The organism is Streptomyces scopuliridis, assembly GCF_042790125.1.
In the GTDB taxonomy this organism is placed as follows: Bacteria; Actinomycetota; Actinomycetes; order Streptomycetales; family Streptomycetaceae; genus Streptomyces; species Streptomyces scopuliridis_A.
Genome location: NZ_JBHTZS010000029.1, coordinates 1 through 56,758 on the forward strand (window position 1 = coordinate 1; position 56,758 = coordinate 56,758).

The following is a 56,758-nucleotide window of genomic DNA, read 5'->3' on the forward strand; positions in this document are numbered from 1 at the left end:
GACCACAGCTCCATGCTCTTCGTCGCCATCGGTCTCGGCGCGCTGGTGAACGCCGTGCTCATCGGCTGGTGCGCCCGCGCCCTGAGCCGGGGCCGGGTACGTCGGGTACTCCACGCCGGAGACGTGCTGGACGACGCGGATGACCTGGCAGGAGTAGCCGAACTCGTTGTCGTACCAGAGGTAGAGGATCGCGTTGTCGCCCTCGACCTTGGTGGCACCCGCGTCCACGATAGAGGCGTGGCGCGAGCCGATGAAGTCGCTGGATACCGCGTCGGGGGCGCTGATGAAGTCGATCTGACGCTTGAGCGGCGAGTTCAGCGACACGTTACGGAGGTAATCGAGGACCTCCTCGCGGCTGGTCTCACGCGCGAGTTGCAGGCTGAGGATCGCGATCGAGACATCCGGCACCGGAACGCGGATCGAGCTGCCGGTGATCCTTGCGTTGAGGTCGGGCAGCGCCTTGGCGACGGCGGAGGCGGCACCGGTCTCGGTGATGACCATGTTGAGGGGCGCCGAGCGGCCTCGGCGGTCGGACTGGTGGTAATTGTCCAGCAGGTTCTGGTCGTTGGTGAACGAGTGGACGGTTTCCACATGGCCGCGCAGAACACCGTACTCGTCCGCCATCGCCTTCAGCGGCGGGACGATCGCGTTGGTGGTGCAGGACGCGCAGGACAGGATCTGCTCGTCCGCCTTGATCATGGTGTGGTTGACGCCATGGACGACATTGGGGACGTCGCCCTTGCCGGGCGCGGTCAGGACGACCTTGTCGATGCCGGGGCGGAGGTGCTTGGACAGACCCTCGCGGTCACGCCATCTGCCGGTGTTGTCGATGAGGATGGCGTTCTTGATGCCGTAGGCCGTGTAGTCCACCGACGTCGGGTCGTCGGAGTAGATCACCTTGATCTCGTTGCCGTTGGCGATGATCTTGCTGTTCGCCTCGTCGACGGTGATCGTGCCCTGGAACTGGCCGTGGACGGAGTCACGGCGCAGCAGCGAGGCGCGCTTGACGATGTCCTGGCCGGCGCCCTTGCGTACGACGATGGCACGCAGCCGCAGGCCGTTGCCGGAACCGGTCTTCTCGATGAGCAGGCGGGCGAGGAGACGGCCGATGCGGCCGAACCCGTAGAGCACGACATCGCGCGGCTCGCGGCGCTCTATCTTGTTGTCACCCGTGGCGCCTGCGACGGCTTCGGCGGTGAACTCTTCCTCCGAGAGGCCCCGGTCGTCGGCCTTGTACGTCGCGGCGAGCATGCCGATGTCGATCTGCGAAGGGCCGAGATCGAGCGTCGTGAGGGCTCGCAGGAACGGAAGCGTCTGAGTGACCGAGAGCTCCTCGCCGGCGATCTGCCGGGCGAACCGATGCGTCTTGAGGATGCTGATCACCGACTTGTTCACCAGGGAGCGGCTGTGGAGCAGGACGGTGATGTCCCGCTCCCGGTGCAGCTTCCCGATGATCGGGATCATCGCCTCCGCGATCTCCTCACGGTTCTTCCAGTTGGTGAACGATTCCTCAGCGACAGTCACAGATTTATCTTTCGAGCTAGGCGGTGCTCATATGGTAACCCCTCGCTGTTTTGATCATTCAAACGGTCCCACCTGGGCCGGACGCCCTGCCTCAGCGCCCTGCCCGCGCCTGGACGAGCGGCCATCCTCGAACTCGACCTGAGGCGTGAGCGCGTGACCGCCGTCAGATTCCGGGGCCGTAGCCGGGGTCCGGGTGCTGGCGGGGGGTCCACCACTCGGTGAGTCCCCATACCCCGAGCGCGAGCGCGGCCAGGGCCGCGAGTGCCGCCACCCAGGGGCGATGTATCCACTTCATGGTCAGCGCCCAGGAGACAGCCGGAACGAGAGCGCCGCCGAGCACGATGAGCGGCAGATCGACAAAGAGCACGCTCAGATCGCGGGCATGGCCCTCGAATCCACCGTCAATACTGAAGGCGGCCCGCGGTGCCCACACGAGCGCCGCGGTCGTCGCGCCGAGGGCGGCGAGGAAGCATCCGGCGGCGTCCCGTATCCGCGGCTTCGTATCCGTGGTCCCGCGCGTGGTTCTGTCGCTCATGATCGCAACAGACGCGACGGCACGCCGCGTGGTTCCAACGGGGCCCACCTTCTGGTTCAGTTGTTGCAGGACGTGAAGTCCGGGCTGGTCTGTGCCAGATAGATGCTGGACCGGCCCTGGTCGTCGCTCTTCAGGGGGACGGTGACGGTGTCGTTCGCCTTCCACGGGAAGCCGTTCGCGTCGAAGGTCCACTCACCGGTCACCTTCGTCGCCAGCTCCGACAGTGCCACCCATCCGTAGTGACGGGACGGCACGGTGATCATCAGGCTGTTGCCGAGATCCTGCCGCAGGTCGTAGCTGACCTGGCCGGAGATGGTGAGGCTGACGCTGGTCTGGACAGGGCTCGCGACTCCCGTACCGAGGCCCGAGGTGAAGGACACACCGAGCTGACTCGACCAGCCGGTGGAGGTGTTGAGTGAGAACGTCCACGGCACCGGCGCCTCGGTGCCGTTGTACCAGACGGGAGAGATGCACTGCTTCGGCAGCGGCTCAGCCGGGGCCTGGGAACCCTTCGTCCACGAGCAGGTCGCCGCGTCCTTCTGGCAGCGCTTCGACGCGTAGTCCACCGCGGCCTTCAACGCGTCACCGGCCGCCGACGAGGGGATCTTCCACTGCTGCGCCTTGCTGCCGTTGCAGCCGTAGGTCTGGGTCCAGGCGTCGTCGTACTGGGCCGCCAGGACGACATCGATACACTTGTTGTCACCGGCGTTGCGGATCATGAATGTGTCGGTGGTGCCGTTCACGGGCTGGAAGTACCAGCGCTGGCCCGACGATCCGGAGCAGGACCGCTGCCGGAGCGGATAGGCGGCTTCGACACACTTGCCCGTGGTGCCGTTGACGAGCGTGAACGACCCGTCGGCCTGCGTGGTGGCGTTCCACTTCTGGTGGTAGCCCGGCGCGGAGTTGGTGACGATGAAGACTCCGTCCCCGGTGTTGCCGTTCTGCACGTCCAGGTTCCGGCCACCGTTGGCCGACGCGAACGTCAGGCCGCTCAGGCCCGTACCGGCGGCCTGAGCCGTGCTGTCCCCTTGAGCCGTGCCGTCCGCCTGAGCCGTGCCGGCCTGGGCGGCCAGGCCGAGGATGACGGCGAGCGCGGCCACGAGGACGGCGAACGTTCCGCGTAAGCCGCTGTGTCTGGGCGGTTTCATAGCAGAACAACCCCCTTATCTGATCGCTGTGTTGGTGGTGCGGTCCCACCTTGTTCGGCACACTATCGCTCGCTATGCCCCTGCGGGCGATGCCCGAAAAAGCTTGACGCCCACCGGTCTCCGGCGGTCGGATGGCACCCCATGAGCACAGGGCGGATGCATTCCGACGAACACGTCATCGACAACGACCTCGTACGGCGGCTCATCGTCGGCCAGTTCCCGCGGTGGGCAGGGCTGGCGGTGGAGCGGTTTCCGTCCGGCGGCACGATCAACGCCATGTACCGGCTGGGCGACGACATGGTCGTACGGCTGCCGCTGGTGAAGGGCGGGGCCGAGGACGTGTTGATGGAGCGGGAATGGCTGCCCCGCCTCGCGCCTCTGCTGCCCATGCCCATCCCCGAGGTGCTCGGGGCCGGGAAGCCCGCCGAGGGGTATCCATGGCCGTGGTCGGTGTACCGGTGGCTGGCCGGCGAAAACCCCGTGGCAGGTGCGCTGAGCGAGCCCGTACCGCTGGCCGAGGATCTGGCCGGATTCGTGGCGACGATGCGGAGCATCACCCTTCCGGAAGCCCCGGTGGCCTACCGCGGCGGCCCCGTCGCCTCGCTCGACGCGTCGACCCGGGCGGCGATCGGGAAACTGCGCGCGATCCCGCAGGAGGGCGTCGACTGCGATGCCGTGACCGCCGTATGGGAGGACGCGCTGCGTGCCCCGGGCTGGGATGCGCCGCCGGTGTGGCTGCACGCCGATCTGATGCCGGGCAATCTGCTGGTCGACGGTGGCAGGCTGACCTCGGTGATCGACTTCGGGTGCACGGGGGTGGGCGATCCGGCCTGCGATCTGTTCCCGGCGTGGAATCTGCTGCCTGGCGATGCCAGGGAAGTCTTCCGCACGGCACTCGGCGTGGACGACGCGACCTGGCGCCGCGGCCGGGGACGGACGCTGTCACAGGCGGTGACCGCGCTGCCGTACTACCGGAAGACGAACCCGGCGATGGCGGACAACGCGCGGCATGTGATCCGGACGGTGCTGACAGAGGGCTGACGCCACGTCGGCCCGGAGGTCCGCTCGGCTACCCGCGGGGCCAGGGCCTGCCGCCGAGCCGTTCGATGTCGGTGTTGAAGCGCTTCAGATAGGCGGCGAAGGCGGCGATGTCGTCCTCCGGCCAGTCAGCCATCACCCGGTCCAACGAGCGGACGATGCCCTCCCGTTCCTCGTCGAGTACGCGTGCGCCCTCCGGCGTGATGCGGAACTTACGGGCCATGCCTCCGTCGGGATCCGGGATGCGCTCCGCGAGTCCGGCGCGTACCGTCGCGGCCGTCTGCCGGTTCAGGGTGGAGGCGTCGAGCCCGAAGGCGTCGCTGAGTTCGCCGATCGACATCGGCCCCTGCATACGGATGCGGCTGAGCAGGATGTAGGCGCTGCGGTCCAGAAGGGCGTCCTTGCGCCGTCCGCCCCTCTGGTTCAAGAACGTGTGGCGGCTGAGCAGCATCTGCTCGTACTCGACCTCATGCGTGGCCCCGACCATGCGTATGTCGCCTCCTGCCTCTCTCGCCGGTCATTGTCGCACCCGCGTCCGGACGGCCCGCACTCCATCCTCACGCGCATGAATCCTGCACGTAAAGTGGTTGTTGCACATCATATGTATGATGCACAAGCTCTTTCCGGACACCCAGTCAGTTGCACAGTCATAGGAGTCCCCTGATGGACGCCCCACAGCACGCATCCCGCGCGGGTGGCGTGGTCGCCACGCTGGCGCTCGCCGGTACCACGGCGGCGATCATGCAGACACTGGTCACACCGCTCATCGCGGAGCTGCCGCGGATTCTGCACACCACGCCGTCGAACGCCACCTGGGTGATCACCACCACCCTCCTCGTGGCAGCCGTCTGCGTGCCAGTCGTCGGCCGGCTGGGCGACCTGGTCGGCAAGCGCCGTATGCTCCTTGCGTGCTCGGTGCCGCTGATCGCGGGCTCGGTCGTGTGCGCCCTTTCCTCGTCCGTCATCCCCATGATCATCGGGCGCGGCCTGCAGGGCATGGGGATGGGCATGGTGCCGCTGGGCATCGCCCTGCTGCGGGATGTCGTTCCGACGGAGAAGCTCAGCTCGTCCATCGCGCTGGTGAGCGCCTCCATGGGGATCGGCGGCGGACTCGGCCTGCCGATCGCCGCGGCGGTCGCCCAGTACGCGAACTGGCGGGTGCTCTTCTGGGGATCCGCCGTACTCGCCACGGTGATCGCCGCACTGATCTGGTTTCTGATCCCGGGCGTGCCGGCCGCCGCCAAGGGGCAGCGTTTCGACGCGCCCGGCGCGCTCGGCCTCGGTGCCGGCCTGGTCTGTCTGCTGCTCGCGATCTCCAAGGGGGCCGACTGGGGCTGGGGTTCGGGCACCACACTCGGCCTGTTCGCCGCCGCCGTCGTGCTGCTGCCCGCCTGGGGCGCGTGGGAACTGCGTACGGCCGACCCGCTGGTCGACCTGCGCACCACGGCCCGTCCCCGGGTGCTGCTCACCAACATCGCCTCGGTCTTCGTCGGTTTCGCGATGTACGCCGGGATGCTGGTGATGCCGCAGCTGCTGCAGTTCCCCGAGGCCACCGGTTACGGCCTGGGGCAGTCGATCCTCGCGTCCGGCCTGTGGATGGCGCCCGGTGGCGTGATGATGATGATCGTCTCCCCGCTCGGCGGCAAGCTGACCAACGCCTGCGGCCCGAAGGTCACCCTGCTCAGCGGAGTCCTGGTCATCGCCGGAGGCTACGGGCTGTCACTCGCGCTGATGGGGTCCGCGTGGGGAATCATGCTGGCCATCATGGTGATCAACAGCGGTGTGGGGCTCGCTTACGGCTCGATGCCGGCGCTCATCATGAGCTCCGTCCCGCTCTCGGAGACCGCCGCCGCGAACAGTTTCAACACACTCATGCGTTCTCTGGGCACCTCGGTCGGCGCCGCTGTGATCGGGCTGGTCCTCTCCCAGATGACGACCAGCTTCGGCGGCCAGAGCATCACATCCGAGAGCGGCTTCCGTACCGGCCTGCTGATCGGCTGCGGCATCGCGGTGGTCTCCGCGGCGATCGCGGCCGTCATCCCGGCCGTACGCCACGTCGCCACCGGTCCGGACAAGTCGCCCTCGGCCCCCGAGCCGGAGAAGTCCGCCGCCTGAGCCCTGGCGTGAACGGCGGGACGAGAGCGCCGGGAGAGAGAACGTCCGAGTGCGGGCGGCAGCTCGTTGGAGACGCATCGTCTAGACGTGTGCACGCAGTGCCAAGGACGCCCGGTCTGTGACCGAGAACCCTGGAAGGAGACAAGCCACCGCGCTTCGGCGCCCGGTCCGAAGGACTACTCGATATGAACAGTTGGAAGAAAGCCGCGGTCAGCCTCGCGGCGGCGACCGCACTCGTCGGCGCGTTCACCGGAACCGCCGTCGCGGACAACCACGCGTCCGTCGCTCCGCCCGACAACCACGCGTCCGTCACTCCCGCCGACAACCACGCCTCGGTCACTCCCGCCGACAACCACGCCTCCTGACCGTAGGGCGCGGACAGCCGCCATGGCCGGGGCACAGACCCCGGCCATGGCGCTGGAATGCCCACCCGCTTCGACGGCTCGCCGGAACGGCGACGGCGCGGGGCCCCTTTACGCCCTTGTCATGTGCCGGTAGCTTCCGTGGGGCAACTCTGCAAGAAATTACGGCAAGTTCCAGGAACTTCTTGCGAGAGGTCACCGCCGTCCAGGACGGCGACCTCGCCTTGGGAGACGCGCATGAGACGCAACCTCCGCCGCGTGACGCGGCGTTCCCTCACGGCACTTGTGGCGGCAGCCGGTCTGCTGGGGCTCCTCTCGGCGGTGCCCGGCGCACCGCCGGCATCGGAGCGGGCCGTCAATACCCCGGAACCGGTCGTCGCGCCGGTCGCCGCGGTGGCCAACACCGCCACGGTCTTCTACTACACCAAGACCAAGAACTGGCCCAGCACGTATCTGCATTACGCCCCGGACGGCGGACCGTGGACAACGGTCCCCGGGGTGCGGATGGAACCGGCGTGCACGGACTGGGTGAAGCAGACGGTCGACCTCGGCTCCGCCGAAGGGCTCCGGGCCACGTTCAACAACGGCAGCGGCACCTGGGACAACAACAACGGCGCCGACTACGCACTGGGCACCGGCGCCCTCACGGTCAAGGACGGGGTCATCGCCCACAGCGACCCGTGCGCCGGTGGCGAAACCCCCACCGGCAACAGCGCCACCGTCTACTACGCCACGTCCGCCCTCAACTGGTTCGCGTACAACCTGCATTGGGCACCCACGGGCGGATCATGGACCGCCGTGCCCGGCACCGCCATGGAGAGCGCCTGCACCGGCTGGGTCAGGAAGACCGTCGACCTGGGCACCGCGACCGGCTGGCAGGCCACCTTCAACAACGGCAACGGAACGTGGGACAACAACAACGGCGCCAACTACGCGCTGACCACCGGCCGGACCACCGTCAGCAACAGGACCGTCACCAGGGACGCCGGTGACCCGTGCGCGGCGCAACCGCCGGACACCGAGGCCCCCAGCGTGCCCGCGAAGGTGACCGCGAGCGCCACCGGCGTATCCGTCGTCGTCTCCTGGGAACCGTCCACCGACAACAACGGCGTGACCGCGTACCAGGTCACCCGCGTCGGTGGCACCAAAGGAACGGTGGTGACCGATGTCGGTTCCACCGTCCACTCCGACAGCGGTCTGGAGGAGACGACCACCTACACCTACACGGTGAAGGCCGTGGACGCGGCCGGAAACACCTCCGCGGCCTCGGCCCCCGTCCAGGCCACCACCGGTGTGAAACCGCCCGGTCCGGCGGCGGGCACACCCCTCGGTACCGATCCGCGCAAGGACCCGATCTACTTCGTGCTCACCGCCCGGTTCAACGACGGTGACAGCTCCAACAACCGCGGCGGCAGCCAGCACACCGCGTCCGGCAACGCCGCCAACAACGACCCCATGTTCCGGGGCGACTTCAAGGGTCTGGTCGACCGGCTCGACTACATCAAGGGGCTGGGCTTCTCGGCCGTCTGGATCACCCCCGTGGTGCTCAACCGCTCCGACTACGACTACCACGGCTACCACGGTTACGACTTCTACAAGGTCGACCGACGGCTGGAGTCCGACGGCGCCTCGTACCAGGACCTGATCAACGCCGCCCACGCCAAAGGCATGAAGATCTACCAGGACGTCGTCTACAACCACTCCTCGCGCTGGGGCGCCAAGGGGTTGTTCACACCGACCGTCTACGGCGTCCGCGACTCCCAGTGGAGCTGGTACTACGACGAGAAGAACGAGGGATTCGCATACGATGGGCTGACCGTCGACCCGAAGTCGGGGAAGTCGTACTACAACGGCGATCTCTGGTCCACCACGGAGCCCGCCGGCAACACCTGTCTCAACTGGGGCAAGCCCACGGGCGGTTCCAGCCCCGAGGGCTACACGCTCTACAACTGCCAGTGGCCGAACCCGACCTCCGGCATGTTCCCCAAGGCGTACTACCACAACTGCTGGATCGGCAACTGGGAGGGCGAGGACGCGCGTTCCTGCTGGCTGCACGAGGACCTCGCGGACTTCAACACCGAGTCGGCGCCCGTACAGAACTACCTGATCGGCGCCTACAACAAGTACATCGACATGGGTGTCGACGGCTTCCGGGTGGACACGGCCGTACACATCCCGCGCGTCACCTGGAACCGCCGCTTCCTGCCCGCCATTCAGGAGCGTGTCACGAGCAAGTTCGGCGCGACCGCGGCCCAGAACTTCTTCGTGTTCGGAGAGGTCGCGGCGTTCGTCAACGACAAGTGGAACCGTGGCTCGGTGAACCACTCGGCGCAGTTCTACACCTGGAAAGAGCGCAAGGAGTACGCCGCGGACGACGAGAAGGCGGCGATCGAGCAGTACGACTACGAGCAGCTGCTCGGCACCGGAAACCAGCCCACCTCGGACAACGCCTTCCTGACCGGTGCGAACGGAAACACGTACCACGCACCGGATCGCAGCCGCTTCTCCGGCATGCACATCATCGACATGCGCATGCACATGAACTTCGGCGACGCCCCCAACGCGTACCACAACGGCAAGGACTCCGACGACTCCACCAACGACGCGACCTACAACGTCGTGTACGTCGACAGCCACGACTACGGGCCGAACAAGAGCAGTCAACGGTACGCGGGCGGAACGGACGCGTGGGCGGAGAACATGTCCCTGATGTGGACGTTCCGCGGCATCCCCACCCTCTACTACGGATCGGAGATCGAGTTCCAGAAGGGAAAGCGGATCGACTGCGGCCCGTCCTGCCCGCTGGCCACCACCGGGCGCGCGTACTTCGGTGACCATCTCGCGGGAACCGTGAAGGCATCGGACTTCGGCAAGGTCGAGTCGGCGAGCGGGCAGGTCGCCACCACCCTCGACCAGCCCCTGGTCAGACATCTGCAACGGCTCAACGAGATACGCCGGGCGGTGCCCGCGCTGCAGATGGGCCAGTACTCGACGGAGGGCATCTCCGGCAGCATGGCCTTCAAGCGCCGCTATACCAACGGCTCGACGGACAGTTTCGCACTCGTCACGGTCACCGACGGCGCCACGTACTCCGGTATCCCCAACGGCACGTACACGGACGCCGTCACCGGTGACGTGCGAACGGTCTCCAACGGGACCCTGACCGTGGCGGCGCCGGGCAAGGGGAACGCGCGGGTGTACGTGCTCAACGGGGCGGGGAAGATCGGCGCCACCGGGCCGTACCTCAAGTAGCCCAGCCTCGCGTAGCCAGGACTCAAGCGGCGAGGACTCAAGCGGCCAGATGCGCAACGGTGTTGCGCGGGGGCGGACACGGGCCGGAGCCCGCGTCCGCCCCGGGGCGTGACCATGACGCAGCATCATGAGATGCGTCACATTTACCGGCTATTGACGGTCAGGACACCTCGCAGCAATATCTGTAAACGTTTCCAGCTGCCGGAAACGTTTACAGAAGCCGGGAAGTTGACGACGCGGGGGGCCACATCGATGCCGAGGACACAGAGCGGCGGTCAGCCGACCATCGTGTCGATCGCCGAACGCGCCGAGGTGTCCATCGCCTCGGTGTCCCGGGTGCTCAACGGACTCGGCGCCCGCCGGGACACCGTCGAGAGGGTGGAGCGGGCCGCGGCCGAACTGGGCTACGTACCCAACGCGGTGGCCCGTTCCCTCAAGGACGGCAGAACACGGCAGTTGACGTTCGCCATGCCGGACATCGGTAACCCGGTGTACGTCGCGATGGTCCGCGCCATCCAGTCCGTCACCAAGGCGGCGGGTTACCGGCTGCTGCTGCACTCCACCGACGCCGTGGTCGACGATGAACTCGCCGTACTGCACAGCCTGGGCGACCGCACCAGCGACGGCCTCATCATCTGCCCCATCCGGATCACGGACGAGCACGTCGAGGCGCTGCGCACCGCGGCCGGACCGGTGGTCGTCATCGGTTCGCTGCCCGACGACGTGCCCGTGGACAGCGTGCGCGCCGACTCCGTCGCGGGCGCCGCCCTGGCCGTACGGCATCTGCACGAGACCGGCCGGCGCCGTATCGCCTTCGTCAACGGCCCTCCCGATACGGTTCCCGGCCGCAACCGCGACAAGGGGTTCCGCACCGCCATGGCGGAGTGCGGCCTCGTATACGACGACTCGCTGGTCGTACACACCGACTTCGGCATCGACTCGGGCGCCGAGGCCGCCGAGCGGCTGCTGACCGACGATGACTCCCGGCCCGACGCCGTGTTCTGCGCCAACGACCAGCTGGCGCTCGGCGTCGCCCGCGCCCTGCACTCCAGGGGCCTGCGCATCCCCGAGGACGTCGCCGTCGCCGGGATGGACGACAGCCTCCTCGCGCAGGCCGGCTGGCCCCCGCTGACCAGCGTCGACCTGGGCTCCACCGAGCGCGGCCGGCACGCGGCCGAACTCCTTCTGGAGCGCCTCGGCACAGCTGACGGCACGCGCCCCCCGACTCCCCGCACCACCACCGCCCCTCCCCGCCTCGTCGTCCGCGCCTCCACCGCGCCGACGGCGGTCAACAGCTAGAGGACGAGGTCCCCATGAGTCTCACCGCCTCCCGGGCCAAGGCCGTCCCGGGCAGCCGAGGCACCCCACCGCCCCGCACCCACGCCCAGCGCAGACAGGCCCTCGGCCTGGACCGGGGCGCCTGGTTCCTGCTCCTACCCGCGCTCATCCCGATCCTGGTGCTCAGTGTGGGCCCGCTCCTGTACGGCGTCTCGCTCGCGTTCACCGACGCGCAGGCGGGACGCACGGCGGCCACCCAGTTCGTCGGACTCGACAACCTCCTCGACCTGCGCCATGACTCGCTGTTCTGGGAGTCCTTCCGTATCGGTCTCCTCTGGGCGGTGTGCGTCACGGCGTTGCAGTTCGCGCTGGCCATGGGCCTCGCGCTGCTGCTCAACCAGAATCTGCGTTTCCGCTGGCTGGCCCGGACGCTGGCGCTCGTACCGTGGGCCATGCCCGAGGTCGTCGTGGGCATCATGTGGCGGCTGGTGTACCACTCCGACGCGGGTGTCCTGAACAAGACGCTCACCCAGCTCGGTCTTCTCGGCGAGAACGTCGACTGGCTCGCCGACCTCTCCTACGCGCTGCCCGCGGTCATCGCCGTCGGCGTATGGGCGGGCATGCCGCAGACCACGGTCGTGCTCCTGGCCGGTCTGCAGAACGTTCCCCACGAGCTGCGTGAGGCCGCCCAGTTGGACGGCGCCGGACTGTGGCGCCGCTTCACCACGGTCACCTGGCCCGCGCTCAAGCCGGTCGTCCTCGCGATCACGTCCCTGAACTTCATCTGGAACTTCAATTCCTTCGGCCTGGTGTACGTCCTCACGCAGGGCGGTCCGGGCGGGCAGACCCGGCTTCCGATGCTCTTCGCGTACGAAGAGGCTTTCAAATACGGCCAGTTCGGCTACGCGGCCGCGATGGGCCTGCTCATGGTCGCCGTGATCGCGGTCCTCCTCACCCTGTTCCTGCGCAAGAAGCTGAAGGAGGACGCGGCATGAGCGCGACATCCGCCCTGCCCAAGGTCCGTGCCCTGCGCGCCGCGGGCCGCGCCGGCCAGTATCTGGCGCTGCTGGGCTTTCTGGTCTTCCTGGCCTTCCCGCTCCTCTGGCTGGTGTCCACGTCCTTCAAGTCGCCCCAGGAGCTGGGCTCGATCAATCCGACGTGGCTGCCGGTCGACCCCGGTCTCGGCAACTACCGCGCCGCGTTCGAGGCGCAGCCACTGCTCCACTCGGCGCTCAACAGCCTGATCGTGGCGGTCAGCGCCTCGGTGATCTCGGTGTCGATCGCCGTGCCCGCCGCGTATGTGATGGTCCGCTACAGGACGCGCGTCAGCCAGGCCGGCACCGTCTGGATCCTGGTGAGCCAGATGTTCCCGTTCGTGCTGGTGATCATCCCGCTGTTCCTGGTGCTGAAGAACCTGCGCATGATCGACAGCCTCGCCGGCCTGATCATCGTGTACGTCGTCTGGAACCTCCCCTTCTCGCTGTGGATGCTCCAGGGCTACGTCAAGTCGGTGCCGCGCTCCCTGGAGGAGGCCGCGGCGATGGACGGCGCGGGCCGGCTGCGCACGCTCGTCAGCGTGGTCCTGCCGCTGCTCGCGCCCGGCCTGGTGGCGACGCTGATGTTCTCCTTCGTCACCGCCTGGAACGAGTTCTTCTTCGCCCTCGTGCTCCTCAAGTCCCCGGAGAACCAGACCATGTCCGTGATCCTCACCCGCTTCCTCGGCGCCGAGGGCGTGGCGGACCTGGGCCCGCTCGCGGCGGCCTCGGTCCTCGCGACCATCCCCAGCCTGCTCTTCTTCGCGCTGCTCCAGCGCCGGCTCGTGGGCGGCATGCTCAGCGGGGCGGTGAAGGGCTGATGCGTATCCCCACGAGGCATACGAAGCGGCTTGCCACCTGCGCCGCCGCCCTGTCGCTGGCCCTGGTCGCCGGCTGCGGCGGCGGCCCGGAGCCGGACTCCTCCGACGGCGGGATCACCCTCGAATTCCTCAGCCTGGCCTGGCAGAAGGAGTCCGTCGACGCCAACAAGGCACTCGTGAAGCAGTGGAACGCGACCCACCCCGATGTCCAGGTGAAGTACGTGCAGGGCAGCTGGGACAATATCCACGACCAGCTTCTCACCTCCTTCGAGGGCGGTGAGGCCCCCGACATCATCCACAACGACGCCTCCGACCTCACCGACTTCGCGAACGGCGGCTACCTCGCCGACCTCGACGACTATCTGCCGGAGTCGCTGCGCGCGGACATCCCCCGGGCCTCCTGGGACACCACGACCTACGGCGAGGGAACGTACGGGGTCCCGTTCCTCCAGGAGCCACGCGTCCTCATCGCCGCCACGGCACTGCTCGAACAGGCCGACGTCCGCATCCCCACGGCCCGACAGCCCTGGACCTGGGACGAGTTCGAGGACGTCAGCAAGAAGCTGACACGCGACAGGAACAACGACGGCACGACCGACCAGTACGGCGTGGCCTGGTCCATGAAGGAACCGGTCGCCCAGTCCGTGAACCTGTCCCTGTCCACCGGCGGCCGGATCTTCTACAAGGACGCGGACGGCAAGAACGAGATCCGCTACGACAGCGCCGACTCGTCCGTCGCGCGGCTGATCGACCGACAGGTCAACGAGGACCGGACCGCGCCCAGGAACGGGCTCGGCATGTCGGGTTCCGACACCCTGCCCGGCTTCTTCGCGGGCCGCTACGCGATGCTTCCGCTCAACTTCTCCTTCCGCCAGCAGGTACAGCAGCAGGCGCCGAAGGGCTTCGACTGGACGGTCCTGCCGATGCCCACCGGCAACGGGGAACCGATACAGGGCACGATCCCCCAGACCCTCTCGGTCTCCGAGGACAGCCGGCACAAGCGGGCGGCGGTCGGCTTCATCGCCTTCCTCACCCAGGCCGAACACCAGGTTCAACTGGCTCGCGGCGACTGGCTGTTGCCCACCAGCACCACGGCCCTGAAGGACCCGTCGCTCAACACCGACACATACGGATGGAAGACCGGCGCCGCCGTCGCGGCCGGACTGCGCCCGTCCCCGGTGCTCGGGGTGCGCGGCTACGCGGAGTGGAAGGACAAGATCGCCACCCCCGCCTACCAGGAGTACTACAACGACGCGTTCGGCATCGCGGAACTGCGCGCACGCCTGGCGGGCGACGGCAACCGCATCCTCGACCGCTATCAGCGCTGAACCGAGCACTCAACCCGAGCACGACCCCAGAAAAGAGCACGAACCCACGATGAGTGTCAGGCTCGACCCCGATCCCGCTCCGCCGGCGGACGGCGCCCCGGATGCCCGCGGTCGCCGTACCGTCCCCCTCCCCCGGCCCACCACCGCGGCCGCGCTCCGGGACCGCGCCCGCGGCGCCCTGCTCGGCCTCGCGGTCGGCGACGCGCTCGGCGCACCGGCCGAGAACATGAAGCCCTCCCAGATCCGCGAACGCTGGGGACGTATCCAGGGGTTCGTCTCCGACGACCCGGCCGGAACGGACGACACCGAGTACGCGATCTTCTCGGGTCTGCTCCTCGCCGACCACGGTTCCGCTCTCACGATGGCCCATGTCGAGGCGGCCTGGCACGAGGGGATCGCCGACCGCGACGAAGGTGCTTTCAAGGGGGCCGGTTTCAGCGAGCGCGGCACCCTGGAGAACCTGCGCCGCGGCCTCGCCGCCCCCATCTCCGCTCAGCACCGGCACGCCTGGAGCGACGGCCTCGCGATGCGCGCCGCGCCCTTCGGCGTCTACGCGGCCGGGCGTCCGGCCGAGGCGGCCCGCCTGGTCGCGATCGACGGCACGGTGTCGCACGACGGCGAGGGCATTCTCGGCGGCCGGGCGGTGGCGGCGGGCGTCGCCGCGGCCATGGTCAGCCACACCCCGGACGCGGTCGTCCAGGCCGCGCTGTCCGTCGTGCCGGACGACTCGTGGACCGCCCGCTCACTGCACCGTGCGGTGTCGGCGGCGCGCCGGGCCCGCCGCGACCCCGACGGCACCCAGCTGTCGAGGGAGCGCGGGGTGCGCAAGGCCGTCGTCATCGGAGGCTATCCGTGGACGGACCTGGCGCCGGAGGCGGTGGGCCTGGCGTTCGGCGCGTTCGCGGTGGCCCGGGGCGACTTCCGCGAATCGGTCCTGATCGCCGTCAACATGGGCCGCGACGCCGACACCACCGCCGCCGTGGCGGGCGCCCTCGCCGGGGCCCTGCGCGGCGAGGCCGCGATCCCCGCCGACTGGGCGGACACGATCGGTCCCGTACGCGGCAGCTGCCTGCCGTCCATGGCCGGACGGCACATCCTCGACATCGCGGACCGGTTGACGCCCGCCGCACCGGACCGGGCGGGAACGACGGCGTGACACGACACCGGGACACCGCCGCCGTACCGCCCCGAACCACCGAAAGGCCCCTCACAGCCATGCTCCCCGCACCGGCGGACGCCACCCACCGCATCGAGGGCCTGCTCCTCGGCATCGCCGCGGGTGACGCCGCCGGGTGGCCCTCCGGCCGGCACCGCGCCGCCCGGCTGCCCGACTGGACGCGCCGCCTCACCCGCGAGCTGGACACCTTCGCCGAGCAGAACGCGACGACGACCCTGCCCGTCCCGATCGCGCTGAACCAGCCCCCGGAGCCGCTGCGCCTCGGCCCGTCCGACGACGCGGAGTGGGCGGCCTTCACCGCGCACTCTGTCCTCGACGCCTATGCCGACGGCCTCGGGGACCTCCCCGCCGACCAGCGCGTACGCTCCGCGCTCTCGCTCGCGTGGAACACCCTCGCGGACGAGATAGCGGCGGCGGCGGACCGCGCGGACGAGATCGAGTCGGCGGAGATGCCGCTGCGCGCCCGGATCTCCGTACGGGCCGGGCTGGGCAATCTCGCCGCCGGTCTGCGGCCTCCCGCGACGGGCCACGACAACCCGCACTACTTCGACGACGCGGCCTGTGTACGCGCCGCGGTCCTCGCGGTCGTGCACCCGGGCCAACCCCAACTCGCCGCCGATCTGGCCGAGTTCGACGCGCGCTACACCCAGGACGGCGATGGCGTGCACGGCGCCCGCGCCATGGCGGCGGCCGTCTCGGCGGCGCTCGGCGGCGCTCCCGTCGACATCTGTGTGGACGCGGCCCTCGCCCAGCTGCCGGAGGGCACCGAGATCCATCGCAACGCGGTACGCGCCGTCGGTCTGGCCCGCGCCGCGGTGACCGCGCACCCCGGTCTGCCCGGCAACGCGTTCGCCCTCGTGCCCGTTCTGGAACACGAGATCGTCGACCATGTCTACAGCTACGGCATCGCCGCGGCCGAAACGGTCCCCGTCGCTCTCGCCGTCGCCACGGCCGCGGCCGGAGCGGTCAGCGAGGCGGTCCCCACCGCGGCCTGTCTCTCCCGCGTCGCCGACTCGGCCCCCGCGCTGGCCGGCGCCCTCACCGGCGCGCTCGGCGGCGGCGACGCGTTCCCGGAGAGCTGGCGCGCGGCCTGCCGCACACTCGCGGGCTGCGCGCTGCCGCGCCTGGCCGGCACCGATCTGATCGCCCTGGCGGAGCGCCTGGCCACCCTGAGCAGCCCGACCAACTCCCCCTCTCCCGAAGGAATTCCGGCATGACCACGCTCAACAACCCGACGAGTCCCATCCCTTCGCTGGAGGACCGCGTCACCGGCGCCCTCATCGGAGCCGCCGTGGGCGACGCGCTCGGCGGCCCGGTCGAGGGCTGGACCCCCGAGGCCATCGCCGAACGCCACGGCGGCCGGGTGCGCGGCATCGTCGAACCGTTCCACAAGGACGAGTGGAAGACCGCGCGGCCCATCGCTCCGTACCACAAGGGGGATGGCCATGTCACCGACGACACCTTGATGACCCACGCCCTGATCCGTGTCTACGAGCGGGTCCGCGACCACCTCGACGCGTACGCGGTCGCCGACCACCTCGTCCCCGACCTGATGACCAACCCCCGCTGGATCCCGGAGCTGGAGGCCGAGGCGCTGCCGCTCCAGCGGATCTTCCTCGCGGAGAAGTGGATCGTCGCGCGTATCCACTACGGACATGTCGACCCACGCGAGGCGGGCGTCGGCAACATCGTCAACTGCGGTGCGGCGATGTACATGGCGCCGGTGGGCGCGGTCAACGCGGGCAACCCGCTGAGGGCGTACGAGGAGGCGCTGGAGGTCGCGGGCGCGCACCAGTCGTCGTACGGCCGCGAGGCGGCGGGGGTGTTCGCGGCGGCGGTGGCGTCCGCGTTCACGCCGGGCGCGACGCCCGGGTCCGTCGTCGAGGACGTCCTGAAGCTCGCGAAGGACGGCACGAAGTCGGCGATCGAGGCGGTGTGCGACGTGGCCGCACGCTACGACGACTTCGAGGACGCGCTGGGCCCGCTGCGCGAGGCGGTCGCTCCCTTCGACACGGTCGGCCCCGAGTACCGCAAGCCGTCTCTCGGCGCCCGCCGCCCCTCCCGGCTGCACTCCATCGAGGAACTTCCCGTCGCGCTGGGCATGGTGCTGGTGGGCCGCGGCGATTTCCGGCACACGGTGCTCGGCTCGGTCAACTACGGCCGTGACTGCGACTCGATCGCCACGATGAGCGGCGCGATCGTCGGTGCCCTGTACGGCGAGGAGTCGGTGCCCAAGGAATGGAGCACGGAGATCGCGCGGGCCAGCAGGCTGGATCTGCACGCCCCGGCGGCCTCCCTCGCCCGGGTCGCGCGCGAGGTGTACGCCCGCGACCTGGAGCGGCGCCGCGCCCACGAGGCCGCCTTCACCACGCTCGCGGGGCTCTGATGCTCCGTCTGACGTGGGTGCAGCCGGAGGACCTGATCGGGCACGAGCTGCGCCAGGCGGCCCAGGACGGCCGGGACGCGACGGAGACCGAACGCCGCTGGATCGCGGCGGGCGGCCATCTCGCGCCGGAGCGGGCCGGCGCGTCACCGGCACCGGCCTCGTCCGGACTCAGGTCGCTCGCCCAGGAGTTGCTGGACGGCTTGGCGCGGCTCCCGTCGCCCCTCGCGGCAGCGGAGCCGACCGTATTCCAGGCCCGAGCGGTACGTGAGGACGAGCCGGCCGGGCGGCGCCCGGAGCCGGACCCGCGAGCGGAGACGGACCGCCTGCACGCCGCGTGGCTGGGCCGGGCGATCGGCTGCGTCCTGGGCAAGCCCGTCGAGAAACTGCCCCTCGACGGTATCCGCGCCATCGCCCGCTCGACCGGCAACTGGCCCCTGAACACCTGGTTCAGCGCAGAGAACCTGGACCCGCGGATCGCCGCGGCGTACCCCTGGAACCGCCGTTCCCGCGCCACCTCCCTCGCCGAGAACATCGACGGCATGCCGGAGGACGACGACCTCAACTACCCGCTCCTGGGCCTGATGCTGCTCCAGCGCCATGGCCACGGCTTCACCACGGCCGACGTGGCGAAGCTGTGGCTGGACGAACTCCCGGCGGGCCGTACGTTCACCGCGGAGCGCATCGCCTACCGCAACCTCCTGGACGGCCTGGAGCCACCGCACACCGCGACGCACCGCAACCCGTTCCGCGAGTGGATCGGCGCACAGATCCGGGCGGACGTCTTCGGCTGGGCGTGCCCGGGGGACCCGGCGAGCGCCGCCGAACTGGCGTATCGCGACGCGGTGTTGTCGCACACGGCGAACGGCGTGTACGGCGAGATGTTCGTGGCGGCGGCGATCGCGCACGCGGCCGGCCCGGTCCCCACCACGATCCACGAGACCCTTGCCACCGCCCTCGCCCATATCCCGCCGGACTCCCGCTACGCGCGGGCGATCCGCTTCGGCGTCGATACGGCGCGGGCGGAACCCACCGGCACCCCGGCCGGCTTCGAGCGGGTCGTCGACGCTCTGCACGCGCGCTACGCCCACACCCACCACTGGGTGCACGTCCTGCCGAACGCCGCTCTGCTCGCCGCCGCGCTCAGCCACGCCGACGGTGACTTCACGGGCTCCATCTGCCGTGCGGTGTCGGGCGGTTGGGACACGGACTCCAACGGCGCGACCGCCGGTTCGATCGCGGGCCTGCTCGCGGGCGGCCCGGAGGCGCTCGGTGAGCGCTGGACGGTCCCGCTGAGGAACCGCCTCGCCACCACCGTCGGCGGCTTCGACGGCATCGGCTTCGACGAACTGGCGCGCCTCACCCTGGAGGTCCGCGCTCACCCCGGAGGTCCGCGCATGACAGGTCCGACCGCCCTCGGCCCGGCCACCACGCCCCCGGTCGTCCACGTACGGAAGGCACGATGAACGAGATCCCGCTCCCCCGCTACGACGGCCCGCTGCGCGGCCTGCGCGTCCTCGATCTGGCGACGCTCTTCGCCGGTCCCCTGTGCGCCACGATGCTCGGTGACTTCGGCGCCGAGGTGATCAAGGTCGAGCACCCCCGCAAGCCGGACCCGTCCCGTGGCCACGGCCCGTCGAAGGACGGGATCGGCCTGTGGTGGAAGCTGCTGGGACGCAACAAGAGGAACATCACGCTCGACCTGTCCACCTCCGGCGGCCGGGACGTACTCCTGCGACTGGTCGCCGAGTCCGACGTCGTGATCGAGAACTTCCGCCCCGGCACCCTGGAGAAGTGGAATCTCGGCTGGGACGAGCTGTCCGCCGCCAATCCCCGCCTCGTCCTGGCGCGTATCACCGGCTTCGGCCAGTTCGGCCCGTACGCCAAGCGGCCGGGATTCGGCACCCTCGCCGAGGCGATGAGCGGCTTCGCGGCGATCACCGGGGAGCCGGACGGTCCGCCGACGCTGCCACCGTTCGGCCTCGCCGACTCGATCGCCGCGCTCTCCACCTCGTACGCGGTGATGGCCGCCCTGCGCGGCCGTGACGAGACGGGCCGCGGCCAGGTCGTCGACATGGCGATCATCGAGCCGATGCTGACGATCCTCGGCCCTCAGCCCCTCTGGTACGACCAGCTCGGCTACGTACAGCCGCGCACCGGCAACCGCTCCACGAACAACGCGCCGCGCAACACCTACCGCACCGGCGACGACAAGTGGGTCGCCGTCTCGACCTCCGCGCAGTCGATCGCGGAGCGCGTGATGCGCCTGGTCGGCAGGGCCGAGTTCCTCGACGAGGAGTGGTTCGCCACGGGCTCCGGCCGTGCCGCGCACGCCGACGAGCTCGACGAGGCGGTGGGCTCGTGGATCGCGGCGCACACCCGTGACGCGGTCGTGGCGGCCTTCGAGAAGGCGGAGGCGGCGATCGCCCCGATCTACGACATCCGCGATGTGATGGCCGACGAGCAGTACCGGGCACTCGACTCGATCACCGAGCTCCCCGACCCGGACTTCGGCACGGTGAGGATGCAGAACGTCCTCTTCCGCCTCTCCGGGACCCCGGGTTCCATCAAGTGGACGGGGCGCGCGCACGGCGCGGACACGGACGAGATCCTCACCGGACTCGGCCTGACGGACACGGAGATCGGCACGCTGCGCACGGCGGGTGCGGTGTGACGGACCCCGCGTATCTGACCTGGCTGTACGTTCCCGGCGACCGTCCCGGAGTCGTCGCCAAGGCGCTCGGCTCCGGGGCCGATGTGGTGCTGGTCGACCTGGAGGACGCGGTCGCCCCCGACCGTAAGGGCTACGCGCTCGACGCGACCGCCGAACTCCTCGCCGACAAGCACGACGTGCCGGTCCACGTCCGCGTCAACGCGCTCGACGGGCCCCTCGCCGGGCGCGAGGTACGCCGGCTCACCCCGCTGCCGGGCCTGGACGCGCTGCGCCTGCCGAAGGTGGCGGGCCCGGACGACCTCACCCGCGTCCTGGACTGGGCGGACGAAGTGCCGCCGTTGTACGCCCTGTTGGAGTCGGCCCTCGGTATCGAGCACGCCTACACGATCGCGGGCCATCCGTGTGTGCACGGTATCGCGCTCGGCGAGGCGGACCTGCGCGCCGAGCTCGGTGTCACGGACGCGACGGGCCTCGCCTGGCCACGCGGCCGCGCGGTGGTCGCGGCGCGGGCGGCACGACTGCCGCCCCCACCGCAGTCGGTGTACCCGGACGTCCGCGACACCGACGGCCTGGCCCGCTCCTGCGCCGAGGGCCGGGCGCTGGGCTTCCTGGGCCGTACGGCGATCCATCCGAGGCAACTCCCGGTGATCGAGGAGGCGTTCCTGCCGACGGAGCGGGAGGTGGCGGTGGCCCGCGAGATCGTCCGGACGGCGGCGGCGGACGCGGGCGCCCTGGCCCTCCCCGACGGCCGCTTCGTGGACGCGGCCGTCGTCGCCGACGCACGGCGGGTGCTGACACTGACGGAACGCCGGAGCGGATGACCCCGCGCGGGGCAGACGGTCAGTCCCGCGGGGCGAGGTCGCGTGGCGGGGTGCCCCGGTACCCCGCGAGCAGCGGCCGTGGGAGCGGCCCCTTGATGCGTGCTCCGCCTTCCTGTTCCTCCCAGGCGTGCGCGAGGATGCCCACGCTGCGGGAGAGTACGAACAGGCCGCGGCCGAGCTCCGCGGGAAAGCCCAGCTCGGCGTAGATGATCGCGGTGGCACCGTCGATATTCATCGGCACCGGGCGCGTCCGGCCCTCGGCCAGCGCCGCTTCGAGCGCGAGGCCGGCCGCCAGGGCCCGTCCCGGTATCTCCCCCTCCGCGACGGCCTCCTCGACCAGCGCGAGAAGCGGATCGCGCCGTGGGTCGCGTGGGTGGAAGCGGTGTCCGAAGCCGGGTACGTAGGCGCGGCGGTCCCGGAACCCGGCGACGACGGCGGTGGCGTCCTCGCCGCCGATGACGCGCTCCAGCACTTCCATGCACTGCTGCCCGGCTCCGCCGTGGACGTCCCCGAGCAGGCCGGCGCCGGTGGCCACCGCGCTGTTCAGTCCCACGCCGCAGGTCGCCGCCATCCGGGCGGCCGCGATCGAGGGGGCCTGCGGGCCGTGGTCGACGGCCGCGACCAGCGCGGCCTCCAGCAGACGGCCCTGACCGGGGCTGGGGAGTTCGCCCCGCAGCATCAGCCAGATCTGCTCGGCGAAGGTGATGCGGCCGATCAGCTGCTCGACGGGGTAGCCACGCAGCAGGATCTCGCCGGGGCGGATACGGCTCACCGCTGTCGACCACCAGTCGGTGACGCGGTGTTCCTCGATCATCGCGGGCCCCTCCGGCGCGTTCGCGCTCGACGGCCCGGTGCCGCGCGGGGTGTCGGGGCCGCTCACACCGCACCCCGTTCCCGCAGTGCCGCGATCTGCGCCGGGGTGTAGCCGAGTTCCGCCAGGGCCGCGTCGGTGTGCTCGCCCAGCAGGGGCGGCGGTCCCGCCGGGGCGGCGGATTCGTCGTCCACGCGCAGCGGGCTGCCGAGCACCTTCAGCGGCCGTTCGCGGCCGTCGGGGAAGGGGAGCGTGTGGACGAAGCCGCGCGCGGCCAGGTGCTCCAGGCCCAGGGCGTCGGGCAGCGACAGTACGCGGGCCGCCGGTACGCCCGCGTCGGAGAGGATCTCTTCCCATTCGGCGGCCGGGCGGGCGGCGAGCGCGGACTCCACCTCGGCGCGCAGTGCGTCGCGGTGTGTCTTGCGGTCGGCGGGGTGCGCGAACCGTGGGTCGGAGGTGAGGTCTTCCCGGCCGATCAGACGGCACAGCGTGGTGAACTGCTGCTGCCGGTTGGCGGCGATGTTCAGATGCCCCGCGCCGGTGCGGAAGGTACCGGAGGGCGCGGCGGTGAAGTTCTCGTTGCCCATCGGGCGCGGTTCCCGGCCGGTGATCAGGTAGTTGGACGTCACCCAGCCCATCGCGGTCAGCGCGGACTCCAGCATCGATACGTCGACGAACGCGCCTTCGCCGGTACGGCCGCGCCGGACGAGGGCGGCGGCGACGGCGTACGCGGCCGCCATACCGCCCAGGGTGTCGGCGACGGGGAAGCCGGCGCGCAGCGGCGTCGCCTCCGGGGTGCCGGTCACGCTCATCATGCCGCTCAGGCCCTGGATGATCTGGTCATAGGCGGGACGGTCCCGCATCGGCCCGGTCTGTCCGAAGCCGGAGATGGCGCAGTAGACGAGTGCGGGGTTCTCGGTGCGCAGCGTCTTCCAGCCCAGCCCCAGCCGTTCCATCACCCCGGGGCGGAAGTTCTCCAGCAGGACGTCCGACTCCCGTACCGCGCGCAGCAGCGCCTCGCGTCCGTCCGGGTCCTTGAGATTCACGGTGAGGGAGCGCTTGCCCGCGTTCTGTGCCAGGAAGGACGCCCCGAGCAGATCCTCGCCCAGGGCGCGGTCGGCCCCCAACTGGCGTGCCAGATCGCCCGATCCCGGCATTTCCACTTTGAGTACATCGGCGCCCTGGAGGGCGAGTTGATAGCCGGCGAAGGGCCCGGCGAGGACGTTCGTGAGGTCGAGGACGCGGACGCCGTCCAGCAGGGCGGTCGTCATCAGGCCGTACCTCCGATGCAGTCGAGGGCGGTCAGGGCCCGCGCGGTGTCCACGAGGGCGGGTGTGAAGCCCGCGACGGCCTCGTCGGAGAAACGGACGGTGGGACCGCCCAGGGCAACGGCGCCGGTCAGCCGGCCGGCGGCGTCGAACACGGGCGCCGCGGCGCCGGACACGCCCGCCTCCCGCTCCCCGTGGCTGACGGACCAGCCCTGGACAGCGGCCTGCCGCGCGCGTTCCCACAGCGTCTCGTCCCAGCCCGGATGCGGCGCGCGGGCCGCGACGGCGGCGACGTCCGCGCGCTCCGCACGGGAGAGGAGCACATGGCTGGACGCGCCGGACCACAGCGGCATCTCGGCTCCCACGTGTACGACATGGCGCAGGGTCCGCGTCCCCTCGTGACGGGCGACGCACACGCGGGTGCCCTGCTGACGCACGTAGAGATGCACCGTCTCGCCGCCGCTCGCCTCGCTCAGCTCCTTCAGCCGCTGCAACGCCTCTTCGGGCAACTGCCAGGTACTGCGGGCCAGTTCCGCCCAGCGCAGCAGTCCGGTGCCGGGGACGGTCCGTCCGTCGCCGCGGCTCCAGAGCAGACCGCACTGTTCCAAGGTGTGCACCAGCCGGACCACGGTCGTCTTCGGGAGCCCCGTGGCGCTGACGAGTTCCCGTACGGAGCGGCTCGGGTGTTCCGCGTCGTAGAGGGCGAGCAGGTCCACGGCGCGCTGGACGCTGCGGACACCGCCGGCATCGGGTTCAGGCATATGAATCCTCATCCTCCGCGAAATAGTCGTCGCCGGTCTCTTGCCAGCGACTTGCCCCCTCCATAACATCACCGAACCATTCAGCGGCACAAGTGTTCCGCCTGGTGGTACAGCATGGTGATACCGGAGGCGACGAAGGAGTCCCCGATGAGTTCCGAGCACAGCCCACCGACGGTCGCGGCCGACACCACGGCAGCCGAACGGCCGGTCTTCCAGCCCAAGGTGGCCGTCGCGGCCGTCTTCGGCACGACGGTGGAGTGGTACGACTTCGCCCTTTACGGCACGGCCGCCGCCCTCGTCTTCAACAAGCTCTACTTCCCGGACGCCGACCCGCTCGTCGGCACCACCCTGGCCTTCGGCACCTTCGCCATCGGCTTCCTCGCCCGCCCGCTCGGCGGCGCCTACTTCGGCGAGAAGGGCGACACCGAGGGCCGCAAGAAGGTCCTCGTCGTCACGCTGCTGCTCATGGGTGTCGCCACCACCGCGATCGGTCTGCTGCCCACCTATGCCCAGATCGGCGTGGCCGCGCCGATCGCGCTCACCGTCCTGCGCTTCGTGCAGGGCTTCGCGGCCGGCGGCGAGAAGACCGGGGCACTGATCATCCTCTTCGAGAACGCGCCCCCGAAATGGCGTGGTCTGCTGTCCTCACTGCCCGCGATCGGCACGGGCACCGGCACCCTCCTCTCCACCGGCGCGTTCGCGCTCATGACGGGACTGCTCTCCGACGAGGCGTTCCTCAGCTGGGGCTGGCGGGTCCCGTTCCTCGCGAGCGCCTTCCTCACACTGTTCGGGCTGTGGGTACGCGCGTCCCTGGAGGAGACAGCCGAGTTCCGGAAGGCGGGCGTCCTGAAGCGGGACACGGCCGCGCGTCCCCTGCGTCAGCGGTTCCGGGAGAGCCGTTTCGTCGAGGCGTGGACCCGCTACCCGCGAGAGATGATCATCGTCATCTGCGCGGGCGCGGCGGAGAACGCCGGGTACTACATCTTCGGCACCTTCTCCGTCGCCTACGCGGAGGACCGCGGGCAGACCACCACCGCGCTGCTCACCGGCATCTCGATCGCCGCCGCCGTCAAGCTCTTCTCCGTCCCCGCCTTCGGCGCGCTCTCCGACCGGGTCGGCCGACGACCGGTGAGCATCGGCGGCGCCCTGGTACTGCTCCTGGCCGCCTGGCCGTTCTTCGAACTGATCGACGGCGGACAGCCCTGGGCGACCTGGCTGGCCCTTCTGGTCACCCTGGGCGTCGGACAGGCCGCGATCCTCGGATCACAGCCCGCGTTCTTCGCCGAACTGTTCGACACCAAAGTCCGCTTCAGCGCGGTCGGCGTCGCCAACAACGTCGGCACCGTTCTCACCGGGGGCCTCGCCCCGCTCATCGCCGCGGGGCTGCTGCTGTGGTTCGACCACAGCGTCGTCGGTGTCGTGGTCTTCATGGCCCTGATGAGCGCACTCACCGCCGGCACCGTCGCACTGGCCCCCGAGACGCGCCCGCCGGGACCACCGGCCGGTCCCCCGGTCCGGGCCTAATCCTCGGCGAGCACGACGACCGTGTCGCTGTCGGACAGCGTCAGCGGCGCGGTCTTGGAGGGGTTGAGGTGGACGCCGTAGAGCGGCGGTTCGTCGCTCTGCTGTGCCAGCCGGTAGCCGATCGCCGTCTCGCCGCGCTGCCGGGCGGCCTCGATGACCGTGGCGAAGTTGGCCTCGGTGCCCGGTACGAGATAACTCGGTGCCGGCTTCAGGTAGATCTCCGACCCCTGCGGGTCGAAGAGGTCGGCGAACACCGCGTACAGGTGCCGGTTCTCACTGAGTTGAGTCAGCAGGAGGCTGATGACCTTCGTGCTGACGATGAAGTCGTCGGCCTTGGTGACCTGCGCGACCTCGCGGTTGGCGTCGTCGTTCATCTCGGTGACGATCGAGTACGGGTCGCCGAGCAGAATCTCGATGTCGCGCAGATGCAGCAGGGTGACCAAGGTACGGTCGTCGGCCCGGCCGGGGTCGATCGCGTCGTCCGTCAGCACCACGACGTGGCGGTAGTTCTCCAGCCCCAGGGCCTCCAGCGACGGCCGGTGGATGGGGTCGCAGTGCTTGAACCCCACCGTGAGATTGTCCAGTTGCCCGTTCAAATCCTCCAGGGGTTGCCGCGGGGCCGCGATGTCCACGACGGATCCCGCTTCCACCAGCCGGTCGAGCAATGAAATGATCTTCGCGGCGCGCGGGTTCCAGCCGATCAGCAAAGTGCGGTCCGGCAGGGGCGACCGCACATGCGCCGCTGTGATCGCCGACCGCAGGACCGTGGGCCGGTCGGTCGCCCGCTTGATGAGCAGATCGTCCTCGGCGACCATCAGCAGCCGGTCGCCGCCCTCGATGACGGTGTCCATCGCCGGGTTGACGAGTATCTCCCCGTCCTCGCGGTGCAGCCCGATGGGTACGCCGAGCTCGAAGGCGTTCAGGGACTCCCCGTAGGTGGAACCGGTCAGCCCCGGTTCGGCCCAGGGATAGATCTCGTTGCCCATGAAGCTGAGCAGTTCGTTGAAGACAGTGGACAGCCCGGACTGCCGGTGGGACTGCACGATCAGCCGGACGGCGATGTCGTCGACGTCGATCACCAGCGCGGTCTCGCCCGCGGCGAGCCGGGCGGCCGCCAGGTTCGGGGAGTTCTGCACGGCCGCCACCACATTCGGGCGCGTCCCCGGCCACGTACGGTTGTTGAGGAGCAACAGCACCTTGATGACATCGATATCGCTGTCGTCCCCGACAGGCGGCAGCACCATGATCGCCTTGGCGGTGTCCGGGCTCACCAGCTCCAGATCGGCGCGTTGCAGCGGACTGCCGGAGCGGCAGATCACGCGCGTCTTCCCGGTGTCCGGTATACGCCGCCGGATCTCGTCGTCCATGTCGACCTTGTCCCGGTCGGCGAGGATGACCACGCAGGAGCGGCGCTCGCTCTGATTGGCCTCCACCAACTCCGCGATCACGGTGAAGATCTGATCCGACCAGCCGAGCACGATGGTGTGCCCGTGCTCGATCAGCCGTGACTTGCCCTTGCGCAGTTCCTGGATCCGGGTCTCCAGACCCGTCGTCAGCACACCGATGAGCGCGCTGACGATGAAGATCCCGCCGATGGTCACCGTCAGCATGAGGATCAGGAACAGCGGCTGCCCGGTGTCCCCGCCCATCGTGCCGGGATCGAGGGTGCGCAGCAGGCTCATCCAGATGACGCCGGGCCAGCCGCCGTTCTCTTCCGTGTCCTTGTGGGCCGCGACGACCACCACACTGGAGACCAGCGTGATCAGCGCTAACGAGGCGAGCCCCAGCCAGCCGATCAGCGCGGGCGTGCCACGGTCCATCGTTCCGTCGAACCAGTACCGCAGCCGCGCCCTGAGTGTTCTGTGCATACCGAATCCCTCCGTAGCTCCATCCCGCGAACATGCCCAACAGGGCTGCGAGGATGGCGTGTTACCCCTTGATCATCTCGCCTCGCCCCGGTGCGACACCAGTCAGCTCCGCGCCCGGGACGTGACGAGGTGACGACGTGACGGACGCACAGGGCGACGTGACGCCCCGGCCCGCCGGCAGGAGACGAGGGCTCGGCAGGAGGCGGCTCAAGTGGGCCGAGCGGGTCAGCCCGCTTTGCGGCGGACGCCGACGTCCTCCATATTCGAAGAGCACCTCCGCGCTCACGGCCTCGCAGCCGACGGCCGCGTCGTGCGGGAGCCACGGCAGGCCGCGTTCTCATGCGGCACGGGACGGACGTCGCCGGCAGTCCATCCGCTGAGTGTCAGGAGGAACGTCGGGATGACCGCGCAGTTCGGGGACTACCAGGACGAGATCTACGAGGACGGGCTGCGCGGCGTCGTGCCGACGTTCCCGATGTCGTACGAGGAGCTGGAGGCCAGGGCGCGAGCCGCCCTGCCCGCGTCGCTCGTGTCGTACGTCGCCGCCGGGGCCGGCAACGAGCACACCCAGCGGGCCAACGTCGACGCCTTCACCAGGTGGGGGATCGTTCCCCGGATGCTGGTGGGCGCGGTGCGGCGCGACCTCTCGGTGGAGCTCTGCGGTCTGCGGCTGCCCTCCCCACTGATGTTGGCGCCGATCGGGGTGATCGGGCTGTGTGCCCAGGACGGCCACGGTGACCTGGCCGTCGCCCGGGCGGCGGCCCGCACCGGAGTGCCGATGATCGCCTCCACCCTGACGGTCGATCCCATGGAGGAGGTGGCGGCGCGGTTGGACGGGGTTCCGGGGTTCTTCCAGCTGTACACGCCGGATGACCGGGAGCTGGCCGAAAGTCTGGTGCGGCGCGCGGAGGCGGCGGGCTTCAGAGGGATCGTGGTCACGCTGGACACCTGGCTCACCGGCTGGCGACCGCGCGACCTGTCCACCAGCAACTTCCCACAGCTGCGCGGCCACTGCCTGGCGAACTACACGTCCGACCCGGTCTTCCGCTCCCGGCTCGACCGTACGCCCGAGGCGGACCCGGCCGCCGCGGTCGCCCACTGGGCGAAGACCTTCGGCAACTCGCTGACCTGGGACGACCTGCCGTGGCTGCGCTCGATCACCCGGCTGCCCCTGCTGCTGAAGGGCATCTGCCACCCCGACGACGTGCGGCGCGCCAGGGACGCGGGCATCGACGGAATGTACTGCTCCAACCACGGCGGCCGGCAGGCCAATGGCGGGCTGCCCGCCCTGGACATGCTTCCGGCCGTGGTGGACGCCGCGGACGGGCTGCCGGTGATCTTCGATTCCGGCGTCCGGTCGGGCGCGGACATCGTCAAGGCGGTGGCGCTGGGCGCGACCGCGGTGGCCGTGGGGCGGCCGTACGCCTACGGGCTGGCGATCGGCGGTACGGAGGGCGTCGTACATGTGCTGCGCGCCCTGCTCGCCGAGGCGGACCTCCTCATGGCGATCGACGGCTACCCCACCCTCGCCGATATCACGCGCAAGGCACTTCGCCCGACCCCGGCCACGGCGGCGGCTCCACGGTGACGGCACGGGCCGCTGGAGAGCCTTCGCGTACCCTCCCCGGGGCCAAGGACCTCGACTCCGACCTGAACAGAATCGCCCACACCAACGCCGAGCGCCTCCCGCAGCTCGGCTGACAGGGCGCCCGGTGTCCGGCCGGCCTCCTCGATTCACGGCCAAAAGCCGCTCTTGCGCGACGAGTTGATGCCCCCGATACTCCCGGGCAACGCCGGCCGGGGACGCGCGGCCCGGCCGGAACGTACGGTCGCCCACGCCGCGCCGCATGGGCCCGTACTCCTCGGCGGGCCCCCGATTCCCCCGGGAGACACGCCAAGTGAGGATCACACACGCCTTCCGCCGCGCCCGCGCACCCAGACATTCCCGTCTGCTCGCCGTCGCCACGGGACTCGCCGCCGCCGTGGCGCTCGCGGTCCCCGCCGCGAACGCCGCGAACGCCGGGACCGTCACCGACGCGTCCGCCGCGAGCCGGCTCGCCGCCGTCGCCGACGCGGTCAGGGACGCCGGTGTGGCGGGCACCGCCTGGTACACCGACCCCGCCGCCGGCACGGTGGTCGTCATCGCGGACCGCACCGTCTCCGCCGCTCGGACCGCCACGATCGAGCGGGCGGCGGGCCCCGACGCCGGTGCGCTGCGCATCGAGCGCGCCGCCGGCCGGCTCACACCCCATCTCTCCGGCGGCGACGCCGTCTACTCCACGGGCTCACGCTGCTCGGCCGGCTTCAATGTCGTCAGCGGCAGTACGTACTACTTCGTGACGGCGGGACACTGCACCAGCGGCGGCTCGGCCTGGTACACCAATTCCACGCAGACCACACTCATCGGCTCCACGGCGGGGTCCAGCTTCCCCGGCAACGACTACGGGCTCGTGCGCTACACCAACCCCGCGGTCCCCGCCCCGGGCACCGTCGGAAGCGTCGACATCACCGGCGCGGCCCATGCCACCGTCGGCATGGCCGTCACCTTCCGCGGCGCCGCCTCCGGCGTCGTCAGCGGTGTCGTCACCAGCCTCAACGCCACGATCAACTACGGCGGTGGCGATGTCGTCCACGGCCTGATCGGCACCAATATCTGCACACAGCCGGGCGACAGCGGCGGCGCGCTCTACTCGGGCACCCAGGCCATCGGTGTGCTCTCGGGCGGCACCGGAAACTGCTCAATCGGCGGAACGTCGTTCTTCCAGCCGATCATCCCGGCGCTGAACGCGTACGGCGTCAGCGTCTACTGACCGGATCCGCTGACCGGCCGGGGCCCCGAACGCCGACCGCCCCCTGCGCTCGGCGCAGAGGGCGGGGGCAGCAGCGACAGGGCGAGTATCAGAAGTGGAGGAAGCCGAACCAGTCCTCGACCTCGAACGCCGAGAACTCGGACTCGGTGATCCCCGCGGGGCCGCCCAGGTTCTCGAAGTGACCCGTGGCGCCTGACGCCTTGAAGCCGGCCTCTGCGGCGGTCACCTCGTGATCTTCCCACGCGAACGCCGAACTGGCGCCGCCCAGCAGAGCGGTGGCGGCGAGGGCGGTGGCGGCGAGCGCCGTACGAATACGCATGTGAGCTCCCTACATCGGGTGAAGCGAACATCGGATGCATGCCCTGGTATACCGCCTTTTCGACAGAATCTGGCGCTATGTCACTCTCTCGGCTCATCAGAACAGGACAAACCTCTTCCGTTGTGCTCCGGTCCTCCGTCAGGTGGCGTGCCAGCCGGACCAGTGAGTCACCGCGATCTCCACCACGGGCCCTTCCGGCGGGCGGTCGGCGTACTGGCGCCGGTATTTGCGCGTCAGCAGGCTGACGTACCGCGAGGACGCCGCCGAGTCCTCGGCCGGGGGCAGAACGGTGGCCGTTCCGTCCGCGCGCGCCCACCACAGGCGGTCCCAGTCCTCGTCGTAGCCGTCGACGAGGAGGCAGACCTCGGGGTGGGCGCGGATGTTGGCCAGGCGCTTCAGCCGGGTGGAGCTCTTCGGCTTGTGGTCCACCGCGAAGGCCACGGTGTCGCCGGTGAGGGCGAAGACCGCGGGGACCAGGTGCGGGCGGCCGTTGGCGTCGACGGTCGCGAGGCGGGCGATCCGGGCCCGGGAGAAGAGTTCCCGGGCCCGGCCGCTCGTCATCCTCGGCACCGCGGTGTCCGACGGCTCACCGGAAGCGTTCCGCTACGCCGGCCACCTCGTCCAGATAGGACAGCGTCCCGGCCTCCGGCATCGTGGGCAGATAGAACTGGAGCCGCTCCACATCGAGCCGGGTGAACCGCTCGATGATCTCGGGATCCTTCTCCACCGCGTAGACGGTCACCGGCACCTCCCGGCCCGCGACGGTCCGCAGCCGGTCGATCCGTGTCCTCAGCTCCTCGGGCGGCATGCTGTTGGCCAGCCAGCCGTCACCGAACGCGGCCACGCGGTTGAACGCCGCCTCGCCACCGCCCACATAGATGGGCGGGTGCGGGCGCTGGACCGGTTTCGGCCAGGAGTAGACGGGGTCGAAGTCGACGAACTCCCCGTGGAACTCGGCCTTTTCCTTCGTCCACAGCTCGCGCATGGCCCGTAGCCGCTCGTCCACGAGCCGGCCCCGGGTGCGCGGGTCCGTGCCGTGGTTCTCCATCTCCTCCCTGTTCCAGCCGACACCGATCCCGAAGACGGCCCTTCCGCCGGAGACGAGGTCCAGGGACGCCACCTCCTTCGCCGTGATGATCGGGTCCCGCTGGACCACCAGCGCGATGCCGGTGCCCAGCAGGATCCGCTCGGTCACCGCGGCGACGGCGCTGAGCGCGACGAACGGGTCGAGGGTGCGGTAGTAGATCTCCGGCAGCTCGCCGCCGCCGGGGTACGGCGTACGGCGGTCCACCGGGATATGGGTGTGCTCGGCGATGAACAAGGAGTCGAATCCTCGCTCCTCGACGGCGCGCCCCAGCGTGGTGGGCGCGATGCCCTGGTCGGTGATGAAGGTCGATACACCGAACTTCACAGCGGCTCCCTCGGATTCCGGGTTATCGGGGTCGCGGATCGATCGCGGAATGTGCGGGGCCCGCGAACTCGCGGTCGATGGGCAGGTACCCGGATCGGTCCCGGCACAACAATCCGTACGGCCGACCGGGCGATCACCGCTCGGCGGGCGGCCATGACACCGCCCGCGCCCTCGTCGCTCTCTCCCCACCGGGCGTGACGTCGGGGCTTTGCCTTTCGCCGGACGGGTCGTTATGGTTTCACACGGTCCTGTTGTCTCCGATTGAGGTGGACGTTGCGCATCTGAGGTTCGCGATCACCGCGCCGTACGGCACTCGTCGTACGTCTGTCACGTCGCAGCGGCTTGCTGTGCCGCCCGTGACGCCCGCGTGGAAGCGACCTCGGTGCAGGGAGCCGTCCTCTCCGTCTCCCGGACCACCACACCCTCCTCTTTCCCGGTCTGGTCGCCGCGTGGTGCTCGCATACGAAGCCCCCCGTCCACCGCGCCTTCGACTGCGAGGATCCCCATGGCGACACCCACCACCCCCAGCACCTCCCTGACCTGCTCCGCCCTGTCCTTCCAGTGGCCCGACGGCACCACCGTCTTCGACGGGCTCTCTCTCACCATCGGCCGGGGCCGCACCGGTCTCGTCGGTGCCAATGGCACGGGCAAGTCCACACTGCTGCGCCTGCTGGCCGGCCTGCTGCGCCCTTCCGAGGGGTCGGTGAGCGCGGGCGGCAGCCTCGCCCACCTTCCTCAGAACATCACCCTCGACACGACGGTGCGCGTCCACGAGGCCCTGGGCATCGCCGAGCGGCGTGCCGCGCTGCGCGCCATCGAGGCCGGGGATGTGCGCGAGACACACTTCGAGACGATCGGCGACGACTGGGACGTCGAGGAACGGGCCCTGGCGACACTGGGCTCCCTCGGCCTCGGCGACGTCGAACTGGACCGCACCGTGGGCCAGATGTCCGGTGGGGAGACGGTCCTGCTACGGCTGGCCGCACTGCTGCTGGAGCGTCCCGACATCCTCCTGCTGGACGAGCCGACCAACAACCTCGACCTGTCCGCGCGCCGCAGACTCTACGAGGCGGTCGACTCATGGCGCTCCGGCGTGCTCGTCGTCGTCAGCCATGACCTCGAACTGCTCGAACGCGTGGACCGTATCGCCGAACTGCGCGCCGGATCCGTGAGCTGGTACGGAGGCGGCTGGTCCGCCTATCAGGAGGCCCTGGCCACGGAGCAGGAGGCGGCCGGGCGGATGCTGCGGGCCGCCGAGGCGGACGTACGCCGGCAGAAACGCGAACTGGAGGAGACCCAGATCAAGCTGGCCCGGCGGCAGCGGCACAACAAGAAGATGGACGCCCAGCGACGGGCCCCGAGGATCGTGGCGGGCGAACGGAAGCGTTCCGCGCAGGAATCGGGGGACAAGCTGCGCGGCCTGCACGAGGACCGGCTCCATGAGGCGCGCGAGCGCCGGGAGGAGGCCGCGGACGCGATCCGTCAGGACGCGGAGATCCGCGTGAGCCTTCCTCACACGGCCGTGCCCACGGGCCGTACGGTCCTGAGCCTGCGTGAGCTGCGTCCCCGGTTCGGCAGGCTCCGCGAGGGCAACCTTCACGTACACGGTCCCGAGCGGATCGCGCTGGTCGGGCGCAACGGCGCGGGCAAGACCACCGTACTGCGCACGCTCACCGGGGAGTTGGCTCCGCTCTCCGGCGAGGCCAGGACGTTCGTACCGCTGCGGTTTCTGCCACAGCGGCTGGATGTGCTGGACGACGAGCTGAGCGTCGCGGCGAATGTGGCCCGGCTGGCTCCCGGGGTGACCGACAACCACATCCGCTCGCAGCTCGCGCGCTTCCTGTTCAAGGGAGCGCGCGCCGAGCAGCCGGCGGGCACGCTCTCGGGCGGAGAACGCTTCCGCGCCGCGCTCGCGGCGATGATGCTCGCCGCACCGGCCCCACAGCTGCTGATGCTGGACGAGCCGACGAACAATCTCGACACGGCCAGTGTGCGGCAGCTGACGAGCGCCCTCGCCTCGTACCAGGGCGCGCTGCTGATCGCCAGCCACGACCTGCCCTTCCTCGAATCGGCGGGGATCACCCGCTGGCTGCTCCTCGCGGAAGAGCTCCAGGAAACCACCGCGGAGGAGGTCCGCGGCCTGCTGGAGGCGCCGGACGCCGGCTGACACCGCCGGGACACGCTCCCGGGGAACCCCTTCGGCGCGCTGCCCGACGTGCGACGGCTCAGCCGTCGGGCAGGCTGCCGCACAGATCGTCTATGGCGAACGCGCCGGCGTCCCACTGCAGCTGCCGTTCCGCCTCCAGCTGTCGCAGCAGTCCGTCGAGCAGCCTGTCGTCGCTCGGGTTCTGGAGGAATTCCAGTACGGCCCGCTGGAAGGCTCCCCGGAGAGTCGACGGCATGGCGTCGGAGGCGTCGAAGCACAGGTCGTCCGCCTCCCGGAACAGCTCCAGGACCTTTTGCGTGCCCTTCGTCAGGGCTCCTGGGCCCGCGGAGCGGTCGGGGAAGAAGGGGCGCTCCGCCGGTTTCGCCGCGGCGGCCCAGTCATCACGGGTCTCCCGGGATGTCAGCTGCCCCATGAGCTTCCAGGCCGCGTCGCTCGGTGTGAAGACGGCCGCCATGTCGCCGGAGACCTCGAACGCCGTCTGAGGGCCCGCGGGACCGGGGACGAAATCCGAGGTGGGGGCGGGCATCACGTCGTTGCCGTAGTAACGGCGGATGAAGGAACCCTGATGCTCCAGGGTGCAGTCGCGGCTGTCCAGCAGTCCTTGGTTCCGGGCTACGAAGGGGGTGGCGAGGGCGTCCTTGCCCACGTCGTCGCCGCCCTCCTCCAGCAGCGTCTGCCAGGACCGCCACGCGTCCTTCACCCGCCAGTCGTCCCACTTCAGACGGCCGGTGGCCCAGTCCTCGTACACGGAGTGGCCGTGCCGCTGCAGGAGCAGATCCTCGATCCAGTCCGTGCCCGGCCAGCCGGACGTGGCGCCCGACGCCATACCCAGGCACCAGCCGCGGTCCTTGGCCGTGTCCGGGTCATCGGGACGGCTCCATACGATGCTCTTGAGGTCCACCCGCACCGGCACCCAGTACGAGTGCTGGCGCGGCTCGCCGTCCTTGTCCAGGAGCGTGATCCTCGGTGACCACGGTCCGATGGCCGCCCCGGCCACTTCCTCCGGCAACGGCTGCGCGTCGCCGTCGCGCGCGTACTCGGCCAGCTCGCCCTGGCCGTTGAGGATCGCCACATCGGGCGGTGTGTCCGTCCGCAGCTGGGCCACGAGCGTTTCGCGGAGGGAGCGCGTGCCCTTGTAGACGTAGGTGTCTCCCGTCCGCTCGCTGATCTTCTTGAGCGTGTCCTCGAACGGTCTCTCCTCACCGTCGGTCCACGGCCCCAGTACCACCAGCGTCCTGTCCTCCTCGGCCGAGCAGCCCGTCGACACGAGCGCGGCGACGGCGAGGAGGCAGCAGACCAGAGCGGTGCGGAGCGGGGGACGCGTGGTTCTCATGGGGACCTCCAGTGGATCGCCAGGTGCCTCCGGCCGTAATGGAAGAGTGTGAAACCGCAGGCCACGGTGGTCGCCGCGGCGAGGGCGAGAGCCAGCGCGGCGGCCGACGTCCAGGCGCCCGGGTGCGTGTCGCGCAGATTCGCGGCGAGCAGCTCTTCCTCGTCCTCGATCAGCTGGTCGGTCTTGATCTCGCTCTTCATCTCGCTCTCGATCTCTTTCCTGGTCCCGTCCCCGGGCGCCTGCGGCACCGAGATACCGCCGAGGTTCTCGGCCGTGTGCCGTACGTGCCGCTGCGCCTGATGCTGGCCGGCGGCGCCGGACGCCAGCACCACGAGCACCAGCAGGACAGGCACCGCGTACACCGTCAGCAGCGGGCTCCGTATCCGCAGCTGTCCCCGGACGAAGTTGAGCGTGCCCACGACGGTGAACGTGAAGAACAGCGCCGCCAGCAGCGCCGCCGACGCCGCCCCCACCGGCAGCGCGTCCCATGCCGAGAGGTCGTCCACATCGGCGCGCAGCGCCTTCTCCAGGCTCCTGATGCGGTCGAGAAGGGCCGGGGAAGTGGCATCGATGGGGCCCGTGCCTTCGCCCAGCAGGTCCGCCGCGTACTCCATGCCGGCCTTGCGCAGTACGTCGCTTCCATGGTGGCTGTTGGCCCAGTTGATCCAGTAGTCGTAGGCGACGACCAGCCCCGAGATCACCCGGACCTCCTGCGCCTGGGCCTTGCGCAGGGCCTTGGTCTGGGCGGCGCTGTTCAGGCTCTGCGACGCCTCGGTCAGCAGGGAGGGGTACCGCTCGCCGAGCCCGACGAGCGCGGTCTGGGGCAGTGGTGGGCGCGTGCCCGTGCCGAGCCGGTGCTCGGCCTCGTGCTGCGCCAGCATGAGCGAGGTCCTGGCGTGGGTCAGTTCGACCACGGCGGGGGCGTAACGGTCGCGGAGTTGTTCCGTACGGCCCTGGAGGTCGAAGTACGCCGTCGCCGCGAGGGCGAGCACCGCGAAGGCGACGGCGGGCAGCAGCAGCATGCGGCCGAGCAGGAACTGGGCGGTGGACCGCCGGTCGCCCGAGGGTGTGCGCCCGGACGACCAGCGCCACAGCGCCCGCCATGGCGCGCCCCAGGTCGCACGGCGCCCGAATCGCGCGAACCACCGCGGGACGCGTCCGCCGTCCTCCCGGGCGAATCCTTCCCGGAGGCGGCGCGTGAGCCGGCGGCTCATCTCCCCTCCCCGGTCACGGTGGCGCTGTCCGGACCGGAGGACCGGCCGCGCAGCCAGCCGCGGAACAGGCCGTGGCGCGGTTCGCCGCGGCGGTGGCTGAAGGCGTAGGGGCGGGTGCGGTACGCGTTGTCGACCAGCGCCTCGGCCAGCTCGCGGTCCTCGGGCCTGGCGGTGAGCGGCACTTGCTCGGAGAGCCGCAGGTAGCAGGCCGCGAGCTGTTCGCGCAGTTCCCGTGCCGTGACCGGGGAGGGGATCGTCTCGGGCAGCTCCGCCAGCTCCGCGTGGAGCGCGGCCAGCGGCCCGGACCCCGCTTCGGCCGCGTCCGGCGCTTTTCCGCCGTGGCCCCTCCCCGCGCGGTCCCGGACCGTACCGCTCGGCTCACGGTCCCGCGCGGCCGTGACCAGCCGGAGCAGCAGCTCCTGGAGATCGGCGCGGAGCCGCTCCTGCGCGTGCCGGTCGGTCAGGCCCTCCTTCAGGGTCAGCCGGTGCAGGGCCACCCACGCCTGTCTGGCGGCGGCCACGGTCGGCGGGGAGCCGTCGGCGGGCGGGTCGGCGAGGATGCGCACCATGGCCGTACGGGCGGCGGTGCGATGGCGCGAGTCGGCGGGGACGGCTTCGAGACAGTCGAGGGCGAGCCGCGGCTTCCGGTCGGCGAGATGGATACGGGCGAGACCGAAGGCGGCGCCGCCCAGGGCGTGATTGCGATGCCACACGGCCCCGTACAGCACCATGGCCTCCTTCGGTTTGCCGAGCACCTCATGGCAGTAGCCGAGGGCCAGTTTGGGCGCGTACTCGCCGGGGATCGCCGCGTAGACCCGGTCGAAGCACTGCAGCGCGGATTCCACCCGGCCACGGGCGAGATGGAGCAGCCCCTGATGCCAGTGCAGCCGCCAGTCGTACGCGGCGAGAGCGCCGACGGCGATCCGGGCCCGTGCCAGCTCCCGCTCGGCGGCGGCCCGTTCGCGGACGGCCTCCGCGGGATGGTCGCGGGCGATCTCCAGATGGAGCCTGCAGCGCAGCAGCGCCCGTTCGGGAGACTCGTCCCAGGCGCTGCTGAGCTGGAGCAGCCCGGCCGGATCGTCGTACGAAGTGCGCTGTAACTCTGTCCAGTTCTCGTCGGCGTCGTCCGGTTTGGGCACCGGCAGCCCAAGAGCGACCTCCGTGGGTCTTGGCGGCCAGGCGCTCAGCCGGCGCTTGCCGTTGCCGCCGTCTCGCCACTGCCCAAGGGGCGGCGCCTTGCCGAGCTCGCCGTCGAGGGCGGCGGGCGCCGCGGCGAAGAGCGGTGACGGCTCGAACGTCTCCTCACCGAGCCGCAGCGAGCGCAGCTCACGCAGTACACCGCGGAGCTGGACGGACATCTCCTCCGCGGTGGCGAAGCGCTGCTCGGGCAGGGGCGCCATCGCGCGGCTCAGCGCCCGTCGCAGTGAGGTCGTACCGAGACCGGAGGGATCCTCGGGGACCCGGTCGAGCAGCGCCTTGAGAACGGCGCCGACGGCATACAGATCGGCCGATACGGTCATGTTGGTGGAGGTGCGCAGCTCAGGGGCCGGATAGGTGACCGGCCCGGGGGCACCGATCTTCCGCACGCCGGCGACATCGATCAGTTTGATGCCGTCGCCGCAGTGGATCACATTGGTGAGGGAGAGGTCGCCGTAGACGAACTCCCTCTCGACGTGCAGATAGGTGAAGGCGTTCAGGATGCGCAGCCCGTAGGCGGCGATGAACTCGTGGACGCGGTAGTCGTGGAAGGGCTCGACGCGTTGCGCGATCTGCTCGGCGACCCATTCCAGCGGCGCTCCGTCGGCGAACTCCATCACGATGAACTTGGCGGTGTTCGCCGGATGACCGGGGTGCTTGGCGTAGTTGAAGACCTTGATGATCGACGGGTGGTTGAGGCTGACGAGCCGCAGACGCTCCGTCAGAGCGGTCTTCGTGGCGCTCGGATCGTCGGGGTCGCGCACCCCTTTGAGCGCCACGGCCCGCTCTTCGAGCATCTGGTCGCGGGCGAGATACACCTGCCCGTAGCTGCCCTGGCCGAGCCTGCCGACGACCCGGTACTGCTGGTGCAGCTCCTGCCCGCGTACGAGACCGGGACCGGGCGCGGCGGCGGGAGCGACGCGTGGGCGACGGGGCCGGGCCTCGGACTCGTGGCCGTACTCCGGCTCGTGGTCGTGGTCCGGCTCCGGCTCCGGCTCCGGCTCCGGCTCCGGCTCCGGCTCGACGAAATCGTCGGGGTTGCCGACGGTCACGTGGGGGAGGTCGGTGAGGCCGTCGCCCGGCGGGAGTACGACGTAGCCCCGTGGGGTGTGCGGCAGATCGAGCGACTGCACGGCGTCCTCGACAGCGGTCGCGAGCCGGAACAGTTCGTACGCGACCACCGCGCTGTTGCGCAGCACGTCCCCCTGGCGCAACTCCGCCAGCCGCGCCGCCAGTTGGCCAGACAGCGGCTCGGGGGCCCGCGCGGTCCGCCGGTCCGTCCCCGTCCCCCGGAGCTGACGGCGCCTCTTCTCCAGACCGGCGAGGACCGTCAGCTGAGCGGCGAGGGCCGCCGCGCGGCGCTCCGCCCACAGCGGGTCGAGCAGTTCACCGGCGACGCGCTCCAGCAGCGGGGAGTGCGGATCGCGGAAGACGAGCAGCAGCCTGCTGTGTCCGGGCTTCAGCAGCGCGCGGAGCAGGGGCAGCGCCGCCTCCCCCTCCGGCGCCACCCGGTCGATGGAGAGGAAGGCGGCGGAGAGCGGCGGGCACTCCTCGGCGATCCGCTCCAGCAGTACGGAGGTACCGGCGGCCGGTGACGTACGGTCACGCAGACCGGTCCGGGCCGCGGTGCGGACGACGAGCTGCTCGGCCGTCCAGCCCGTCGCGTCCAGCGCGATATCGATCGAGCCGGCCTGCGGATCCATCGGTCCGCCGGTGCGCACCGCTCGCGGGTTGCGTTCACGGTCGGCGAGGATCAGCGTCGAGTGGATGGCGAACAGAGCGTCGTGGTCGTCGTCATGGGCGAAGGCCAGCTCCACGGGCTCCGCCACGCGGTCGGTGCCCGTGGCCATGTCGACGGAGACCGCTGCCTCGTCCTCCGTGCCCGCCGCGCTCTCGTTCGCCGGTCCTGGCCGCTCCCGTACGCGGGTCGGCGCGCTCGTACGGGACGCCGCTCCCGTTTCCGTGCCCGTGCCCGCTGCCGCTGCCGTTCCCGCTCCTGTGCCCGTGGTGCCCGTGCCGGTCGCGGGGCCGCCGTCGCTGAGCCAGCGGGTCATCGTCCGGCGCAGCCCGAGGGCGCGCTCCGCGCTCCCCGGGCCGGGGGCGAGCGGTATGGTGCGCGAGACCGCGCGCGGCCCCGACACCAGCAGATCCAGCTTGTCGTTGGGCAGATGCCGCAGGATCGTCTCGGTCGGGATCACATAGGCGTGGCCCAGGGCCACAGGGAAGCGCTCCGTGCCGTGCTGATGTACGAGAATGCCGATGACCCCGCCCGTACCGCTGTGGACCACACCGCTGCCGCTGAAGCCGTGCCGGACCGCGTAGGGCGCCGACTCGGGGTCGAGCTGGACCCACTCGGGGTCGTGCCCGGGACCGCCGCGTCCCATGAGCCGGGCGTTGATGTGCTCACCGCCCGGCAGGTCCTCCGGATAGCCGACGGTGTGCACCAGCGCGTTGCGCGCCGGAATCTGCCGGTGGAGCACCGCGGGCTTCACGCGCGGCGTTTCGGCCAGGCGCAGCAGCGCGATGTCGGCGCTGAAGTGGGAGGTGGGCGGCCGAAGATATTCGGCCAGCACCTGGGCGTGCAGCGGCTCGGGCACCGCGGAGCGGGCGCCCGGCAATTCCGCGTACACCCGCTCCAGCGGCCGGGGCGTACCGGCGCTCCCCGGGCGGCGCTTGGACAGGACGACATGGGCGCAGGTGAGCACCAGCCCGCCGGACAGCAGCACTCCCGCTCCGAGCGGCGCCGCCGCGCGGTCCTCCCCCTGGAACAGCCGCACCCGCCAACAGCCGTCCCCCGACAAGTATTCGGAAGTTCCCCCGGTCTCCCTCATACTCCTCAACAATAGCCACGAGGGGTGACATCCGGCCCCGTCGTGCCGCGTCCGATCGCCGCCACGACATGGTCGGCGTACGCGCCGACGTACGGCAGAAGGTCGTCCCGGCGCTCCTCCTCGTCTCCGAGACAGATCGCTCGCGCGCGTGCCGGCGGCGGACGGTGCTCCGCCGGAAGCCGCGCGAGCGCCCGATCGGCGGCGGCGTCCTTGGCGGCGACCGATCCGGTCGCGACGGTCGACTCGACGGGGCGAGCGGGGCCGTGCCGGGCCCGCTCGCCGGAGAGTTCCAGCAGCCCGTCGACAAGTACGCGTCGCTGTCGCACTGTTGTGGGCCGCCGGACCACGGCGAACACATCGATGTCGCTGTGTGGCCGCAGACCGCCGAGCACGGCGGAACCGTGCAGACAGCTGCCGATGACATCCGCGCCGAGCACCTGGTGAAGCAGGTGAACGACGTCCTCGATACCTGGACTTGTACCTGGACTTGTACCTGGACCCGTACCTGGAGCTGTATCCGCGCCTGTCACGGGCGCCCCTTCGTACCCGCCAGCTCCGCGACAGCCGCCAGCAGGCGGTCCACGTCCGAGCGGTCGTTGTAGTGCACCAGCCCGGCCCGTACCGCGCCTCCGGTGTCCCGCAGCCCCAGCGCACCGGCCAGTTCCCAGGCGTAGCAGTGCCCGTCCCAGACATTGACCCCGCGGGCCGCCAACCATTCCGAGACCTCTCTCGGTGTATGGCCCGCCACCCGGAAGTAGGCGGTCGCGGTCCGCTGCGCGGGCTCGCCGTAGAGCGTGACCCCGGGCAGTTCGGCCAGCCCCCGCCGCATCACGGCGAACAGTTCACGCTCGGACTTCTCCACGGCGCCCATCGACCGGAGCAGCCGCTCGCGCCGGTCCCCCGGAGCGGGGCCGGTGAGGGCGGCCAGATGGTCGACGGCGGCCGTGACCCCGGCCAGGTCCGCGAAGGGCGCCGTGCCGGTCTCGAACCGGGACGGCACGGCGGCCGGCGAACAGACCAGCTTGTCCGGGCTCAGGGACTCCAGCAGCCGTGGGTCCGCCGCCACCGCGCCGATATGCGGACCCGACCACTTGTAGGCGCTCGTCGCGTAGAAGTCCGCGCCCAGCGCTGTGACATCGACGGGGCCGTGCGGGGTGGCGTGGACGCCGTCCACATACGTCAGGGCGCCGACGGCGTGCGCCTTGGCGGTGATGGCCGCGACATCGGGGCGCGTACCGAGGATGTTGCTGGCCGCCGTCACCGCGACCAGGCGGGTGCGGTCGCCGAGCAGTGTGTCGTACTGCTCCACCGGCAGTTCGCCCGTCGCCGGGTCGACCTCGGCCCACCGTACGACCGCGCCCGCGCGGGCCGCCGCCTGGAGCCACGGCCGGATGTTCGCGTCATGGTCCAGCCGGGACACCACGATCTCGTCACCCGGCCGCCAGGTCGAACCGAGAGTCCGGGAGAAGCGGTAGATGAGCGATGTGGTGTTGGGGCCCAGGACGATGCCCTCGGGGACCCCGCCGACCAGATCGGCGACCGCCCGGCGGCAGTCGGAGACGATCTCCCCCGCGCGTCGACTGGCCGCGAACGAGCCGCCCACATTGCCGATCCCGGACCGGTACGCGTCCGTGATGGCGTCGATGACGGAGGCCGGCACCTGCGTGCCGGCCGCGCCGTCGAGATAGGCCGGTCCGCCGTCGAGTGCGGGATAGGACGCGCGTATCGCTGCCACGTCGAACGTCATTGCCGTCGGTTCCTCTCGCTGATGACTCTGCCGGCTCGTGCCGGCCCCAGCCTGGCGTGGTCCGGACCGTACGGGAAGTGCCGGATCCGGTTCCGGGGGCGGGAGACGGCTACTCCGCGAGGGCGGCTGTCAGCAGCTCGTGTGTCGCGCGGTCGAACGCGATGAGCCGGATCCGCCCGACAGCGGTCGGCGAGGATCTGACGGTGGCGACGGCGATCCGCGCCGCCCGCTCCGCCGGGAACCCGTACACGCCCGTGGAGATGGCCGGAATGGCGAGGGTCCTGACGCCCAGTTCGTCGGCGACCTCAAGGCAGCGGAGGTAGCAGGAGGCGAGGGTCTCGGCCTCGCCGTGCTGTCCGTCCCTCCAGACCGGTCCGACGGTATGGATCACATGCCTGACCGGTGGGTCGAGGTCGAAGGCGGGCGTCGCCATCGCGTCGCCGGGCGGGCAGGGCCCGATCGAGGCGCCCGCCTCGGCGAGCCGCGGCCCGGCCGCCCGGTGAATCGCGCCGTCCACCCCGCCGCCGCCCCGCAGCGACTGGTTCGCCGCGGTGACGATGGCGTCCACGTCCTGGCGCGTGATGTCACCCTGTACGACCTCGATCAGTGCCATGCGCCCGATGATGCCAGCTGACCTGGGACATCCCCCGCACAGCGCGCTAGGCCCTGTCTGACAAATAGCGCCGTCCGCCCGGAGGGCGGGGCTCGCGGCGTCTGGTGCACTACGTTCGCTGCGCTCTCTCCGTCTCGGCGCCTTGACTTCTCCTTCGGATGCCGAGCGGCGATCGCAAGGCGGAGGGTCTCCCCAGTACTGGACGTACCGGGGTGATCCCGACAACGCAGCGAGCGTGCGTGCCAGGCGTCGCGAGCCAGGCGGGATTTGTCAGACAGGGCCTAGGGCCTGTCGCCGGACAGGCCCTAGCGCGACGTCGGTTCGGGGCCGGCCCAGAAGGTGTCCAAGGGGTGCGGGGTGGCGGCGGCGATCAGCCGGCGCGCGGTGATGTGGGCCTTGTCCTCGGCCTTCTCGACGCTGCCCGTCGCGTGTCCGGCGATCGCTCCCTCGTAGACCAGCAGGAGCTGGTCCACGAGCAGGCCGGGATCGGGCGCGCCCGTCGCCTCGGCGAGCTCCAGCATCCTGGCGCGCAGCGACCGCTTGTGGGCCGCGGTCACGGAGCGGGCCGGGTGCCGCGGGTCGGCCAGCTCGACCATGGCGTTGACGAGCGCGCAGCTGCGGAAGCCCGGCGATGAGGCGGCCCACGACCGCAGAGCGTCGAAGACGGCGAGGAGCCGGGCGCGTGGATCGTCGCCGGCGTTGTCGACACACTCGTCGAGCGTCAGCTGCCAGCGGACGTGGCGTCCGTCGAGGTAGGCCAGGAAGGGAGCGGTGTCCATGGTGTTCTCCTCAGCGGTGTTCCGGGGCGCTGGCGCATCGGCCCCTGCCGGTCGGCTCCGAGCCGGCGCAAGGGCTAATGGGTATAGTTGATTTATCCGGTTACCCTAGCATGGAGTAAGGCTTGAAGATTCCTTTTTCCGATTACAAGCTGGGGGCGGGCGTAGCGACCGATCTGGTCAACACCTCGCCCGTGGTCCAGACGGCCCGGGGTGAGATCCTGACCGGCCCCGCCGTGCTGGCGGGCTTCCTGGCCGAACATGACGTCCGGCCCGACGCGCTGGCCGACGGCCGGCAGCCGGACGACGCCGATCTCGACGCCGTACGCGCCCTGCGCGCGGAGATCCGCGCCATCCTTGAGGCCGACGCCGAGGAACATGTCGTCGCAGCCGCGAGCGCGCTGGTCGCACGGGCCGGCATCGGCCCGTCCCTGTACCGCGACGCCGAGGACCGCTGGCAGTGGTACGTCGCGACCTCACCGGATACGTCCGTCGCCGACGAACTGGCCGTTCTGATGGGCACCGGACTGCTCGGCGCCCTGCGGACCCTGAGCCACGACCGGTTCCGGCGCTGCGCGTCGCCGGTGTGCGCGGGGATGTTCGTCGACACCAGCAAGGCCGGGCGCCGCCGCTACTGCATGCCCGAGGTGTGCGGCAACCGGCTGAACGTCGCCAGCCACCGCGCCCGCCGACAGGAGGACGCCCGCCGGGAGGTCGCCCGTCGGGAGGACGCCCGTCGCCGTCCGGACTCACGGGGCGCGGGCGACACGGACAGCCGGTGAGCGGCGCCCACGCCGACGGCCCTGGTCGGTACTACGCCCGCCGGGCCGCCGCCCGTAGCGCCAGCGCCGCGAGGGCTTCCGGGGCGCCCTTCTGGCCGCGTATTCCCGGAAACGCGTTGATGTCCACGATCAGCGGGGTGCCGTCGCCCGCGTCGATCACATCGACGCCGTACACCTCCAGCGCGAATACGGAACCGACCGCGCGCGCCAAGTCCTGCCAGCCATGGGGCAGATCGCCGAGTTCGAGCGGGAGCGTCGGGCCCCGCCCGTCCTCGGCCAGTTCCGAGCGGCGCAGGGCGGCGAAGACCTGTCCACCGATCACCCAGAGCTTGTGGTCCCAGCCGCTGTTCGCGGTGAACTCCTGGACCACTACCGGCTCCTGGGCCCAGGCGGCACCCAGTCCGCGCAGTCGCGCGGCGCTGTCGACCCGGGTGACGAGGTCGTGGCGCCGGCTGTGCCGGCTCTTGACCACCAGGGGATACGGCAGATCCCGCCCGTCGGCGAGTCCGGCGAGTCCGGCGAGTCCGGCGAGGCTCGCCACGGTCCGGGTGGCGGCGAACGGCAGCCCCGCGCGCCGGGCCAGGCCGGCCATCTCCGTACGGTCCTGGCACAGCGCGGTCGCCGCCGCCGGGTTCAGCACCGGGGCCCCACGCTCCTCGAAGGATCTGGCCAGGGCCAGCGCACGCGGTGTCCGTGCCTTCAGCAGATAGACGTCGGCGAGCGGACCCGGAACCGACGGATCCCCCGGCGCGCCGTCGCCCTCCGATTCCGGGTCGATGGACTCCACCTGGTGGCGGGGGGTCAGCAGCGCGGTGGTGGCGGCGAGCACCGGGTGATCGGGCCGGGGCGTGATCAGACAGATCCTCATCCGGCCTCACCCGCCGTCGCGGGTATCCGGAACGGAACCCCGGCGGACGTCAGCAGCGAAACGGACTCGGACTCCGGCACCGGAGCCGGCTCGGACACCGGCACCGACTGCGGGAACGGGCCAACCGCCGCCGCGCCAGGGGCAGTACCTCCCGTACGGGCGAGTTCAAGCACCGCCCTCGCCACGCGCGCCACCGCGTCCGGCACGCACCGGAAGCTCGGGAAATCGTTCACATCGACGATGACCGGACCATCCGGGCCCAGCAGCACATCCACCCCGAACAGATCGAGCCCATGGACCTCACCGGCCTCGGCGACCGTCCTCGCGACCTCCGCCGGCAACGGAACGGACCGCTCCCGCCGGGGCCGCCCGGGATGAAGCGGTGAGGACCGCTCCGTCGCGAACAGTTCGCCGCCCACGCCGTACACCTTCAGATCGACGCCCGAGTTGGGAATGTACGGCTGGGCTATCAGCATCCCCTCCGCCGACGGTCCGGCGCTCACCGCCGCCAGCCGGTCCGGTGACCGCACCAGCCGCACGCCCCGCCCCGAACTCCCCTCGGCGGGCTTGACCACCAGCGGAAACGCCGTCGCGGGAAGCTCCGCCAGCAACTCGGGGCGGGCGACGGCGTATGTCTCGGGAACGGGCAGTCCCCGGGCGCGGCCGACCACCGCCGCCGCCACCTTGTCCCGTACGCCGCGGATCGACCGCGCGTCGTTCACCGTCGTCAGCCCGACCGCCGCGGCGGCCTCCAGCAACGCCAGCCCCGGGCCCCCGGACACCGTCTTCAGTACCCACGCGTCATGTCCGCCCGCCCGTACGACCTCGGACAACCGCAGCAGTGACGTGCCCGGCCGCACCACGTCCACCCGGTGCCCCCACACACCGAGCTGACGGATCACCTCCACGGGCATGCCGTCGAACCGGTACTGCTCCTCCACCACAAAACAGAACCTCATCGACCCTCCCCCGCAACCCCCGGACGTCAACGGACAGCTGACATCTCGGAGACCATGTCCTGCCCCACCGTAACCGGGCCGCTCACCAGCCCCACCAGCCCCACCTGTCCTCAGCGGGGCCTGCCGGCCAGGCCGAGGCGAAGATCATGAACATCGCGCGGGGCAGCACGTCTGGAGGCGTAGCGGGCGGGCGCTCGTAGACTGAATGTCTGAAGGCCGTTTCGTCCTCAGGCGATGGTGATGGCATGGCGAACCCGACGATCTTGACCGTCGATGACGATCCAGCGGTCTCCAGAGCGGTCGCCCGCGATATCCGGCGCAGATACGGCGATCAGTACCGGGTCGTACGCGCCGTCTCCGGGGCGGAGGCGCTGGAGGCGCTGCGGGAGATCAAGCTGCGCGGGGACCGGCTCGCGGTGATGCTCGCCGACTACCGGATGCCGCAGATGAACGGCATCGAGTTCCTCGAAGCGGCGATGGACCTCTTCCCGCTCGCGCGGCGGGTGCTGCTGACCGCGTACGCGGATACGGGCGCGGCCATCGACGCGATCAATGTCGTCGATCTGGATCACTACCTCCTCAAGCCGTGGAACCCGCCGGAGGAGCATCTGTACCCGGTGATCGACGAGCTGCTGGACGCCTGGGCGACCACCCCGGATCCGGGCATCAACGAGACCCGGGTGGTGGGGCACCGCTGGTCCGCCCCGTCCTTCGCGGTACGCGACTTCCTCGCCCGCAATCTGGTGCCGTACCGCTGGCTGCCCGCCGACGAGCCCGAGGGCGCCCGGCTGCTGGAGGCCGCCGGAGTGACCCCCGGCGATGTACCGCTGGTGGTCACCGCCGACGGCACGTCGCTGGTGGCACCGGCCGAGAAGGAGCTCGCCGCGCATGTCGGGCTGAGCACCGTCCCCACCTCGGATTTCTACGATCTCGTGGTGGTCGGCGGCGGTCCGGCCGGGCTCGGCGCCGCCGTGTACGGCGCGTCCGAGGGGCTGCGTACGGTGCTGGTCGAGCGCGAGGCGACCGGCGGGCAGGCGGGCCAGAGCAGCAGGATCGAGAACTATCTCGGGTTCCCCGACGGCGTCTCCGGAGCCCAGCTCACCGACCGGGCCCGCCGCCAGGCGCTGAGGTTCGGCGCCGAGATCCTCAGTGCCCGCGAGGTCGTCGGGCTGGAGGCGGCCGGATCGGGCCGGGTCGTGCGGTTCGGGCAGGGCAGCGCCATCACCGCCCATACGGTGGTGCTCGCCACCGGCGTCTCGTACCGCCGGCTGGCCACCTCCAGCCTGGACGAGTTCACGGGGGCGGGGGTCTTCTACGGGTCCACCGTCACCGAGGCGTCCACCTGCGCGGGCGACGAGGTGTACCTGGTGGGCGGCGCGAACTCGGCGGGACAGGCGGCCGTGTATCTCTCCCGCTACGCGCGGCGGGTGCATCTGCTGATCAGGGGCGCCGGTCTGACCAGATCGATGTCCAGCTATCTGATCGATCAGATCAACGACATCGACCACATCGTGGTCCACCCCTGGACCGAGGCGGTCGGCGGCAAGGGCGACGGCCACTTGCAGCAGATCACGCTGCGGGACGTCCGGTCGGGGGCGACGGACACGGTCGACTCGTCCTGGCTGTTCGTCTTCATCGGGGCCGAGCCGCGTACGGAGTGGCTGGAGGGCGTGGTCGAGCGGGACGAGCGGGGGTTTGTGATCACCGGCCCCGATCTGGTGGCCGACGGACGGCGGCCGGCCAACTGGCCGCTGCCGCGGGACCCGTACCACCTGGAGTCCAGCGTGCCGGGGGTGTTCGCGGCCGGTGATGTCCGTGCCGCGTCGCTCAAGCGTGTCGCCTCCGCCGTCGGTGACGGCGCGATGGCCATTTCCCTGGTCCACCGCTACTTGGAGTCACAGTGAGCGCTTCGAACCGTATGACACCGGCGGAACTGCGCACCCTGTTCCTGTTCGAGGCGCTCGACGAGGACCAGCTGGCCTGGCTCTCGGAGCGGGGCAGGGTGGAGCAGCGGACCGGCGGAAAGGCCGTCTATAACGAGGGGGAGCCCGCCACCTGCTTCTTCGTGCTGCTCAGCGGTGCCGTGACACTCAGCAGGCGGCTGCACGGCGATGACATCGAGGTCACCAGGACCGACCGGCGCGGTGTCTACAGCGGGGCGACGCAGGCGTATCTCGGTGACCGCGTCGACCAGGTCTATCCGAACACACTGCGGGCCGTCAGCGACGCGGAGTTCTTCGTCCTGCCGGCCGATGAGTTCGCCGGGGCCATACGCTCCTGGTTCCCGATGGCGCTCCATCTGCTGGAGGGACTCTTCTTCGGCTACCGCGCCGCGGACACGATCCTGGGCGAGCGGGAGCGGCTGGTCGCGCTGGGAGCGCTGTCCGCGGGTCTCACCCATGAACTCAACAATCCGGCCGCGGCGGCGGTGCGGGCCACCGAGGCGCTGCGCGAGCGGGTGGCCGGTATGCGGCACAAACTCGCCCTGATCGCGGACGGCCGGCTGGACGGCACCCGGCTGCGCGGACTGGTGGAGATCCAGGACGCGGCGGTCAAGCAGGCCGCGGCGGCCTCGCCCCTGTCGGCGCTGGACGCCTCGGACGCCGAGGACGAGATCACGGACTGGCTCGATGAGCACGGAGTGGCGGCCCCGTGGGACATCGCGCCCATCCTGGTCTCCGGAGGAGTCAATGTGCCCTGGCTGACGACGGCCGCCGAGACGGTGGGTGCGGACCATCTGGACTCGGCGGTCCGCTGGCTGGCGTACACCATCGACACCGAACTCCTGATGGGGGAGATCGATGACGCCGTGACCCGGGTCTCGGACCTGGTCGGGGCGGCCAAGCAGTACTCCCAGCTGGACCGGGCGCCGCATCAGGTCGTGGATGTGCACACGCTGCTCGATGCCACGCTGACGATGATGCGGGCGAAGATCCCCGCCGGGATCCGGGTGGTGAAGGAGTACGACCGTACGCTGCCTCCGGTCCCGGCGTTCGGCGCCGAGCTGAACCAGGTGTGGACGAACCTGATCGACAACGCGGTCGACGCCATGGAGGGCGAGGGCACTCTCACGCTGGGGACGAGGAGGGAGGGCGACCGGCTGTTCGTGGAGGTGACGGACACCGGGGGCGGTATTCCCCCGGAGGTCAGGCCACGGATCTTCGAGCCGTTCTTCTCCACGAAGTCGGTGGGCGAGGGGACCGGCCTCGGCCTGGACATCTCGTACCGCATCGTCGTGAACAAGCACCACGGCGACATCAGGGTGGACTCGCGGCCGGGCCATACGCGGTTCCAGGTGTGCCTGCCGATCACACCGGTCACCGACCCGGCCGACCCGTCCGATCCCACTGCCCCGTCCGATCCCGCCGGCGCGGCCGGCTCCGCCGCCAGGGGCTGACCCCCGCCGGAAAACGGTTTTCCACACGCGGCGACTGCGTGGCAGGGTCGGCCGATGGACGTATCCCGATGCGATCTGCTGGGCTGGCAGTTCGGTCTCACGTGGCAGCTCTTCGACTACCACCTGGAGCGGCTGGAGCCCGCGGACTTCCTGTGGGAGCCGGTGTCCCACTGCTGGACGGTACGGCAGGACGCCGGCGGAACATGGGTGCCGGACTGGGCGGAGACCGAGCCCGGCCTCATCCCTGTTCCCACGGTCGGCTGGCTGAGCTGGCACATCGGGTGGTGGTGGAGCGTGACCATCGATCACGCGCGGGGACGGACGCCACGGGAGCGGAAGGAGATCGGGTGGCCGGGTGACGGCGAGGCGGCCATCGCCTGGCTGCGGGGACTCCGTGAGGAGTGGCTGACGGTGCTGGACCGGCTCACCGACGCCGACCTGGACGCGACCGCCCCGTTCCCGTGGCAGGACGACCCCGAGCACACCGTCGCCCATATGGTCGGCTGGGTGAATTCCGAGCTGATGAAGAACGCCGCCGAAATAGGCCAGCTCCGGCTGCTGCGTGCGGCGTCCACGGACACGCCGCAGGGACACACCGTAGAAGGCGTCACCGAGCCGTAGCCGGGCCATGGCCGAGCCGGTTTTGCCGACTCGGCAATGAAACTTGCCCGGAGTGTGGCGCGGCGACATGGTCGTGGCGGCGGTGCACGGCACGGCGGGGTGCTGACCGACAGCGGCCCCGCCGTGGCACGCCGCCGCACGACCGACGCAGGACAGCTCAAGGAGGACTCATGTCTCAGCCCGCTCAGATGCCGGAAGCGACCCACCGGTTGGTGGATGTTCCGGGCGGCCGGATCCATCTGGTGGAGCAGGGCACCGGTCCGCTGGTCCTGCTGGTCCATGGGTTCCCGGAGTCGTGGTACTCCTGGCGCCACCAGCTGCCGGTGCTCGCCGCGGCCGGGTTCCGGGCGGTGGCCATCGACGTCCGGGGGTACGGGCGGTCCTCGAAGCCCCACGACATCGAGGCGTACCGGATGCTGGCCCATGTCGCCGACAACGTCGGTGTCGTCCGCGCGCTCGGCGAGGAGACCGCGGTCGTCGTCGGCCATGACTGGGGCTCGGCCATCGCCGCCAACACGGCGCTGCTCAGGCCCGATGTCTTCACCGCCGTGGGGCTGCTCAGCGTCCCCTACGCGCCCCGCAACGGTTTCCGGCCGACGGACGCCTTCGCCATGATGGGCGGGCCCGAAGAGTTCTATGTCAGCTACTTCCAGCGGCCCGGCCGGGCGGAGGCGGAGATCGAGCGCGACGTCCGCGGCTGGCTGGCGGGGTTCTACGGCGTGCTGTCGGGCGACGCGGCTCCCCCGGCCGACGGCGGCGACCCGCACTTCGTCCCGCCGGGCGGAAAGCTCTCCGACCGCTTCCCCGGCGGATCCCTGCCCTCGTGGCTGGACGAGGCCGATCTCGACGTCTACGCGCACGAGTTCGAGCGGACGGGGCTGACCGGAGCGCTCAACCGCTACCGCACCATGGACCGGGACTGGGAGGATCTCGCCGCGTGGGACGGCGCGCCGATCACCCAGCCGTCGCTGTTCATCGGCGGTGCGCTCGACGCGTCCACGACCTGGCTGGCCGACGCGATCAAGGCGTACCCCACCACGCTCCCCGGTCTGGTCTCCTCGCACATCCTCGACGGGTGCGGGCACTGGGTGCAGCAGGAGCGCGCGGACGAGGTCAACCGGCTGCTGACCGAGTGGCTGCGCTCCCTGCCGGGTGCGGCTCGGCGCTGACGGGGGACGGCAACGAGCGGATGGGGCGGTGCATGGCCCGCGGACCCCGATGGCGCGGGCCGGGCACGCTCACAGCGCGTCGGCGAGTTCCCCGATCTGCTCCGCGAGATGCGGGTCGGGGTGGGGAACGCTGCCGAACTCCTCGTCCTCCTCGATCGTCAGACGCTGTACGGCCGCGCGCAACGCGGGGCTGGGCGGGCGCCGGTGGTGTGTGGTGGGGTAGCAGACGCTGAGCCGCCCCGCCGGGAGCGCCACGAGCCCGGAGTCGAGATCGGCGGCCTGGTCCGCCCAGTGCGCGGCGTCGCGCCGCTCGCCTCTGCCGAGGTGAAGGAGATAGAGGCAGTAGGCGGCCGTGGGGTTGCCCGCGCCGGCCGCGAACTGCCACCAGAACTGGGCGCCCTCGTGCCAGCCGGCCAGATTCAGCAGGCAGGCGAAGTGCAGCGCGCCATCGGGGTCGATACGGCGGGAGTTGGCGAGCCCGGCCAGCTGTCCGGCCGCGTCGATGCCGTGCAGCGCCTCGGCCGACAGGGCGTGCAGATCCTTGCCCGCCTGATCGTGGACGGTCGGGAAGAAGCCGGCCGGAGCCGCCGGGTCGGGACGGGCGATACCGGCGCTACGGGCGCCGGAGCTGTCGAACATGAGGGTGTCGGCGACATCACGGGCGATCTGCGCCTTGGAGGCGGCGAGGTCGTACTCGGCGAACGCGTCGGGGATCACAGCGTCTTCCAGGACTTCGTCGATGCCGCGCGGGGGCTGCATGGGGTTCACTCCTTCTCCTTGTCGGCGTCCGCGTAGAGAGGCAGACCGAGTTTCTGGGCGATACGCCGCTTGGCAAGCCGCCGGTGGGAACGGACGGTGTCGCGCTCGACGCCCATGATGCGGGCGACCCGGTACGAGGGGTAGCCCAGTACGTACAGCAGCACGATCACGTCGTACTGCCGCTCGGGCAGGGAGGCGATCGCGGTGTAGAGGCCGAGCGAGGTCTCCATCACCTCGAACGTGCAGCGCACCGACTCCAGCACCGCGCGGGCGGTGCGCTGGAACGCGGCGGTCTCCACCAGCTGGGGGTCCAGACCGGCCAGCCGCAAGTGGGTGTCCACCCGCGCCTTCAGCAGCGCCCACGCGTACGCCTCCGGGCTCTCCGCCCGCATGACGCGCTCCCAGTTGAGGGCGAGATGGGAGAAGCAGCGGCGCACCACCGCGACGGCGGCGGCCTTGTCGCCGAGCATGGCGTGGGCGTAGTTCAGATACGCCTTCACATACAGGTCGTGGAAGGCTTCCAGGGCGGGCGGCAGGGTGTACCGCACCTCGGCCAGATATTCGCCGTGGTCGTCCGGCGACGGGAGATCGGTGTTCACGGCTGGGCCTCCTCGTCGTGGGCTGCGGGCGTGAGCACTTCGGTCCGTGGAGCACGAGGAGCACCGCGGTGGCGGTCCTCTATCAGCGCGGTAGCTCCCACCCGCACCCCGGCGCGCAGCAGACGCCGCGTCAGGTAGCGCAGGTCCGGGGCGAAGACGCGCACGGCGGTGGCGAGCACCAGCAGGGCGAAGACGTCGTTGGGCGTCACGGCATGTCCTTCTTCTACTGAGCAGCACCCTTGAACCCCCGCTGGCGCTGGAGGACTTCGATGTCCTCAAGAAGCAGCTTTTCGGACCGGGGTGGTCAAACGTGCAACGCGACACCCAAGAAAAATACGGAAAGCGATCGTCCCCTTACATGCAGACACCACCTCAACCACCCCACACACCACACCGTGTGACCGGTCGAACACCGTCGGACAGACTCCGACCTGCGCCGACGCGACAGCACGAACCGGGCCGCCGCCCGTCACCCCCGCGTCGAGTTCAATCCATAATCGATCCGAATGTGGCGCAGATCACTCAGTTGTGGCGCACTACCTGGCACGTACTCTCAGCCGATGTGGGCGAGATGTTCCCCAGGGGCCTCGGGGGCAGCCGCGACCTCGGGGGCGGCGACCAGGATCGAGTGCTGGAGCCGGCGCAGCGCGTCGGAGGGCTCCAGGCCCAACTCCTTGACGAGAGTGGCGCGCAGGCGCTGGTAGACGTCCAGCGCCTCGCCCCGGCGTCCCGAACGGTGCAGCGCCAGCATGAACTGGCCGTGCAGATTCTCATGGCTGGGGTACTGGCCGACGAGCACGGTGAGTTCGGCGAGCAGCTCCCGGTGGCGGCCGAGCCGCAGATCGGCCTCGATGCGCTGGTCGAGCGCGCAGAGGCGGCTCTCCTCCAGACGCCTGGCCTCCATGTCCAGTTGCGCCCCGCCCTGCACACCGGCGAAGGCCGGCCCGGTCCAGAGGGCGAGCGCCGCGCGTAACCGCCGTGCCGCGTCCGGGAAATCACCGGCGTCCATCGCCCGGTACCCCATCCCGGCGAGCCGGTCGAACTCACGGACATCGCTGGTGCCGTCACCGCTGTTCAGGAGATAGCCGCCCGGCAAGGTGATCAACACGTCCTTGGCGGTGCGCCGTTCGCCCTCCCCCGAAGACTCGCGAGCAGTGGGAGCCGCCGAGGTCTCCGCGTCACGTTCCAGGGCCGTCGCGATGAGCGCGCGCAGTTGCAGCACATAGGTCTGGAGGGTGGTCCGGGCGCTGCGCGGCGGCTCCCCCGCCCACAGCTCCTCGATCAGCGCGGCCACGGGCACCACCCGGTCGGCGTGCAGCGCCAGCAGAGCCAGGACCTGCCGGGGCTTGGGGGCGGTGGGCGTGATCGAGATTCCGTTCTCCCGTACGGCCAGCGCGCCCAGTACGTCGATATCCACGCCGTCTCCTCTGCGGATACGTATGAGACCAGTGCTGAGACCAGTGCGCCCGGCGCGTCCGGAAGCCCTTCAAGGGCGCGCTCGCCGACGCCCGTCGATTCAAAATCAGCACCGACCCATTGTCAATATGAAACCGTCCATGCTGTTTTTTTATGCGCCAATCCGACGCCGATCACGCGGCCTAGAAATGAAACCGGCTGGTATGTATCTTCACTCGGCGAGGGTGCACCCATCACCCCTCGCCGCCGCGCCTCTGTGGAGGACATATGTCCGCGAGCACATTGCAGGTGAAGCACGGACCCATCAGCCACCTCCCCGAAGGGGACGGAAGGGCCTCGGCCATCGGGCGGGCACTGTTCCGTTTTCCCTCCCTCACCACGACCGTTCCCAAGGAGTTCGTCCATCGCGCCGCCGTGGCCGAGGTCCTGCTCACCGGCTGGGAACGAAGAGACGACACCCACTTCAGAGTGACCGCGCAGTGGCCTCGCGGCCACAGCTTCTTCAGCCCGGTCGACGGTACGCACTACGATCCACTGCTGGCCACGGAAACAATCCGGCAGGTCGGTTCTCTTCTGGCCCATGCCGAGTTCGATGTCCCGCTCACCCATCAGTTCCTCATGCGGGACCTCGCGTACACGGTCCGGCCCGAGCAACTACGCGTCAGCGGCGCTCCCGCCGGGCTCGACATCGACATCACCTGCACCGAGGTACGGCGGCGCGGGACGAAGCTGGCGGGACTGCGGTACGAGGCCGTGCTGAGGCGTGACGGAGAGATCGCCGCCACCGGCAGCGCCTCCTACACCTGCACCACACCCGAGGTCTACCGGCGTCTCCGCGGCGACCGCACACACTGCGACGACCGGCCCCGGCTCCCCCTCATCGCACCGGTCCCGCCGCAGAGTGTGGGACGGCTGTCGCCGACGGATGTGGTCCTCTCCCCCACCGACGCGCCGCACCGCTGGCAGCTGAGAGTGGACACCCGCCATCCCACACTCTTCGACCACCCCGTCGACCACATACCGGGCATGGTCCTCATCGAGGCCGCCCGGCAGGGCGCGGTCTCCGCCCTGGCCACCTGGCCCCTGCTGCCCACCGGCATACACAGCGAGTTCACGCGCTACGCCGAGCTGGACAGCCCCTGCCTGATCGAGGCACACCACGTCGCCTCCGCCACTGACTCCGCGTCCGCCACCGCCTCCGGCGACGCGCACACGGTCCTGGTCACCGGCCACCAGAACGGCTTACCCGTCTTCACCTCCACCGTGGTGACCACACCGCTCCCGGGTCACTGACACCGTCTCCCGAGACGCCGGCCGGCCCCTCTCCCCCCACGTCGCTCTCCGCGTCACAGGGTCCGGCCAAGGTCCGGCCGTACAGCGGCCGGCGTGTTTCCGGCCCGGCCTCCCGCACACCACGCTCTGTAGGATACGGACCCGACGGTTTGTTTCTCGCTGTCGAACAGTTCATGAATCCTGTGCGTGGGAGGTGGAGGCATGGCCAGACAGGACCGCGCCATCCGTACCCGTCAGACGATCCTGACCGCCGCGGCGAAGGTATTCGAGGAACGCGGATACCAGGCGGCCACCATCACGGAGATCCTCACCACCGCCGGCCTGACCAAGGGCGCGCTCTACTTCCACTTCCCGTCCAAGGAAGACCTCGCTCTCGGCGTACTGAGCGAACAGGACCAGCGGTTGACGGTCCCCGCGCGGGCCTGCAAGATCCAGGAAACCGTCGATGTGATCACACTCCACGCCCACCGGCTCCAGACCAACCCCATGGTCCGGGCCGGGGTACGGCTCTCCCTCGACCAGCAGGCACACGGACTCGACCGCACCGGCCCCTTCCTCAACTGGAGCCGTGTCATTGTGGGGTTGCTGGAGAAGGCGCGGGAACAGGGTGAGCTGCTCCCGCATGTGAAGCCCGCCGAGACGGCCGATGTCATCGTGGGCTCCTTCGCCGGCATCCAGGCCATGTCCCAGGCGCTCACCGGTTACCGGGATCTCAACAGCCGTGTCTCCGCGTGGCTGCGCCATCTGCTGCCCAA

Annotated in this window: 49 protein-coding genes (1 of these 49 cut by a window edge); 25 read left to right on the top strand and 24 right to left on the bottom strand. The window is 70.5% G+C overall.

Features of this window, described 5'->3' with window-relative positions:
- The 3 genes from ACFRKB_RS31135 to ACFRKB_RS31145 all read right to left on the bottom strand — a co-directional run.
- The coding region (locus ACFRKB_RS31135) for a glyceraldehyde-3-phosphate dehydrogenase (RefSeq protein WP_383109950.1) at nucleotides 1-1,524 on the bottom strand (1,524 nt) is incomplete at its 3' end.
- 163 nt (nucleotides 1,525-1,687) lie between these two features.
- The gene (locus tag ACFRKB_RS31140; protein ID WP_383109951.1) at nucleotides 1,688-2,059 is read right to left on the bottom strand and encodes a hypothetical protein; all 372 of its coding nucleotides are present in this window, start codon (nucleotides 2,057-2,059) and stop codon (nucleotides 1,688-1,690) included.
- Nucleotides 2,060-2,115: 56 nt separating this feature from the next.
- On the bottom strand, nucleotides 2,116-3,207 hold the full coding sequence (locus ACFRKB_RS31145) for an RICIN domain-containing protein (RefSeq protein WP_383109952.1): 1,092 nt from the start codon (nucleotides 3,205-3,207) through the stop codon (nucleotides 2,116-2,118).
- Between the two features lie 141 nt (nucleotides 3,208-3,348).
- Here ACFRKB_RS31145 and ACFRKB_RS31150 point away from each other — a divergent pair, with 141 nt between their 5' ends.
- A complete protein-coding gene (locus ACFRKB_RS31150; protein WP_383109953.1) occupies nucleotides 3,349-4,248 on the top strand; it encodes an aminoglycoside phosphotransferase family protein in 900 nt (299 codons plus the stop codon).
- A 28-nt stretch (nucleotides 4,249-4,276) separates the two neighbouring features.
- On the opposite strand, the gene ACFRKB_RS31155 is transcribed toward ACFRKB_RS31150, so the two are convergent.
- The gene (locus ACFRKB_RS31155; RefSeq protein WP_383109954.1) at nucleotides 4,277-4,732 is read right to left on the bottom strand and encodes a MarR family winged helix-turn-helix transcriptional regulator; all 456 of its coding nucleotides are present in this window, start codon (nucleotides 4,730-4,732) and stop codon (nucleotides 4,277-4,279) included.
- Between the two features lie 176 nt (nucleotides 4,733-4,908).
- On the opposite strand from ACFRKB_RS31155, the gene ACFRKB_RS31160 reads away from it, so the two are divergent.
- The 13 genes from ACFRKB_RS31160 to ACFRKB_RS31220 all read left to right on the top strand — a co-directional run bounded on the left by ACFRKB_RS31160 (nucleotide 4,909) and on the right by ACFRKB_RS31220 (nucleotide 21,490).
- The gene (locus ACFRKB_RS31160; RefSeq protein WP_383109955.1) at nucleotides 4,909-6,360 is read left to right on the top strand and encodes an MFS transporter; all 1,452 of its coding nucleotides are present in this window, start codon (nucleotides 4,909-4,911) and stop codon (nucleotides 6,358-6,360) included.
- A 185-nt stretch (nucleotides 6,361-6,545) separates the two neighbouring features.
- Nucleotides 6,546-6,725: a hypothetical protein gene (locus ACFRKB_RS31165; RefSeq protein WP_383109956.1), complete on the top strand. Its 180-nt coding sequence runs from the start codon at nucleotides 6,546-6,548 to the stop codon at nucleotides 6,723-6,725.
- Nucleotides 6,726-6,959: 234 nt separating this feature from the next.
- Nucleotides 6,960-9,974, top strand: coding sequence for a carbohydrate binding domain-containing protein (locus ACFRKB_RS31170; protein WP_383109957.1), 3,015 nt, complete (start codon nucleotides 6,960-6,962; stop codon nucleotides 9,972-9,974).
- Between the two features lie 252 nt (nucleotides 9,975-10,226).
- On the top strand, nucleotides 10,227-11,273 hold the full coding sequence (locus ACFRKB_RS31175) for a LacI family DNA-binding transcriptional regulator (protein ID WP_383109958.1): 1,047 nt from the start codon (nucleotides 10,227-10,229) through the stop codon (nucleotides 11,271-11,273).
- 14 nt (nucleotides 11,274-11,287) lie between these two features.
- Entirely contained in the window at nucleotides 11,288-12,247 is a 960-nt protein-coding gene (locus tag ACFRKB_RS31180; protein WP_383109959.1) for a carbohydrate ABC transporter permease, read from the top strand.
- A complete protein-coding gene (locus tag ACFRKB_RS31185) occupies nucleotides 12,244-13,107 on the top strand; it encodes a carbohydrate ABC transporter permease (protein ID WP_383109960.1) in 864 nt (287 codons plus the stop codon). Before ACFRKB_RS31180 ends, ACFRKB_RS31185 begins: the two co-directional genes overlap by 4 nt.
- A complete protein-coding gene (locus tag ACFRKB_RS31190) occupies nucleotides 13,107-14,435 on the top strand; it encodes an ABC transporter substrate-binding protein (protein ID WP_383109961.1) in 1,329 nt (442 codons plus the stop codon). The genes ACFRKB_RS31185 and ACFRKB_RS31190 overlap by 1 nt, the downstream gene beginning before the upstream one ends.
- A 49-nt stretch (nucleotides 14,436-14,484) precedes the next feature.
- Nucleotides 14,485-15,591: an ADP-ribosylglycohydrolase family protein gene (locus tag ACFRKB_RS31195; protein WP_383109962.1), complete on the top strand. Its 1,107-nt coding sequence runs from the start codon at nucleotides 14,485-14,487 to the stop codon at nucleotides 15,589-15,591.
- Between the two features lie 59 nt (nucleotides 15,592-15,650).
- A complete protein-coding gene (locus ACFRKB_RS31200; RefSeq protein WP_383109963.1) occupies nucleotides 15,651-16,829 on the top strand; it encodes an ADP-ribosylglycohydrolase family protein in 1,179 nt (392 codons plus the stop codon).
- On the top strand, nucleotides 16,826-17,998 hold the full coding sequence (locus tag ACFRKB_RS31205) for an ADP-ribosylglycohydrolase family protein (RefSeq protein ID WP_383109964.1): 1,173 nt from the start codon (nucleotides 16,826-16,828) through the stop codon (nucleotides 17,996-17,998). Before ACFRKB_RS31200 ends, ACFRKB_RS31205 begins: the two co-directional genes overlap by 4 nt.
- A complete protein-coding gene (locus ACFRKB_RS31210; protein WP_383109965.1) occupies nucleotides 17,998-19,461 on the top strand; it encodes an ADP-ribosylglycohydrolase family protein in 1,464 nt (487 codons plus the stop codon). Before ACFRKB_RS31205 ends, ACFRKB_RS31210 begins: the two co-directional genes overlap by 1 nt.
- A complete protein-coding gene (locus tag ACFRKB_RS31215) occupies nucleotides 19,458-20,669 on the top strand; it encodes a CaiB/BaiF CoA transferase family protein (RefSeq protein WP_383109966.1) in 1,212 nt (403 codons plus the stop codon). The genes ACFRKB_RS31210 and ACFRKB_RS31215 overlap by 4 nt, the downstream gene beginning before the upstream one ends.
- Nucleotides 20,666-21,490, top strand: coding sequence for an HpcH/HpaI aldolase/citrate lyase family protein (locus tag ACFRKB_RS31220; RefSeq protein WP_383109967.1), 825 nt, complete (start codon nucleotides 20,666-20,668; stop codon nucleotides 21,488-21,490). The genes ACFRKB_RS31215 and ACFRKB_RS31220 overlap by 4 nt, the downstream gene beginning before the upstream one ends.
- 19 nt (nucleotides 21,491-21,509) lie before the next feature.
- Here the strand turns inward: ACFRKB_RS31220 and ACFRKB_RS31225 are convergent, their stop codons facing one another.
- Genes ACFRKB_RS31225 through ACFRKB_RS31235 form a run of 3 tightly spaced genes read right to left on the bottom strand, consistent with a single transcriptional unit; the run spans nucleotide 21,510 to nucleotide 24,330 of the window.
- On the bottom strand, nucleotides 21,510-22,370 hold the full coding sequence (locus ACFRKB_RS31225; protein ID WP_383109968.1) for a citryl-CoA lyase: 861 nt from the start codon (nucleotides 22,368-22,370) through the stop codon (nucleotides 21,510-21,512).
- Nucleotides 22,367-23,572, bottom strand: a complete 1,206-nt coding sequence (locus ACFRKB_RS31230) for a CaiB/BaiF CoA transferase family protein (RefSeq protein ID WP_383109969.1) — start codon at nucleotides 23,570-23,572, stop codon at nucleotides 22,367-22,369. Before ACFRKB_RS31230 ends, ACFRKB_RS31225 begins: the two co-directional genes overlap by 4 nt.
- Nucleotides 23,572-24,330, bottom strand: a complete 759-nt coding sequence (locus tag ACFRKB_RS31235) for an IclR family transcriptional regulator (protein ID WP_383109970.1) — start codon at nucleotides 24,328-24,330, stop codon at nucleotides 23,572-23,574. The genes ACFRKB_RS31230 and ACFRKB_RS31235 overlap by 1 nt, the downstream gene beginning before the upstream one ends.
- Before the next feature lie 147 nt (nucleotides 24,331-24,477).
- Here ACFRKB_RS31235 and ACFRKB_RS31240 point away from each other — a divergent pair, with 147 nt between their 5' ends.
- Nucleotides 24,478-25,854: an MFS transporter gene (locus ACFRKB_RS31240; protein WP_383109971.1), complete on the top strand. Its 1,377-nt coding sequence runs from the start codon at nucleotides 24,478-24,480 to the stop codon at nucleotides 25,852-25,854.
- On the opposite strand, the gene ACFRKB_RS31245 is transcribed toward ACFRKB_RS31240, so the two are convergent.
- Complete coding sequence (locus ACFRKB_RS31245; RefSeq protein WP_383109972.1) at nucleotides 25,851-27,722, bottom strand: CASTOR/POLLUX-related putative ion channel; 1,872 nt, start codon at nucleotides 27,720-27,722, stop codon at nucleotides 25,851-25,853. The two genes, ACFRKB_RS31240 and ACFRKB_RS31245, sit on opposite strands and share 4 nt — an antisense overlap.
- Nucleotides 27,723-28,122: 400 nt before the next feature.
- On the opposite strand from ACFRKB_RS31245, the gene ACFRKB_RS31250 reads away from it, so the two are divergent.
- Both ACFRKB_RS31250 and ACFRKB_RS31255 read left to right on the top strand, forming a co-directional pair.
- The gene (locus ACFRKB_RS31250) at nucleotides 28,123-29,310 is read left to right on the top strand and encodes an alpha-hydroxy-acid oxidizing protein (RefSeq protein WP_383109973.1); all 1,188 of its coding nucleotides are present in this window, start codon (nucleotides 28,123-28,125) and stop codon (nucleotides 29,308-29,310) included.
- A gap of 310 nt (nucleotides 29,311-29,620) precedes the next feature.
- Complete coding sequence (locus tag ACFRKB_RS31255) at nucleotides 29,621-30,532, top strand: S1 family peptidase (RefSeq protein WP_383109974.1); 912 nt, start codon at nucleotides 29,621-29,623, stop codon at nucleotides 30,530-30,532.
- An 88-nt stretch (nucleotides 30,533-30,620) separates the two neighbouring features.
- Here the strand turns inward: ACFRKB_RS31255 and ACFRKB_RS31260 are convergent, their stop codons facing one another.
- The 3 genes from ACFRKB_RS31260 to ACFRKB_RS31270 all read right to left on the bottom strand — a co-directional run bounded on the left by ACFRKB_RS31260 (nucleotide 30,621) and on the right by ACFRKB_RS31270 (nucleotide 32,262).
- Nucleotides 30,621-30,851 carry a hypothetical protein gene (locus ACFRKB_RS31260; protein ID WP_383109975.1) on the bottom strand — a complete coding sequence of 77 codons (231 nt, stop codon included), beginning with the start codon at nucleotides 30,849-30,851 and terminating at the stop codon, nucleotides 30,621-30,623.
- A gap of 138 nt (nucleotides 30,852-30,989) precedes the next feature.
- The gene (locus tag ACFRKB_RS31265; RefSeq protein WP_383109976.1) at nucleotides 30,990-31,412 is read right to left on the bottom strand and encodes a TIGR03668 family PPOX class F420-dependent oxidoreductase; all 423 of its coding nucleotides are present in this window, start codon (nucleotides 31,410-31,412) and stop codon (nucleotides 30,990-30,992) included.
- A gap of 25 nt (nucleotides 31,413-31,437) precedes the next feature.
- Entirely contained in the window at nucleotides 31,438-32,262 is an 825-nt protein-coding gene (locus ACFRKB_RS31270; protein ID WP_383109977.1) for an LLM class F420-dependent oxidoreductase, read from the bottom strand.
- A gap of 505 nt (nucleotides 32,263-32,767) precedes the next feature.
- Here ACFRKB_RS31270 and ACFRKB_RS31275 point away from each other — a divergent pair.
- The gene (locus ACFRKB_RS31275) at nucleotides 32,768-34,429 is read left to right on the top strand and encodes an ATP-binding cassette domain-containing protein (protein ID WP_383109978.1); all 1,662 of its coding nucleotides are present in this window, start codon (nucleotides 32,768-32,770) and stop codon (nucleotides 34,427-34,429) included.
- Nucleotides 34,430-34,487: 58 nt separating this feature from the next.
- On the opposite strand, the gene ACFRKB_RS31280 is transcribed toward ACFRKB_RS31275, so the two are convergent.
- The 7 genes from ACFRKB_RS31280 to ACFRKB_RS31310 all read right to left on the bottom strand — a co-directional run bounded on the left by ACFRKB_RS31280 (nucleotide 34,488) and on the right by ACFRKB_RS31310 (nucleotide 44,143).
- The gene (locus tag ACFRKB_RS31280) at nucleotides 34,488-35,762 is read right to left on the bottom strand and encodes a hypothetical protein (RefSeq protein WP_383109979.1); all 1,275 of its coding nucleotides are present in this window, start codon (nucleotides 35,760-35,762) and stop codon (nucleotides 34,488-34,490) included.
- Complete coding sequence (locus ACFRKB_RS31285) at nucleotides 35,759-36,976, bottom strand: hypothetical protein (protein WP_383109980.1); 1,218 nt, start codon at nucleotides 36,974-36,976, stop codon at nucleotides 35,759-35,761. Before ACFRKB_RS31285 ends, ACFRKB_RS31280 begins: the two co-directional genes overlap by 4 nt.
- A complete protein-coding gene (locus ACFRKB_RS31290; RefSeq protein WP_383109981.1) occupies nucleotides 36,973-40,950 on the bottom strand; it encodes a tetratricopeptide repeat protein in 3,978 nt (1,325 codons plus the stop codon). Before ACFRKB_RS31290 ends, ACFRKB_RS31285 begins: the two co-directional genes overlap by 4 nt.
- 59 nt (nucleotides 40,951-41,009) lie before the next feature.
- The gene (locus tag ACFRKB_RS31295) at nucleotides 41,010-41,441 is read right to left on the bottom strand and encodes an aminoglycoside adenylyltransferase domain-containing protein (RefSeq protein WP_383109982.1); all 432 of its coding nucleotides are present in this window, start codon (nucleotides 41,439-41,441) and stop codon (nucleotides 41,010-41,012) included.
- A gap of 89 nt (nucleotides 41,442-41,530) precedes the next feature.
- Nucleotides 41,531-42,751, bottom strand: coding sequence for a cysteine desulfurase-like protein (locus ACFRKB_RS31300; RefSeq protein ID WP_383109983.1), 1,221 nt, complete (start codon nucleotides 42,749-42,751; stop codon nucleotides 41,531-41,533).
- A 109-nt stretch (nucleotides 42,752-42,860) separates the two neighbouring features.
- Complete coding sequence (locus tag ACFRKB_RS31305; protein ID WP_383109984.1) at nucleotides 42,861-43,364, bottom strand: O-acetyl-ADP-ribose deacetylase; 504 nt, start codon at nucleotides 43,362-43,364, stop codon at nucleotides 42,861-42,863.
- Between the two features lie 305 nt (nucleotides 43,365-43,669).
- Complete coding sequence (locus ACFRKB_RS31310; protein ID WP_383109985.1) at nucleotides 43,670-44,143, bottom strand: TetR/AcrR family transcriptional regulator; 474 nt, start codon at nucleotides 44,141-44,143, stop codon at nucleotides 43,670-43,672.
- Nucleotides 44,144-44,265: 122 nt separating this feature from the next.
- On the opposite strand from ACFRKB_RS31310, the gene ACFRKB_RS31315 reads away from it, so the two are divergent.
- Nucleotides 44,266-44,922: a CGNR zinc finger domain-containing protein gene (locus ACFRKB_RS31315; protein ID WP_383109986.1), complete on the top strand. Its 657-nt coding sequence runs from the start codon at nucleotides 44,266-44,268 to the stop codon at nucleotides 44,920-44,922.
- Between the two features lie 31 nt (nucleotides 44,923-44,953).
- On the opposite strand, the gene ACFRKB_RS31320 is transcribed toward ACFRKB_RS31315, so the two are convergent.
- The gene (locus ACFRKB_RS31320; protein WP_383109987.1) at nucleotides 44,954-45,790 is read right to left on the bottom strand and encodes an ATP-grasp domain-containing protein; all 837 of its coding nucleotides are present in this window, start codon (nucleotides 45,788-45,790) and stop codon (nucleotides 44,954-44,956) included.
- Nucleotides 45,787-46,749: an ATP-grasp domain-containing protein gene (locus tag ACFRKB_RS31325; RefSeq protein WP_383109988.1), complete on the bottom strand. Its 963-nt coding sequence runs from the start codon at nucleotides 46,747-46,749 to the stop codon at nucleotides 45,787-45,789. Before ACFRKB_RS31325 ends, ACFRKB_RS31320 begins: the two co-directional genes overlap by 4 nt.
- A gap of 245 nt (nucleotides 46,750-46,994) precedes the next feature.
- Between ACFRKB_RS31325 and ACFRKB_RS31330 the strand changes: the two genes are divergently transcribed.
- The 4 genes from ACFRKB_RS31330 (at nucleotide 46,995) to ACFRKB_RS31345 (ending at nucleotide 51,936) form a co-directional block, all read left to right on the top strand.
- Nucleotides 46,995-48,653, top strand: coding sequence for an NAD(P)/FAD-dependent oxidoreductase (locus tag ACFRKB_RS31330; protein ID WP_383109989.1), 1,659 nt, complete (start codon nucleotides 46,995-46,997; stop codon nucleotides 48,651-48,653).
- A gap of 14 nt (nucleotides 48,654-48,667) precedes the next feature.
- Nucleotides 48,668-50,146 carry an ATP-binding protein gene (locus ACFRKB_RS31335; protein WP_383110017.1) on the top strand — a complete coding sequence of 493 codons (1,479 nt, stop codon included), beginning with the start codon at nucleotides 48,668-48,670 and terminating at the stop codon, nucleotides 50,144-50,146.
- Nucleotides 50,147-50,200: 54 nt separating this feature from the next.
- The gene (locus tag ACFRKB_RS31340; protein ID WP_383109990.1) at nucleotides 50,201-50,767 is read left to right on the top strand and encodes a DinB family protein; all 567 of its coding nucleotides are present in this window, start codon (nucleotides 50,201-50,203) and stop codon (nucleotides 50,765-50,767) included.
- 170 nt (nucleotides 50,768-50,937) lie between these two features.
- On the top strand, nucleotides 50,938-51,936 hold the full coding sequence (locus ACFRKB_RS31345) for an alpha/beta fold hydrolase (RefSeq protein ID WP_383109991.1): 999 nt from the start codon (nucleotides 50,938-50,940) through the stop codon (nucleotides 51,934-51,936).
- Between the two features lie 69 nt (nucleotides 51,937-52,005).
- Here the strand turns inward: ACFRKB_RS31345 and ACFRKB_RS31350 are convergent, their stop codons facing one another.
- The 4 genes from ACFRKB_RS31350 to ACFRKB_RS31365 form a co-directional block, all read right to left on the bottom strand.
- A complete protein-coding gene (locus tag ACFRKB_RS31350) occupies nucleotides 52,006-52,695 on the bottom strand; it encodes a hypothetical protein (protein WP_383109992.1) in 690 nt (229 codons plus the stop codon).
- 5 nt (nucleotides 52,696-52,700) lie between these two features.
- Nucleotides 52,701-53,294 carry a sigma-70 family RNA polymerase sigma factor gene (locus tag ACFRKB_RS31355; RefSeq protein ID WP_383109993.1) on the bottom strand — a complete coding sequence of 198 codons (594 nt, stop codon included), beginning with the start codon at nucleotides 53,292-53,294 and terminating at the stop codon, nucleotides 52,701-52,703.
- Nucleotides 53,291-53,503: a hypothetical protein gene (locus ACFRKB_RS31360; protein WP_383109994.1), complete on the bottom strand. Its 213-nt coding sequence runs from the start codon at nucleotides 53,501-53,503 to the stop codon at nucleotides 53,291-53,293. The genes ACFRKB_RS31355 and ACFRKB_RS31360 overlap by 4 nt, the downstream gene beginning before the upstream one ends.
- Nucleotides 53,504-53,847: 344 nt before the next feature.
- A complete protein-coding gene (locus ACFRKB_RS31365; protein ID WP_383109995.1) occupies nucleotides 53,848-54,711 on the bottom strand; it encodes an AfsR/SARP family transcriptional regulator in 864 nt (287 codons plus the stop codon).
- Between the two features lie 266 nt (nucleotides 54,712-54,977).
- Between ACFRKB_RS31365 and ACFRKB_RS31370 the strand changes: the two genes are divergently transcribed.
- Both ACFRKB_RS31370 and ACFRKB_RS31375 read left to right on the top strand, forming a co-directional pair.
- Nucleotides 54,978-56,003, top strand: coding sequence for a ScbA/BarX family gamma-butyrolactone biosynthesis protein (locus ACFRKB_RS31370; protein WP_383109996.1), 1,026 nt, complete (start codon nucleotides 54,978-54,980; stop codon nucleotides 56,001-56,003).
- Nucleotides 56,004-56,204: 201 nt separating this feature from the next.
- Nucleotides 56,205-56,758, top strand: partial view of a ScbR family autoregulator-binding transcription factor gene (locus tag ACFRKB_RS31375; protein WP_383109997.1) — the 5' portion only. Its footprint extends 118 nt past the window's final position; 554 of the gene's 672 nt are visible here — the first part of the coding sequence; its start codon is at nucleotides 56,205-56,207; its stop codon lies off the right edge, out of view.

Bases quoted from the DNA above. Each gene is read 5' to 3' on its own strand.
- ACFRKB_RS31175 (WP_383109958.1), top strand. From the start codon at position 10,227: ATGCCGAGGACACAGAGCGGCGGTCAGCCGACCATCGTGTCGATCGCC.
- ACFRKB_RS31155 (WP_383109954.1), bottom strand. From the start codon at position 4,732: ATGGTCGGGGCCACGCATGAGGTCGAGTACGAGCAGATGCTGCTCAGC.
- ACFRKB_RS31230 (WP_383109969.1), bottom strand. From the start codon at position 23,572: ATGACGACCGCCCTGCTGGACGGCGTCCGCGTCCTCGACCTCACGAAC.
- ACFRKB_RS31370 (WP_383109996.1), top strand. From the start codon at position 54,978: ATGTCCGCGAGCACATTGCAGGTGAAGCACGGACCCATCAGCCACCTC.
- ACFRKB_RS31235 (WP_383109970.1), bottom strand. From the start codon at position 24,330: ATGCCTGAACCCGATGCCGGCGGTGTCCGCAGCGTCCAGCGCGCCGTG.
- ACFRKB_RS31350 (WP_383109992.1), bottom strand. From the start codon at position 52,695: ATGCAGCCCCCGCGCGGCATCGACGAAGTCCTGGAAGACGCTGTGATC.
- ACFRKB_RS31300 (WP_383109983.1), bottom strand. From the start codon at position 42,751: ATGACGTTCGACGTGGCAGCGATACGCGCGTCCTATCCCGCACTCGAC.
- ACFRKB_RS31205 (WP_383109964.1), top strand. From the start codon at position 16,826: ATGACCACGCTCAACAACCCGACGAGTCCCATCCCTTCGCTGGAGGAC.
- ACFRKB_RS31265 (WP_383109976.1), bottom strand. From the start codon at position 31,412: ATGACGAGCGGCCGGGCCCGGGAACTCTTCTCCCGGGCCCGGATCGCC.
- ACFRKB_RS31195 (WP_383109962.1), top strand. From the start codon at position 14,485: ATGAGTGTCAGGCTCGACCCCGATCCCGCTCCGCCGGCGGACGGCGCC.
- ACFRKB_RS31285 (WP_383109980.1), bottom strand. From the start codon at position 36,976: ATGAGCCGCCGGCTCACGCGCCGCCTCCGGGAAGGATTCGCCCGGGAG.
- ACFRKB_RS31190 (WP_383109961.1), top strand. From the start codon at position 13,107: ATGCGTATCCCCACGAGGCATACGAAGCGGCTTGCCACCTGCGCCGCC.
- ACFRKB_RS31280 (WP_383109979.1), bottom strand. From the start codon at position 35,762: ATGAGAACCACGCGTCCCCCGCTCCGCACCGCTCTGGTCTGCTGCCTC.
- ACFRKB_RS31200 (WP_383109963.1), top strand. From the start codon at position 15,651: ATGCTCCCCGCACCGGCGGACGCCACCCACCGCATCGAGGGCCTGCTC.
- ACFRKB_RS31320 (WP_383109987.1), bottom strand. From the start codon at position 45,790: ATGAGGATCTGTCTGATCACGCCCCGGCCCGATCACCCGGTGCTCGCC.
- ACFRKB_RS31210 (WP_383109965.1), top strand. From the start codon at position 17,998: ATGCTCCGTCTGACGTGGGTGCAGCCGGAGGACCTGATCGGGCACGAG.
- ACFRKB_RS31345 (WP_383109991.1), top strand. From the start codon at position 50,938: ATGTCTCAGCCCGCTCAGATGCCGGAAGCGACCCACCGGTTGGTGGAT.
- ACFRKB_RS31240 (WP_383109971.1), top strand. From the start codon at position 24,478: ATGAGTTCCGAGCACAGCCCACCGACGGTCGCGGCCGACACCACGGCA.
- ACFRKB_RS31245 (WP_383109972.1), bottom strand. From the start codon at position 27,722: ATGCACAGAACACTCAGGGCGCGGCTGCGGTACTGGTTCGACGGAACG.
- ACFRKB_RS31330 (WP_383109989.1), top strand. From the start codon at position 46,995: ATGGCGAACCCGACGATCTTGACCGTCGATGACGATCCAGCGGTCTCC.
- ACFRKB_RS31165 (WP_383109956.1), top strand. From the start codon at position 6,546: ATGAACAGTTGGAAGAAAGCCGCGGTCAGCCTCGCGGCGGCGACCGCA.
- ACFRKB_RS31145 (WP_383109952.1), bottom strand. From the start codon at position 3,207: ATGAAACCGCCCAGACACAGCGGCTTACGCGGAACGTTCGCCGTCCTC.
- ACFRKB_RS31185 (WP_383109960.1), top strand. From the start codon at position 12,244: ATGAGCGCGACATCCGCCCTGCCCAAGGTCCGTGCCCTGCGCGCCGCG.
- ACFRKB_RS31150 (WP_383109953.1), top strand. From the start codon at position 3,349: ATGAGCACAGGGCGGATGCATTCCGACGAACACGTCATCGACAACGAC.
- ACFRKB_RS31140 (WP_383109951.1), bottom strand. From the start codon at position 2,059: ATGAGCGACAGAACCACGCGCGGGACCACGGATACGAAGCCGCGGATA.
- ACFRKB_RS31275 (WP_383109978.1), top strand. From the start codon at position 32,768: ATGGCGACACCCACCACCCCCAGCACCTCCCTGACCTGCTCCGCCCTG.
- ACFRKB_RS31340 (WP_383109990.1), top strand. From the start codon at position 50,201: ATGGACGTATCCCGATGCGATCTGCTGGGCTGGCAGTTCGGTCTCACG.
- ACFRKB_RS31260 (WP_383109975.1), bottom strand. From the start codon at position 30,851: ATGCGTATTCGTACGGCGCTCGCCGCCACCGCCCTCGCCGCCACCGCT.
- ACFRKB_RS31250 (WP_383109973.1), top strand. From the start codon at position 28,123: ATGACCGCGCAGTTCGGGGACTACCAGGACGAGATCTACGAGGACGGG.
- ACFRKB_RS31305 (WP_383109984.1), bottom strand. From the start codon at position 43,364: ATGGCACTGATCGAGGTCGTACAGGGTGACATCACGCGCCAGGACGTG.
- ACFRKB_RS31325 (WP_383109988.1), bottom strand. From the start codon at position 46,749: ATGAGGTTCTGTTTTGTGGTGGAGGAGCAGTACCGGTTCGACGGCATG.
- ACFRKB_RS31180 (WP_383109959.1), top strand. From the start codon at position 11,288: ATGAGTCTCACCGCCTCCCGGGCCAAGGCCGTCCCGGGCAGCCGAGGC.
- ACFRKB_RS31335 (WP_383110017.1), top strand. From the start codon at position 48,668: ATGACACCGGCGGAACTGCGCACCCTGTTCCTGTTCGAGGCGCTCGAC.
- ACFRKB_RS31215 (WP_383109966.1), top strand. From the start codon at position 19,458: ATGAACGAGATCCCGCTCCCCCGCTACGACGGCCCGCTGCGCGGCCTG.
- ACFRKB_RS31170 (WP_383109957.1), top strand. From the start codon at position 6,960: ATGAGACGCAACCTCCGCCGCGTGACGCGGCGTTCCCTCACGGCACTT.
- ACFRKB_RS31310 (WP_383109985.1), bottom strand. From the start codon at position 44,143: ATGGACACCGCTCCCTTCCTGGCCTACCTCGACGGACGCCACGTCCGC.
- ACFRKB_RS31160 (WP_383109955.1), top strand. From the start codon at position 4,909: ATGGACGCCCCACAGCACGCATCCCGCGCGGGTGGCGTGGTCGCCACG.